The organism is Uliginosibacterium sp. sgz301328, assembly GCF_041807905.1.
In the GTDB taxonomy this organism is placed as follows: Bacteria; Pseudomonadota; Gammaproteobacteria; order Burkholderiales; family Rhodocyclaceae; genus JBGVSA01.
The window spans coordinates 1-56,259 of sequence record NZ_JBGVSA010000026.1 but is presented as its reverse complement, the minus strand read 5'-3'; the positions used below and the strand labels follow the sequence as shown (position 1 = coordinate 56,259).

General features: G+C 64.9%; 50 protein-coding genes. 24 read left to right on the top strand and 26 right to left on the bottom strand.

Features of this window, described 5'->3' with window-relative positions; translation table 11 throughout:
• Window positions 1-379: 379 nt before the first annotated feature.
• The gene (locus tag ACDA63_RS16910; protein ID WP_373664454.1) at window positions 380-1,603 is read right to left on the bottom strand and encodes an MFS transporter; all 1,224 of its coding nucleotides are present in this window, start codon (window positions 1,601-1,603) and stop codon (window positions 380-382) included.
• 120 nt (window positions 1,604-1,723) lie between these two features.
• Between ACDA63_RS16910 and ACDA63_RS16905 the strand changes: the two genes are divergently transcribed.
• The 4 genes from ACDA63_RS16905 (at window position 1,724) to ACDA63_RS16890 (ending at window position 5,695) form a co-directional block, all read left to right on the top strand.
• A complete protein-coding gene (locus ACDA63_RS16905; RefSeq protein WP_373664453.1) occupies window positions 1,724-2,497 on the top strand; it encodes a helix-turn-helix transcriptional regulator in 774 nt (257 codons plus the stop codon).
• Between the two features lie 113 nt (window positions 2,498-2,610).
• Entirely contained in the window at window positions 2,611-3,162 is a 552-nt protein-coding gene (locus ACDA63_RS16900; RefSeq protein WP_373664452.1) for a GbsR/MarR family transcriptional regulator, read from the top strand.
• Between the two features lie 152 nt (window positions 3,163-3,314).
• Window positions 3,315-4,697, top strand: coding sequence for a cytochrome ubiquinol oxidase subunit I (locus tag ACDA63_RS16895; RefSeq protein WP_373664451.1), 1,383 nt, complete (start codon window positions 3,315-3,317; stop codon window positions 4,695-4,697).
• Entirely contained in the window at window positions 4,694-5,695 is a 1,002-nt protein-coding gene (locus ACDA63_RS16890) for a cytochrome d ubiquinol oxidase subunit II (protein ID WP_373664450.1), read from the top strand. Before ACDA63_RS16895 ends, ACDA63_RS16890 begins: the two co-directional genes overlap by 4 nt.
• Window positions 5,696-5,774: 79 nt before the next feature.
• Here ACDA63_RS16890 and ACDA63_RS16885 read toward each other — a convergent pair whose 3' ends face one another.
• The 18 genes from ACDA63_RS16885 to lnt all read right to left on the bottom strand — a co-directional run bounded on the left by ACDA63_RS16885 (window position 5,775) and on the right by lnt (window position 26,767).
• Window positions 5,775-7,556, bottom strand: coding sequence for a glycoside hydrolase family 28 protein (locus ACDA63_RS16885; protein ID WP_373664449.1), 1,782 nt, complete (start codon window positions 7,554-7,556; stop codon window positions 5,775-5,777).
• Window positions 7,557-7,794: 238 nt separating this feature from the next.
• Window positions 7,795-8,742: a lipoyl synthase gene (gene lipA, locus ACDA63_RS16880; protein ID WP_373664448.1), complete on the bottom strand. Its 948-nt coding sequence runs from the start codon at window positions 8,740-8,742 to the stop codon at window positions 7,795-7,797.
• 13 nt (window positions 8,743-8,755) lie between these two features.
• Entirely contained in the window at window positions 8,756-9,376 is a 621-nt protein-coding gene (gene lipB, locus ACDA63_RS16875; protein WP_373664455.1) for a lipoyl(octanoyl) transferase LipB, read from the bottom strand.
• A gap of 70 nt (window positions 9,377-9,446) precedes the next feature.
• On the bottom strand, window positions 9,447-9,716 hold the full coding sequence (locus ACDA63_RS16870; RefSeq protein WP_373664447.1) for a YbeD family protein: 270 nt from the start codon (window positions 9,714-9,716) through the stop codon (window positions 9,447-9,449).
• A 92-nt stretch (window positions 9,717-9,808) separates the two neighbouring features.
• Window positions 9,809-10,942 carry a D-alanyl-D-alanine carboxypeptidase family protein gene (locus ACDA63_RS16865; protein ID WP_373664446.1) on the bottom strand — a complete coding sequence of 378 codons (1,134 nt, stop codon included), beginning with the start codon at window positions 10,940-10,942 and terminating at the stop codon, window positions 9,809-9,811.
• A gap of 1 nt (window position 10,943) precedes the next feature.
• The gene (locus ACDA63_RS16860; RefSeq protein ID WP_373664445.1) at window positions 10,944-11,696 is read right to left on the bottom strand and encodes a sulfite exporter TauE/SafE family protein; all 753 of its coding nucleotides are present in this window, start codon (window positions 11,694-11,696) and stop codon (window positions 10,944-10,946) included.
• 13 nt (window positions 11,697-11,709) lie between these two features.
• Window positions 11,710-15,393: a methionine synthase gene (metH, locus tag ACDA63_RS16855; protein ID WP_373664444.1), complete on the bottom strand. Its 3,684-nt coding sequence runs from the start codon at window positions 15,391-15,393 to the stop codon at window positions 11,710-11,712.
• A gap of 223 nt (window positions 15,394-15,616) precedes the next feature.
• Entirely contained in the window at window positions 15,617-16,126 is a 510-nt protein-coding gene (gene bamE / locus ACDA63_RS16850) for an outer membrane protein assembly factor BamE (protein ID WP_373664443.1), read from the bottom strand.
• Between the two features lie 82 nt (window positions 16,127-16,208).
• The gene (gene bamE / locus ACDA63_RS16845; protein ID WP_373664442.1) at window positions 16,209-16,691 is read right to left on the bottom strand and encodes an outer membrane protein assembly factor BamE; all 483 of its coding nucleotides are present in this window, start codon (window positions 16,689-16,691) and stop codon (window positions 16,209-16,211) included.
• Between the two features lie 37 nt (window positions 16,692-16,728).
• Window positions 16,729-17,211, bottom strand: a complete 483-nt coding sequence (bamE, locus tag ACDA63_RS16840) for an outer membrane protein assembly factor BamE (protein ID WP_373664441.1) — start codon at window positions 17,209-17,211, stop codon at window positions 16,729-16,731.
• A gap of 9 nt (window positions 17,212-17,220) precedes the next feature.
• Complete coding sequence (locus tag ACDA63_RS16835; RefSeq protein WP_373664440.1) at window positions 17,221-18,129, bottom strand: aldose 1-epimerase; 909 nt, start codon at window positions 18,127-18,129, stop codon at window positions 17,221-17,223.
• 68 nt (window positions 18,130-18,197) lie between these two features.
• The gene (locus ACDA63_RS16830; protein ID WP_373664439.1) at window positions 18,198-18,998 is read right to left on the bottom strand and encodes an alpha/beta hydrolase; all 801 of its coding nucleotides are present in this window, start codon (window positions 18,996-18,998) and stop codon (window positions 18,198-18,200) included.
• Between the two features lie 85 nt (window positions 18,999-19,083).
• Window positions 19,084-19,704: a glutathione S-transferase family protein gene (locus tag ACDA63_RS16825; RefSeq protein ID WP_373664438.1), complete on the bottom strand. Its 621-nt coding sequence runs from the start codon at window positions 19,702-19,704 to the stop codon at window positions 19,084-19,086.
• Between the two features lie 141 nt (window positions 19,705-19,845).
• Window positions 19,846-21,564 carry a transglycosylase domain-containing protein gene (locus tag ACDA63_RS16820; RefSeq protein WP_373664437.1) on the bottom strand — a complete coding sequence of 573 codons (1,719 nt, stop codon included), beginning with the start codon at window positions 21,562-21,564 and terminating at the stop codon, window positions 19,846-19,848.
• 98 nt (window positions 21,565-21,662) lie between these two features.
• The gene (locus tag ACDA63_RS16815; protein ID WP_373664436.1) at window positions 21,663-21,854 is read right to left on the bottom strand and encodes a hypothetical protein; all 192 of its coding nucleotides are present in this window, start codon (window positions 21,852-21,854) and stop codon (window positions 21,663-21,665) included.
• 95 nt (window positions 21,855-21,949) lie between these two features.
• Window positions 21,950-23,380: a DUF1501 domain-containing protein gene (locus ACDA63_RS16810; RefSeq protein WP_373664435.1), complete on the bottom strand. Its 1,431-nt coding sequence runs from the start codon at window positions 23,378-23,380 to the stop codon at window positions 21,950-21,952.
• A 10-nt stretch (window positions 23,381-23,390) separates the two neighbouring features.
• Entirely contained in the window at window positions 23,391-25,169 is a 1,779-nt protein-coding gene (locus ACDA63_RS16805) for a DUF1800 family protein (RefSeq protein WP_373664434.1), read from the bottom strand.
• A 149-nt stretch (window positions 25,170-25,318) separates the two neighbouring features.
• On the bottom strand, window positions 25,319-26,767 hold the full coding sequence (gene lnt / locus ACDA63_RS16800) for an apolipoprotein N-acyltransferase (protein WP_373664433.1): 1,449 nt from the start codon (window positions 26,765-26,767) through the stop codon (window positions 25,319-25,321).
• A 208-nt stretch (window positions 26,768-26,975) separates the two neighbouring features.
• Between lnt and ACDA63_RS16795 the strand changes: the two genes are divergently transcribed.
• Genes ACDA63_RS16795 through ACDA63_RS16760 form a run of 8 tightly spaced genes read left to right on the top strand, consistent with a single transcriptional unit; the run spans window position 26,976 to window position 35,305 of the window.
• A complete protein-coding gene (locus ACDA63_RS16795) occupies window positions 26,976-27,704 on the top strand; it encodes a GntR family transcriptional regulator (RefSeq protein WP_373664432.1) in 729 nt (242 codons plus the stop codon).
• On the top strand, window positions 27,701-29,299 hold the full coding sequence (locus ACDA63_RS16790; RefSeq protein ID WP_373664431.1) for a hypothetical protein: 1,599 nt from the start codon (window positions 27,701-27,703) through the stop codon (window positions 29,297-29,299). The genes ACDA63_RS16795 and ACDA63_RS16790 overlap by 4 nt, the downstream gene beginning before the upstream one ends.
• Window positions 29,300-29,311: 12 nt before the next feature.
• On the top strand, window positions 29,312-29,692 hold the full coding sequence (locus ACDA63_RS16785) for a gamma-glutamylcyclotransferase (RefSeq protein ID WP_373664430.1): 381 nt from the start codon (window positions 29,312-29,314) through the stop codon (window positions 29,690-29,692).
• A gap of 55 nt (window positions 29,693-29,747) precedes the next feature.
• Window positions 29,748-30,413 carry a cysteine hydrolase family protein gene (locus tag ACDA63_RS16780; RefSeq protein WP_373664429.1) on the top strand — a complete coding sequence of 222 codons (666 nt, stop codon included), beginning with the start codon at window positions 29,748-29,750 and terminating at the stop codon, window positions 30,411-30,413.
• An 11-nt stretch (window positions 30,414-30,424) separates the two neighbouring features.
• Window positions 30,425-31,354: a DUF2877 domain-containing protein gene (locus tag ACDA63_RS16775; RefSeq protein WP_373664428.1), complete on the top strand. Its 930-nt coding sequence runs from the start codon at window positions 30,425-30,427 to the stop codon at window positions 31,352-31,354.
• On the top strand, window positions 31,351-32,910 hold the full coding sequence (gene fdrA, locus ACDA63_RS16770) for an acyl-CoA synthetase FdrA (RefSeq protein ID WP_373664427.1): 1,560 nt from the start codon (window positions 31,351-31,353) through the stop codon (window positions 32,908-32,910). The genes ACDA63_RS16775 and fdrA overlap by 4 nt, the downstream gene beginning before the upstream one ends.
• Window positions 32,911-32,925: 15 nt before the next feature.
• Window positions 32,926-34,338, top strand: a complete 1,413-nt coding sequence (locus ACDA63_RS16765) for a DUF1116 domain-containing protein (protein ID WP_373664426.1) — start codon at window positions 32,926-32,928, stop codon at window positions 34,336-34,338.
• A gap of 1 nt (window position 34,339) precedes the next feature.
• The gene (locus tag ACDA63_RS16760; RefSeq protein WP_373664425.1) at window positions 34,340-35,305 is read left to right on the top strand and encodes a carbamate kinase; all 966 of its coding nucleotides are present in this window, start codon (window positions 34,340-34,342) and stop codon (window positions 35,303-35,305) included.
• Between the two features lie 72 nt (window positions 35,306-35,377).
• Here the strand turns inward: ACDA63_RS16760 and ACDA63_RS16755 are convergent, their stop codons facing one another.
• The 5 genes from ACDA63_RS16755 to ybeY form a co-directional block, all read right to left on the bottom strand.
• Complete coding sequence (locus tag ACDA63_RS16755; RefSeq protein ID WP_373664424.1) at window positions 35,378-36,526, bottom strand: glycerate kinase; 1,149 nt, start codon at window positions 36,524-36,526, stop codon at window positions 35,378-35,380.
• Between the two features lie 103 nt (window positions 36,527-36,629).
• Complete coding sequence (locus tag ACDA63_RS16750; protein ID WP_373664423.1) at window positions 36,630-37,889, bottom strand: GntP family permease; 1,260 nt, start codon at window positions 37,887-37,889, stop codon at window positions 36,630-36,632.
• A 105-nt stretch (window positions 37,890-37,994) separates the two neighbouring features.
• The gene (locus ACDA63_RS16745) at window positions 37,995-39,215 is read right to left on the bottom strand and encodes a sugar diacid recognition domain-containing protein (protein ID WP_373664422.1); all 1,221 of its coding nucleotides are present in this window, start codon (window positions 39,213-39,215) and stop codon (window positions 37,995-37,997) included.
• Window positions 39,216-39,235: 20 nt separating this feature from the next.
• Complete coding sequence (locus ACDA63_RS16740; protein ID WP_373664421.1) at window positions 39,236-40,066, bottom strand: HlyC/CorC family transporter; 831 nt, start codon at window positions 40,064-40,066, stop codon at window positions 39,236-39,238.
• Between the two features lie 66 nt (window positions 40,067-40,132).
• Entirely contained in the window at window positions 40,133-40,654 is a 522-nt protein-coding gene (ybeY, locus tag ACDA63_RS16735; RefSeq protein ID WP_373664420.1) for an rRNA maturation RNase YbeY, read from the bottom strand.
• Window positions 40,655-40,785: 131 nt separating this feature from the next.
• Here ybeY and ACDA63_RS16730 point away from each other — a divergent pair, with 131 nt between their 5' ends.
• The 4 genes from ACDA63_RS16730 to ACDA63_RS16715 all read left to right on the top strand — a co-directional run bounded on the left by ACDA63_RS16730 (window position 40,786) and on the right by ACDA63_RS16715 (window position 44,918).
• Window positions 40,786-41,025: a GlsB/YeaQ/YmgE family stress response membrane protein gene (locus tag ACDA63_RS16730; protein ID WP_373664419.1), complete on the top strand. Its 240-nt coding sequence runs from the start codon at window positions 40,786-40,788 to the stop codon at window positions 41,023-41,025.
• A 134-nt stretch (window positions 41,026-41,159) separates the two neighbouring features.
• A complete protein-coding gene (locus tag ACDA63_RS16725; RefSeq protein WP_373664418.1) occupies window positions 41,160-42,689 on the top strand; it encodes a phospholipase D family protein in 1,530 nt (509 codons plus the stop codon).
• A 67-nt stretch (window positions 42,690-42,756) separates the two neighbouring features.
• A complete protein-coding gene (locus ACDA63_RS16720; protein ID WP_373664417.1) occupies window positions 42,757-43,512 on the top strand; it encodes a metallophosphoesterase in 756 nt (251 codons plus the stop codon).
• On the top strand, window positions 43,509-44,918 hold the full coding sequence (locus tag ACDA63_RS16715; RefSeq protein WP_373664416.1) for a protein kinase: 1,410 nt from the start codon (window positions 43,509-43,511) through the stop codon (window positions 44,916-44,918). The genes ACDA63_RS16720 and ACDA63_RS16715 overlap by 4 nt, the downstream gene beginning before the upstream one ends.
• Before the next feature lie 23 nt (window positions 44,919-44,941).
• Here ACDA63_RS16715 and ACDA63_RS16710 read toward each other — a convergent pair whose 3' ends face one another.
• Together ACDA63_RS16710 and pncB are read right to left on the bottom strand one after the other, a co-directional pair.
• Complete coding sequence (locus tag ACDA63_RS16710) at window positions 44,942-46,699, bottom strand: ABC transporter ATP-binding protein (protein WP_373664415.1); 1,758 nt, start codon at window positions 46,697-46,699, stop codon at window positions 44,942-44,944.
• A gap of 284 nt (window positions 46,700-46,983) precedes the next feature.
• Window positions 46,984-48,186 carry a nicotinate phosphoribosyltransferase gene (pncB, locus tag ACDA63_RS16705; RefSeq protein WP_373664414.1) on the bottom strand — a complete coding sequence of 401 codons (1,203 nt, stop codon included), beginning with the start codon at window positions 48,184-48,186 and terminating at the stop codon, window positions 46,984-46,986.
• Window positions 48,187-48,475: 289 nt separating this feature from the next.
• Here pncB and pta point away from each other — a divergent pair, with 289 nt between their 5' ends.
• The 8 genes from pta (at window position 48,476) to ruvB (ending at window position 56,153) form a co-directional block, all read left to right on the top strand.
• The gene (gene pta / locus ACDA63_RS16700; protein ID WP_373664413.1) at window positions 48,476-50,518 is read left to right on the top strand and encodes a phosphate acetyltransferase; all 2,043 of its coding nucleotides are present in this window, start codon (window positions 48,476-48,478) and stop codon (window positions 50,516-50,518) included.
• 156 nt (window positions 50,519-50,674) lie between these two features.
• Window positions 50,675-51,328 carry a carbonate dehydratase gene (can, locus tag ACDA63_RS16695; RefSeq protein ID WP_373664412.1) on the top strand — a complete coding sequence of 218 codons (654 nt, stop codon included), beginning with the start codon at window positions 50,675-50,677 and terminating at the stop codon, window positions 51,326-51,328.
• A 103-nt stretch (window positions 51,329-51,431) separates the two neighbouring features.
• Window positions 51,432-52,055 carry an SPOR domain-containing protein gene (locus ACDA63_RS16690; protein ID WP_373664411.1) on the top strand — a complete coding sequence of 208 codons (624 nt, stop codon included), beginning with the start codon at window positions 51,432-51,434 and terminating at the stop codon, window positions 52,053-52,055.
• A gap of 21 nt (window positions 52,056-52,076) precedes the next feature.
• Entirely contained in the window at window positions 52,077-52,712 is a 636-nt protein-coding gene (locus ACDA63_RS16685) for a thiol:disulfide interchange protein DsbA/DsbL (RefSeq protein ID WP_373664410.1), read from the top strand.
• A 66-nt stretch (window positions 52,713-52,778) separates the two neighbouring features.
• A complete protein-coding gene (locus ACDA63_RS16680) occupies window positions 52,779-53,561 on the top strand; it encodes an SDR family oxidoreductase (protein WP_373664409.1) in 783 nt (260 codons plus the stop codon).
• Window positions 53,562-53,660: 99 nt separating this feature from the next.
• Window positions 53,661-54,245, top strand: coding sequence for a Holliday junction branch migration protein RuvA (gene ruvA, locus ACDA63_RS16675; RefSeq protein ID WP_373664408.1), 585 nt, complete (start codon window positions 53,661-53,663; stop codon window positions 54,243-54,245).
• A gap of 32 nt (window positions 54,246-54,277) precedes the next feature.
• A complete protein-coding gene (locus ACDA63_RS16670) occupies window positions 54,278-54,991 on the top strand; it encodes a UPF0149 family protein (RefSeq protein WP_373664407.1) in 714 nt (237 codons plus the stop codon).
• Between the two features lie 106 nt (window positions 54,992-55,097).
• Complete coding sequence (ruvB, locus tag ACDA63_RS16665; RefSeq protein ID WP_373664406.1) at window positions 55,098-56,153, top strand: Holliday junction branch migration DNA helicase RuvB; 1,056 nt, start codon at window positions 55,098-55,100, stop codon at window positions 56,151-56,153.
• Window positions 56,154-56,259: the final 106 nt, after the last annotated feature.

Here is a 56,259-nt window from a genome sequence, read left to right as displayed (position 1 = left end):
ACCCCAACATCACCGCCAGCCTGCAGCTGGTCCCCTGCGCTACTCGTCAAGTCAGGCGGCTGCGGAACTCGTCGCTGCGCTCCTCAGACAGTCCTCGCCGACGGCTACGCCGCGACCTGACTTGTCTGCGTTGCTCGGCGGCTCAAATGGGGCCACCCATAGCTTGCACCTCGATATGCCTGGTGGAGTTAAAAGCCTCTTCATTAGGGGCGCTGCCCCACGCCAGTAGCAAAAAGCGCGGCGAAATCTTGAAAAGCGTTGCAGCCACGTGCAGCCCGTCCTGGGGCTGATCCCGAAGCGACGCCAAAAAAGCGAAAAACCCGAGGCGCCAAGCATTCTCGGGGTTTCTCTGTTCAAGCCCGGAACGAAGGCACGCGCCTTACCCGCGGCCGCGCCGCACATCCGGCAGGAACGCCGTCAACAACCCCAACAGCGGCAGGTACGCGCACAACTGATACACGAACTCGATGCCATGCCGGTCAGCCAACTGGCCGAGCACTGCCGCTCCGATCCCGCCCATCCCGAAGGCGAAACCAAAGAACAGCCCCGACACCGTGCCCACCTTGCCCGGCACCAGTTCCTGCGCGAACACCAGGATCGCAGAGAAGGCCGAGGCCAGGATGAAGCCGATGATGAACACCAGCACGCCGGTCCACATCAGGCCCACGTGCGGCAGCAGCAGCGTGAAGGGGGCGCAGCCCAGGATCGAGGCCCAGATTACGCGTTTGCGGCCGATGCGATCGCCGATCGGGCCGCCCAGGATGGTGCCCAGCGCCACGGCGAACAGGAACCAGAACAGGTGGATCTGCGCCGACTGCACCGTCAGGCCGAACTTGGCCATCAGGTAGAAGATGTAATAGCTGCTGATGCTGGCGATGTAGAAGTACTTGGAGAAGATCAGCACCATCAGGATCAGCATCGCGCCGACGATCGTGCGCGTCGGCAGCGGTTGCAATGGGGCTTGCGCGCTCTTGGGGCGGGCGGCGCGTTGTGCCTGATGTGCCTTGTACCAGTGGCCGACCTGCCACAGCACGGCCATGGCGCACAGCGCGGCGAAGGAGAACCACGCCAGGCTGGTCTGGCCGTGCGGAATCACGATCCACGCGGCCAGCAGCGGCCCCATGGCGCTACCGGCATTGCCGCCGACCTGGAAGATCGATTGCGCGAGTCCGTGGCGGCCGCCCGACGCCATGCGCGCCACGCGCGACGATTCCGGGTGGAACACCGACGAGCCGGTGCCGACCAGCGCCGCCGCCACCAGCAGCACACCGTAGGTGGATGCTGTCGCCATCAGCAACAGGCCGACCAGGGTGCTGCCCATGCCGATGACGAGCGAATACGGCTTGGGATGCTTGTCGGTGTACAGGCCCACCAGCGGTTGCAGCAGCGATGCGGTGATCTGGTAGGTCAGCGTGATCAGGCCGATCTGCGCGAAACTCAGGTGGAAGGTGCCCTTGAGCAGCGGGTAGATGGCGAGGATCAACGACTGGATCATGTCGTTGAGGAAGTGCGAAAAGCTGATGGCGCCGAGCACGCGGAAGCCGGTGCGCTCGGCAGTGGGTGTCATGGCGGCTGCGCTGGCCGCACCCGGATTATTGGCCATGGAAGTCTCGTGAGTGTCAGGGTCCGACGCGGGGCGCGCCAGATGGGAATGAATCCTACTCGCCAGATTTGCGCCCGTCCTGCGAGAATATGGAACCAAGCTTCGCAAAATGGGCACTCCATGGAACTCCCCGTCAGATCGATCGCCAGCGGCATGGACCGGCTCGACAGCCCGGTCGCGGCGCTCGCCAGCGACTATCCATCCGGTACCTCGACGCCGCGCCACCAGCACCCCAACGTGCAACTCATCCATGCTGTGCATGGCGTCATGGTGGTCAGCACCGACCATGGCCAATGGGTGGTGCCGCCCACGCGCGGACTGTGGATGCCGTCGCGCACCGATCACTGGATCCGCATGGTGGGGCACGTGAAGATGCGCACTGCCTTCATCCGTCCCGATGCCGCGCCGGACCTGCCGACCGAATGCATCGTGCTGGGCATTTCGCCTTTGCTGCGAGAGTTGATCCTTGCCGCCATCGACGTGGCCGTGCCGTATGAAGAGCACTCGCGCGACGGCCGCCTGATGCGACTGTTGCTCGACGAAGTGGTGCACATGCCCACGCTGCCGCTCAACCTCCCGCGCCCGAGCGACGCGCGCCTACGGCGGATCTGCGACACGATCGCCACTGCCCTCGACGACGACACCACGCTCGCGGGCTGGGCCGGGCGTCTTGGCGTCGACGCCAAGACCGTGCACCGGCTGTTTCTGCGTGAAACCGGCATGAGCTTCAGCCAGTGGCGCGTTCAGGCGCGGCTGCTGCATGCCCTGGAGCGGCTGGCGGCCGGCGACCGCATCGTCGACGTGGCGCTCGACCTGGGTTACAGCAGCCCGACCGCGTTTGCCACGATGTTCCGTCGGCAGTTCGGCGTCGCACCGAGCGCCTATTTCCGGTAGCCATTGAGCTTCTGGGCGGTTATGGCTCCAGAACGAGTTTTGATGTTGCGCAATTTTCAGTAATTGCTGAAAATTCGATTAATACTAAATTGATAACAGGCAAGCCCCGCAGCATGACCCCTCTTGTACGTAGCTTCGTGGCCCATTTCGGCGAGATGGGCAGCCGCTGGGGCATCAACCGCACGGTCGGTCAGATCTACGCGCTGATCTACGTGTCGGCCCGCCCCCTCAACGCGGACGAGATCGCCGAGGCCCTGGCTTTTTCGCGTTCCAACGTCAGCATGGGTCTCAAGGAGCTGCAGGCCTGGCGCCTGGTGCGTCTGCTGCACCAGCCCGGCGACCGCCGCGAGTACTTCGAAGCGCCGAGCGATGCGTGGGAGGTCTTTCGCACGCTGGCCGAAGAGCGCCGTCGCCGCGAAATCGAACCGACACTGTCGATGCTGCGCAGCGCGCTGATGGACAAGCCCACCAGCGAGGAAGACCGCATCGCGCAGGACCGCATGCGCGGCATGCATGAGTTGATCGAGATGATGTCGACGTGGTTCGACGACGTGCAGAAGATGGACCGCGACACCCTTACCCGACTGATGCGCATGGGTTCGCGGGTGCAAAAACTGCTGGAGTTCACCGGCAAGGTGAAGGGCGTGGGCAAAGCGTCGAAGTGATCCTTCACGCCATGCGCCGCACCGCATGACAGGAAACGGCCCGCCGCAACGCGACGGGCCGGGACATACGCGCAGCGCCATTCATCGGTGCTGCGCCCGCCGCGTCACCCACCGGGGGACGGGCGACAGGTTTCAATTGCAGGAGCTTCAACATGGATCCTCTGATCCTGGCGCGCATGCAGTTCGCCGCCAACATCACGTTTCACATCCTGTTCCCCACGATCACCATCGCGCTGGCCTGGGTGCTGCTGTTCTTCCGCATCAAATGGCTGCGCAGTCGCGACGACGGATGGCTGATGGCGTACCGGTTCTGGACGCAGGTATTTGCGCTGTCGTTTGCCATCGGGGTGGTGTCGGGCATCACCATGAGCTTTCAGTTCGGCACCAATTGGCCCGGTTTCATGGAGAAGGCCGGCAACATCGCCGGCCCCCTGCTCGGCTATGAGGTGCTGACGGCGTTTTTCCTCGAGGCGAGCTTTCTCGGCATCATGCTGTTCGGGCACGGACGCGTGTCGGAGCGCGTGAACCTGATGGCGACCATCCTCGTCGCCGGCGGCACGACGCTGTCGGCGTTCTGGATCCTGAGCCTCAACTCCTGGATGCAGACGCCCACCGGCTACGAGATCATCAACGGTGAATTCCACGCAGCGTCGTGGATCGCGGTCATCTTCAATCCCTCGTTCCCGTATCGTCTTGCGCACATGCTGATGGCATCGTTCCTGACGGTGTCGTTCCTGCTCGCCGGCATCAGTGCCTGGCAACTGCTGCGCGGGAAGGTCAACGCGTCGACCCGCCGCGTGTTGCGCATCGGCCTGACGATGGCGGCGGTGCTCGTGCCCGTGCAGATCGTCATTGGCGACATGCACGGATTGAACACGCTCGAACACCAACCGCAGAAGATCGCGGCCATCGAAGGCATCTGGCACACCGAACGGGGCGCACCTCTGCAACTCTTCGCCTGGCCCGATGAGAGAACGCGCGAGAACCGTTTCTCCATTAGCATTCCGCGCGCTGGCAGTCTGATCCTGACGCACGACGCCGATGGCGAAATCAAAGGGTTGAACGAATTCGAAGGCGTGCATCCGCCGGTCGCGCCACTGTTCTTCGCCTTCCGCATCATGGTTGGCGTGGGCGTGCTGATGCTGGCGGCGAGTTGGGCCGGGTGCTGGCTGTTGTGGCGCCGGCGCGAAGGAGCTCTGCCGCGGTTCTACCTGAAGCTGCTCGTGGCCATGACCTTCTCTGGCTGGCTGGCAACGATCGCCGGCTGGTACGTCACCGAGATCGGCCGACAGCCCTTCATCGTGTTTGGGCTGGTGCGTACGGCGGAGGTCGCGTCATCCACGCCTGCCGCCAACATCGCGCTGACATTGACAGCGTACCTCGTGCTCTACGTCCTGCTGCTGATCGCCTATATCGGCGTGCTGCGCTATCTGGCCGAGAAGCCGGTCAGGATCGGCAAGAAAGAAGCGGAGATGCTGCTCGTAACAAGCCCGGTCGATGAGTCGGATGTGACGGATGCGGAGGCACGGTCATGAGTTTCGAACAATTTCTGCCCGTCATATTCATGGCCCTGATGGGCATCGCCATGCTGGTCTACGTCGTACTCGACGGCTACGACCTCGGCGTGGGCATGTTGCTGCCGCGCGCCAACGACAAACAGAAGGACATGATGATCGCGTCCATCGGCCCCTTCTGGGACGCCAACGAAACCTGGCTCGTGCTCGGCGTCGGGGTGCTGCTGATCGGCTTTCCCAAGGCGCACGGCGTGGTGCTGACCGCACTGTACCTGCCGGTGGCGGCGATGCTCATCGGCCTGGTGCTGCGCGGCGTGGCATTCGACTTTCGCGTCAAGGCGCGCGATCACCACAAGCCGCTGTGGAACCGTACGTTCTTCGTTGGATCGACCGTCGCGTCGGTTGCGCAGGGCTGGATGCTCGGGCGCTACATCACCGGCTTCGCACAAGGCACGGAATTCATGGTCTTCGCAGCGCTCATTGCCCTGGCCCTGCCGGCGACATACGTGTTGCTTGGCGCAAGCTGGCTGATCCTCAAGACCGAGGGCCCATTGCAGGCCAAGGCCGTGCGCTGGGCGGGAGTCGCGTGGTTGCCGATGGTGCTGGGCATGCTGCTCATTTCGCTGGCGACGCCGTGGGTCAGCGCCACGGTGCGCAGCAGGTGGTTCGCGTTGCCGGAATTCATCGGGCTGGCGCCGATCCCCATCGCCACCGCATTGGCCTTGCTGGCGCTGGCACGATCGCTGTACTCGCCGCGCGTCAAGACCACGCTGTGCTGGTTGCCGTTCGCGCTGACCGTGTTCGTATTGCTGATGGGTTTTTTCGGGCTCGCCTTCAGCCTGTACCCGTACGTGGTGATGGACCACATGACGCTGTGGCAAGCAGCGGCCGCGCATGAATCGCTGGTGTTCATTTTCGTCGGCGTGTGCATCACGGTGCCGGCCATCGCCGCCTATACGGTGTTCACGTATCGCGTGTTCAGCGGCAAGGCGCGCAAGCTGACCTACGGCGGCGAATAGAGCGGGGTCTCCCGTCTGCTCACGTGAAAAAGGCCCTGTCCGCGTCAGCAGACAGGGCCTTTTGCTTGCCGGCGCCCGATCAGATCGGCGAGCGGCTCGACGGGAACGGTACGAAGGCGCTGCCGCAGTCGTAGGCCGCAGCGCTGCTGCTCCGGCTATCCACCACCGTGAAGCTGTTGCTGCCGCTGCTGCCTAGCAGCAGGTTGGCGAAGGACACCGGGCCCGGGCCCATCGCCACCGTCGAGAACGACGGAATCGGCGTGGCAAGCGAGGTGGTCTTCCACGACGGCGTCGAATCGAACACCACGTTGTCGAGCGTGACGGCATTGAGCGGATAGGTCGCGTTGTAGCCGCGCAATGTGAGCCACACGTTGCCTCCGTTGTAGATCGAGCCGGGCATGTCCACGTAGTGCACGTTGCGAATCGTGATGTCGTGGATGTTCGGGTACACCGTCTTGCCATAGGCGTCGCCGTAATACGTGTCGAGCGTGAGCGCTTCCTGCGCACGACGGATGCACACGCCGTCGTAGGTGACGTTCTTCACTTCGCCGCCACGGCTGTCGTCCGTCTTGATGCGGATGCCCACGGCGAAGTTCGCATCGTTACCGTCGATCGTCAGATCGCGCACCGTCACGCCATTCACGCCGGTGTCGGTCTCGCTGCCGATCGACATGCCGTGCGTAAAGTAGAAACGGTTGTGCAGGATCTGGATGTTCTGGCTCACCAGCGTGGTGTGCGCCTTGATGGCGACGCCGTCGTCGCCGGTGCTGATGTGATTGAAGGCAATCAGCACGTTCTTCGACTGACCCGGGTCCACCGCATCGGTGTTCTTGGTCGTATCAGGCGTAAAACAGGTGCTGGCGCGCGTGGTGTTGGGCGTGCCGGAGACCGTCGGCATATCCGCCGCGTTGCAGGCATAGCCGGGTACGGAATACGCCAGCGTCGGTGTCAGCACCTTGATGCCCCACACCGTCACCGTGTCCACATCGCTCGGCACCAGATGGAACTTGGGCGCGTTCTGCAGCGTGATCTTGTAGACCGTGAAGTTGCTGCCGCCCTTCACCTGGATCAGGCGCGGATTATTCTGGTTGGTGCTCATGGTCTTGGTCAGCGCACCGACGTCCCACCACGTCAGCTTGCCGGCGTAGGCGCCATTGGTCAGCACGGCGCCACCACGGCCGTCGATGGTGCCTTCGCCCATCACACCGCTGTTGGTCGTGCTGGTGGCGGTGATGAGCGCGTTGCAGCCATTGTCGCTGCTGGCGTTCTCGCCGCAGTTGTTCTTGCCGCTGATCTGGTAGTCGGCCGGATTGCGCGAGGCAAACACCGTCACGCCGGCATCCACCCACAGCACGACGTTGCTCTTGAGCGTGATCGGGCCGGTCAGGAATGCGTTCTGGCCGCCGCTGCCGGTCACCAGTTTGACCGCTCCGCCGCTGCAGGCATCGATGGCGGCCTGGATGCGCGAGGCGTCCGGTTTGGAATTGGCAGTACTGGCGTCGACCGCATCGTCCAGCAGCCCTTTGGCGTTCTGCGTCAGCGTGGCGGACAAGGTCGCGCACACGGTGCTCGGGTAGGCAGGCTCCTTGCCGGCCACGGCCGTGTCGTTCAGCGCGGCCGCCGGCCATGCGCCACTGCGGTCGATGGAGGAAGTCGACGACGATGCGCTCGATGTACTCGATGAAGTGCTCGACGAGCTTGACGACGAAGCACTCGACGACGTCGAAGAACTCTTGCTGGAGGAACTGGAAGAAAGGCTGGAACTGTTCGACGTGCTGTCCGAACCGCCACCACCGCCGCCACAGGCGGCAACGCCGCTCGCCACGCTGGCGAGCAATAGGTACTGCAATAACCGCGACATGCTGTCTCCTGGATGCTGCCGGCCGGCGCGGTTAGGTGGGGGTTTGTCGTCGCCGTGCCGGAAAAGGGTTCAGTCTCTGCGGACTGTTCCCGCTCTCAACGCGGCGTGTACGGGTCACGTTGACACGCGGGGTTATCAAATTGCACCCATGAATCGGGAACAAATGCGGCACACGAAAAGAAAAGCCCCGCCGACGCGTTGCGTGGGCGGGGCTGCATCAGCCGGGGCCGGGGGTGGATCAGACGACGCCGGCGCCGTGAGCTTGCTGGTCGGCCCAGTAGGAAGAACGCACCATGGGGCCGCAGGCGGCGTTTTTGAAGCCCATCTTGTAGGCCTCTTCCTCGTACATCTTGAACGTGTCCGGATGCACATAACGCAGCACCGGCAGATGGCCGCCCGAGGGCTGCAGGTACTGGCCGATGGTGAGCATGTCGACGTCGTGCGCGCGCAGGTCGCGCATGACTTCGAGGATTTCCTCGTCGGTCTCGCCCAGGCCGACCATCAGGCCCGACTTGGTGTTCACGTCCGGGTGCGATGCCTTGAAGTTCTTCAGCAGCATCAGCGAATGCTTGTAGTCCGAGCCGGGGCGAGCCTGCTTGTAGAGGCGCGGCACGGTTTCGAGGTTGTGGTTCATGACGTCGGGCGGCGCTTCGTTGAAGATGCGCAGGGCCACGTCCATGCGGCCACGGAAGTCCGGCACCAGCACTTCGATGGAGGTCTTGGGCGACTGCGCGCGTACCTCTGTGATGCAATCGACGAAATGCTGGGCGCCGCCGTCGCGCAGATCGTCGCGATCGACGGACGTGATCACCACGTAGCGCAGGCGCATGGCGGCGATGGTTTTGGCGAGATTCTTGGGTTCATCCGCATCGAGCGGATCGGGGCGACCATGGCCGACGTCGCAGAACGGGCAACGACGCGTGCAGATGTCGCCCATGATCATGAAGGTGGCCGTGCCCTTGCCGAAGCATTCGTGGATGTTGGGGCAGGAGGCCTCTTCGCACACCGTGTGCAGCTTGTGGTCGCGCAGGGTGTCCTTGATCTCGTTGAAGCGGCTGACTTCTTCGCCGGACCCGAGACGGATGCGGATCCATTCAGGCTTGCGCAGCTTTTCGGCCGGCACGATCTTGATGGGGATGCGCGCCGTTTTCAGCTCGCCACGTTGCTTCTTGACGGTATCAACCATGAAAAATTCTCACTCACTGCGCAACCGGGTAGTCGCGCTCCAGCAGTTCGCAAATCCGCCGTGCCAGACGGCGATGGGCCTCGATGACGGTGGTCTCCACACCCATGTCGGCGAGCTGCGTGGTGCGCAGGCCCTCGTATCCGCACGGATTGATGCGGAAAAACGGGGCCAGATCCATGTCGACGTTGAGCGACAGGCCGTGGTAGCTGCATCCACGCGAAATTTTCAGTCCCAGGGCGGCAATCTTGGCGTCGTCGGTGTAGACGCCGGGCGCGCCGGCGCGGCGCTCGGCCGCGATGTTCCAGTCGGCCAGCACATCGATGATGGCCTGTTCCATGAGAGTGACCAGTTCGCGCACCTTGAGGCGGCGGCGGGCAAGGTCGATCAGGAGGTAGATCACCGCCTGACCAGGCCCGTGATAGGTGATCTGGCCGCCGCGGTCGATCTTGACCACCGGGACTTCGCTGGCTTCGAGCAGGTGCTCGATCTTGCCAGCGAGCCCGAGTGTATAGACTGGCGGGTGCTCCAACAACCATAACCTGTCCGGGGTCTCGGGCCCGCGGGTGGCCGTCAGCTCGCGCATGGCCTGCCATGTGGGCTCGTAGGGCACCAGACCGAGCGACTCCACTACGATACCCGGCGCGCCCAGGCCGGGCAGCAATGTGCCGGCCGGAGCCGCTGTTTTCAGGTCGTCCGTACCCACGTCAGAGCACGACCTTGACCATCGGGTGCGACGACAGCTCGCGGTACAGATTGTCGAGTTGCGGTTTGGAGGTTGCCCGCACCGTGCAGGTCAGCGACAGGTAGTTGCCTTTGGCCGAGGGGCGCATTTCCATGGTGTTGCCGTCGAAATCCGGCGCATGGCGCAGCACCACCTCGAGCACGGTCTGCGCGAACTCGTCGTGGCGCGCGCCCATGATCTTGAGCGGGAACTCGCACGGAAATTCCAGCAGGGTTTCGGTGGTGGTGTTCATCGTCGTTCTCCCAAAAACACCGCATTCGCCTTGGGCCTCGTGGGCGGCAGGCGGCGATGGCGCCAAAGACATATATATGGGGCGCCGCCCCTTTATTTCAACCAGATGCGTAGCTGGTCCCACGCCCGGCCCAGCCACCCGGCGGGCGGCACGGCGTCGAGCGCGACGACCGGATACTCGGCCAGCGTGCGCCCCTCGAGCGTCACGCGCAAGCTGCCAACCCGGTCGCCTACCGCCAAGGGCGCGATCATCGGCTCGCGGCCGACGAACTGCAACTTGAGCGAATCGGCCTCGTCCCGCGGAACGGCCACCACGAGATCGCGCAGGAAACCCGCCCGCACTTCGCGGCTGGCGCCCTTCCACACGGTCAGCGTGCGGACCGGCGTATTGGCCGCGTACAGCTTGATGGCGTCGTACCTCTGGAAGCCGAAGTTGAGCAATTGCTGGGCCGACTGCGAAGCCTGGCTGCGGCTCTGGGCGCCGGATACGACCACCACCAGCCGGCGCGGGCCGCGCACGGCGGATGCCGCCAACTGGTTGCCGCCCACGCGCACGTCCGCATCGGCCAGACCGTCCGCGCTCGGGTCGAGCCACAGCAGCCGGTTGCGGTTCTGCTGCACGATGTTTCGGTAGCTGAACGTCTTCTGCGCGAAGCGCGCGTAATCCTGCGGAAAGACCCGGACCAGCGCCGTGGAAAGGATGGCGATGTCGCGGACCGTCGAATACTGCCCGGTCACGCTGATACCGCTGGCGTTCTTGAATACCGTGCCGGTCATGCCCAGGCGCCTGGCTTCGGCGTTCATCAGTTCGACGAAGCCCGCTTCGTTGCCCGAGGTCGCCTCGGCCAGCGCAACGGCGGCGTCGTTTGCTCCCAATACCGCCACGCCATCGAGCAGGGTCGTGACTTTCACCGGCTGGTTTTCGGCCAGATACAGCGACGCGCCGCCGCCCTTGGCGGCCTGTAGCGCGGCTTTGCTGGGTGTGATCTCCTTGTCCAGCGACAGGTCGCCGGCACGCACTTCGGTCAGCGCGACATAGACGGTCATCAACTGCGCCATCGCGCCCGGATCGATGCGGGTGTCGGCGCCCTGCGAGGCGAGTTGCTGGTTGCCGGCCAGATCGAACAGCACCCATGACTTCGCGGGCACCGTCGGCGGTCTGGGCGGATCGGCATAGACAACGCCTGTGCACAGGGCCAGCGCGCAGGCGATCAGAAAACGTTTCATATCAAACCAGTGCGTCCCACAGCAGCTTGGCGCCGGAGAGTCCAAGCAGGGCAGTGGCGGTGAGGTAAAAGGGCCGTTCGGGCACGCGCCGCAATACATGCAAACCGAGCCACACCCCGATGGGCGCCAGCGGCGCCAGTACGGCGGCCAGCTTGAGCGTGTCGCGCGAGAACAGACCCAAAGCGATGTAGGGCGCGATCTTGGCCGCGTTCACGACGGTAAAGAAGACCGCGCTGGTCGCTACAAAGTTCTGCTTGGGCAGGCCACGGCCCAGCAGATAGACGAGGATGGGCGGCCCGCCCGCGTGCGCCAGCGTGCTGGTGATGCCCGACACCGCCGACCAGATGCCGCCCGCGACCGGCCCCGGCGTGTGGTCCCATTTGAGACGCGCGCGCAAGCCAAGCAGGCGATCGAGCATGAACAGCACGGCGATGGCGCCGATAACGCCCTTGACCATGCGGTCGGGCAAGAGGCCGATGGCCAGTGCACCGAGTACGATACCGACCAGCCCGCCGGGGATGATGATCTTGAGTTCGGTGACGGACCACTTCTTCCAGTACGCCCGCACGCCGAAGCAGTCCATCAGGCACAGGATCGGCAGCATCACGGCCACCGCCATGCCGGGCGGCAACCAGATCGCCATCAACGGCACGCCGATGCCACCGAGCGCACCGCCAAAGGCGGACTTGGACACGCCGGTGAGCAGCACCGCGATGACGGTGACGGCCCAACCCGCTGGCGTCAGAAAGTCCACGCGCCAGCGCCCCTCAGAGAATCGGCGCCAGCCAGCGTGCCGCGTCCGTCTCGCTCATGTCGTTGCGCGCGGCCCAGTCGGCGAGTTGGTCGCGGCCGATCTTGCTGACCGCAAAGTAGTGCGCCTGCGGGTGTGCAAGGTAGAAGCCCGACACGGCCGCCGCCGGCTTCATCGCGTAGGCCTCGGTCAGTTCCATGCCGGTGGCGGCAGGGGCGTCGAGCAGGCGGAAGATCTCGCCCTTGGCCACGTGGTCCGGGCAGGCCGGATAGCCGGGCGCGGGGCGGATGCCGCGATACTGCTCGCCGATCAGCGCTTGGTTGTCGAGCGATTCGTCGGCGGCGTAGCCCCAGTAATCCTTGCGCACGCGTTCGTGCAGCCACTCGGCGCAGGCCTCGGCAAAGCGGTCGGCCAGTGCCTTGAGCATGATGGATGAGTAATCGTCGTGCGTGGCTTCGAACTCCGCCAGCTTGCGCTCGATGCCGATGCCGGCGGTCACGGCGAAGGCGCCCACGTAATCGCGCACGTTGGCGCTGCGATCGGCCACGAAGTCGGTCAGGCAGTAGTTGGGCTTGCCCGCCGGGCGCTCGTGCTGCTGGCGCAGGCCATGCCACGCGCCCAAGCGTTCGCTGCGCGACTCGTCGGAGTACAGCACGATGTCGTCGCCCTCGGCGTTGGCCGGGAACAGGCCGAACACGGCGTTGGCGGTGATCCATTTTTCGGCCACCACGCGCTCCAGCATCTTTTGCGCATCGGCGAAAACGTTGCGCGCGGTTTCGCCGACGATTTCGTCATCGAGAATCTTCGGGAAGCTCCCCGCCAGGTCCCAGGTCTGGAAGAACGGGCCCCAGTCGATGTACGGAACGAGGTCGGCGAGTTCGACGTTGCGCAGGGCCCTGACACCAAGTTCGCGCGGCACTGGCGGCACGTACGAGGCATCTTCGTTCCACGCGAAGCGATTGGCTCGCGCATCGCCAAGCGTCACCAGCGTGACGCCTTTCTTTTGCGCGTGCTGGTCGCGGATGCGCGCGTAGTCTTGCGCCACTTCGGAGGCAAACTCGTCGCGCTTTTCGGTGGACAGCAGGGACGTCACCACGCCGACGGCGCGCGAGGCGTCCGGCACGTACACCACCGGGTTGCTGTAGTTGGGCGCGATCTTGATGGCGGTGTGCGCGCGCGAAGTCGTCGCGCCACCGATGAGCAGCGGCACGTCAAAACCGAGGCGCTCCATCTCGCCCGCAATGAACGCCATCTCTTCGAGCGAAGGCGTGATCAGGCCCGACAGGCCGATGGCCTGCGCGCCATGCTCGCGCGCGGCATTGAGTATCTTGTCGCACGGCACCATCACGCCCAGGTCGACCACGTCGTAGCCATTGCAGCCGAGCACCACGCCTACGATGTTCTTGCCGATGTCATGTACGTCGCCCTTGACCGTGGCGACGACGATCTTGCCCTTCGAAGCGGCACCCGTGCGGGCCTTTTCTTCTTCGATGAAGGGAATCAGATGCGCCACGGCCTGCTTCATCACGCGAGCGGACTTGACCACCTGCGGCAGGAACATCTTGCCCGCGCCGAACAGATCGCCGACGACGTTCATGCCATCCATCAGCGGGCCTTCGATCACCGCCAGCGGCGGCTTGCCTTCGGCAGCGAGCTTGGCGCGCACTTCTTCGGTGTCGGCGACGACGAATTCGGTGATGCCCTTGACCAGCGCATGCGACAGCCGCGCTTCGACCGACCACGCGCGCCAGGCGAGATCCTGTGCCGCTTCCTTGGCCTGCCCCTTCACGGTCTGCGCCAGTTCGACGAGCGCTTCGCCCGCGCCTTCGTGGCGATTGAGGACGACGTCTTCGACCTTCTCGCGCAGGTTGGCGTCGAGGTCGTCGTACACGCCCAGCATGCCGGCATTGACGATGCCCATCGTCAGCCCCGCGTGGATGGCGTGATACAGGAACACTGTGTGGATCGCCTCGCGCATGGCGTCGTTGCCACGGAACGAGAAGCTCACGTTCGACACCCCGCCGCTGGTCTTGGCGTACGGCAGGTTCTTGGAGATCCAGCGCACCGCTTCGATGAAGTCGACGGCGTAGTTGTTGTGCTCCTCGATGCCGGTGGCGATGGCGAAGATGTTGGCGTCGAAGATGATGTCTTCAGGCGCGAAGCCGATGCCTACCAGCAAGTCGTAAGCGCGCTTGCAGATTTCGGTCTTGCGCTGGTAGGTGTCGGCCTGGCCCTTCTCGTCGAAGGCCATGACGATCACCGCCGCGCCGTAGCGCTGGCACAGGCGTGCGTGATGCAGAAAGACGTCTTCGCCTTCCTTCATCGAGATCGAGTTAACAATGCCCTTGCCCTGGATGCACTTGAGGCCGGCTTCGATCACTTCCCACTTGGACGAGTCGATCATCACCGGCACGCGCGAGATGTCCGGCTCGGACGCGATGAGCTTGAGGAAACGCTCCATCGACGCGACCGCGTCGAGCATCGCTTCGTCCATGTTGATGTCGATGACCTGCGCGCCGTTTTCGACCTGCTGGCGGGCCACCGCCAGGGCGTCGTCGAAGCGGCCTTCGAGGATCATCCTGGCGAAGGCGCGCGAGCCGGTGACGTTGGTGCGCTCGCCGACGTTCACGAACAGGCTGTCGGCCCCGACGTCAAAGGCTTCCAGTCCGGACAGGCGCAGGCGCGGCTCGATCTGCGGCAGCGCGCGCGGCGCCACGCCGCGGGCCACCTGTGCGAGCGCGCGGATGTGATCGGGCGTGGTGCCGCAGCAGCCGCCGATGATGTTGACGATGCCGTGGCGCGCCCATTCGCCGACTTCGTGTGCGAGTTCTTCGGGCGTTTCGTCGTAGCCACCGAAAGCGTTCGGCAGGCCGGCGTTGGGATGCGCGGACACGTGGCAGTCGGCCACGCGAGAGAGTTCTTCGACGTAGGCGCGCAGCTCACGCGCGCCGAGTGCGCAGTTCAGGCCGATCGACAGCGGTCGCGCGTGACGCAGCGAATTCCAGAAGGCTTCCGCCGTCTGCCCGGACAGCGTGCGGCCCGATGCGTCGGTGATGGTGCCGGAGATCATCACCGGCAGGCGGCGGCCGAGATCGTCGAACAGGCGCTCGACGGCGAAGATGGCCGCCTTGGCGTTGAGCGTGTCGAAGACCGTTTCGATCAGCAGGATGTCGGCGCCGCCGTCCACCAGCCCGCGTGCCGAGTCGTAGTAGTCGTCGGCCAGCGCGTCGAAGCTGATGTTGCGAAAGCCCGGATCATTCACGTCCGGCGAAATCGACAACGTGCGCGAGGTCGGCCCGATGACGCCGGCGCAGAAGCGCGGCCTGGACGGGTTCCTGGCCGTGTACTCATCGCACAGTTCGCGCACCAGGCGCGCGCCGGCCACGTTCAGCTCGTAGGCGATCGATTCCAGCCCGTACTCGGCCTGCGACACGCGCGTGGCGTTGAAGGTGTTGGTTTCGATGAGTTCTGCGCCGGCTTCGAGGTATTCGCGATGAATACCGGCGATCAGTTCGGGGCGCGTCAGCAGCAGCAGATCGTTGTTGCCCTTGACGTCCTTGCCGTGCGCGCGGAAGCGCTCGCCGCGATAGTCGGCTTCGCCCAGCTTGTAGCGCTGGATCATGGTGCCCATGGCACCGTCGAGGATCAGGATGCGCTGGGCGAGAAGCTGGCGGAGTTCGGGGCTGCGGTCTGGCTGCATGTTATGGCTTGCTCTGTGGCGTGGTGCGATGGCGGCGGGCAACAAAAAACCCGTCGGCCTCGGGCTCAACGGGTTTGGCTGTCGTGTTGCGCAAAACTCGCGTCGCTTTAGCGGAATTTTTGGGCTGCGCCCCGCAAGCTGAGGCTCAAATCGGCGCAAGCTGCGAATTCTGCGCGCAAGTCACTGATTCGTCAAGAAAGTCCATGCCGGGCAGAGGGTCTTGTCAGTTGGGTATGCAGCCCATGATCCCGCATTCGTACGGATCGAGGAAGCGCGTCTCGGTACGTACGACCTTGCCGTCCCTGAAGATGACGTTGAACCGCTTGAGCTGGCCGCCGTGGCCGATGCTCTCGACGTTCCACTCCCAGGCTTCTTCCTTGGAGAAGTAATACGTCTGCGAGGACATCGGTTCGCCGAGCGTGCGCAGGACGTCTTCATGCGTCATGCCCGGCTTGATCTTGTCCATGTACGGATCGGTCAGCACCTGCGCGACGTTGGATACCTGGTCGTTTGCGCCGACGGTGATCATGTAAACCGTGGTGCCGAAGGGCTGGTTGTTGTACTCCAGTTGGCGCGAGCCGTCCGGGTTCTTGTAGACCGCCCGTGGCTGGCCGGCGAGACGGACGACGTCCGCCTCGCTCTGCCCCGGCTGGACCTTGAGCGGCCCCAGGCTGCTCGCACAGCCGAACAGCACGGCCGCCAGACAACACACGATGCTCGTGGTGATTCGCATGATCGGCTCCATTCGGAGGTGGCAATGCCTGTAGCGACTAAACAGCGATCGGACGCGCGATATTCCAGTGAGCCGCGCGGGTTCAGTTTTCTTCGTAGGTCAGGATGTCGGTACGCGTCACGCGGCCGGCACGGTTGAAGTACACGAGGAAGTGCTGGCGGAAGCCGTCCATCCAGTCCGGCGCGTTCCAGTCCCAGGTGATCTCGTTCTTCAGGTTCGGCGTCTTGGAACCCGGCGCGCCCAGAAGGCGGCGCACGTCGTCTTCGGTCATGCCTTGCTTGACCTTGTAGACCTGTTCGCGGGTGAGCACCTGGTCGACCGCGAGCACCTTGTTGTCCGGGGCAATGATGACCATGTACGTCACCTGGCGCGACGGCTGGTCGGAGTACTCCCATTGCTGGCCGCCGTCGGCGTTCTTCCAGGTGTGGTTGGGCTTGCCGACCTGCGTCTCGACGTCGGCCACGGTGGCAATGCCGGGCTTGAGTTTGGCAAAGCCGCCATCGACCATCGTGGCGCAGGCGGAAAGGGACAGGGCGAGGGCGGCGAGGAGGGCCTTGGTTCTCATTGTGTGATCTTCTTTCTTGGTTATTCTGGCAGACCGCTCAGCCGGCCGTCTGCACCATGGTGCGGGAGACTTCCACGACGCGGCCGTCAGGGCCGAAATGTACGTTGAATCGCATTTCCTGCGTACCCATGCCCACGTAGGGCCAGTCCCAGACGACCTGCTGCTTGAGACGGAAGGGCACGCGCGAGATCGGCGCACCGAGGATGCGGCGCACTTCGTCTTCGCTCATGCCGGTATGGATGCGATTGAAGTTCTCTTCGGTCAGCACTTGTTCCATGGACAGTAGGACTCCGTCTGGCGAGATGTGCAGCATGTAGTTGTGCGTGCCGTTTGGCATGCGCGAATACTCGAGGATGACGCCGCCGTCATCGGCCGGCCACTGCTTGGTCGGCTGGCCCATGTAGCGATGCACGTCTTCCACCGTGGATTCGTTTGGTTTGAGTTTGTTCTCGGCAACCCAATCGCAGGCAAACAGCATCAGGCAGGCTCCCAGGACGAGACAGGCACGACGCAGGCGCATGGCAAACCTCTACGAGCGGCTCAGGCGCGAGACACGCTGGCGCACTTCCAGCGCCATGCTCTGCCCCTGCGAGAGCATGCGCAAGCCGGGCATGCCCGGGCGGTGGAAGGCGTCGGTGATGTGCGTGATCGGCTCGAAGCAGAAGAACGGCTGGTTTTCGGGGCGGAAGAAGATCGACAGATCCAGCCCGGCCGGCTCGACCGTGTCCCATTCGAGCGCGAGGTCGATGTCGTCGCGCTCCATGCGCATGCGCCCGTCCCAGCCAGAAAAATTGTTGTCGATGCGGCCGCGCCCGAGCGTGCGCAGCGCGTTGAAGTCCCAGTCCGGCGGCACGCCGCGCACGTGGTCGGTGGGCAGGCTGCCGGTCTCCTTCCAGTAGCCATCGGCGGCGAACTGCACGCGCGGGCCGTCGATGTCCGCGCCACGCAGGTAGAACGGGTGCCACGCCAGCCCGTACGGCATCGGGCTGTCGCCCAGGTGCGTGACCGACAGGCGCATGCTCATCACCTCGCCTTCGACGGCGTAGGTCTGGGTGGCCTGGTAGTCGTACGGATAGTCGTGGTAGCGGTGCGACTCGAGCAGCATATGGATGCGCGTGTCGGTGTGCTCTTCGACCTGCCAGACCTGCATCCAGCCATTGCCATGGATGGGGTACGGCACATCGTCGCGGTTGTTGGCCATTGGATGGAAGACGCCGTCGACGGTGATGCCGCCGGCGGTGACGCGATTCGACCATGGCACCAGCGGGAAGTTGGAAACGATGCGCCGGCCGTCGTAGCTCGGTTGATAGGGTCGCCACAACGGTTGCCACGCGTCGTCGCGCCGCACTTCCCAGAATGCGGCGCTGCCGCCCAGCGCGGGCAGCACGCCCAGGCGCTGCTCATCATTGCCGATGGTCAGGATGGTAGGTTCATTCATGGTTGTCTCTGCCGCAACGGGAGCGGAGATTGTCGTCCAGGCATACCGCCCGGCGCGATACGTTTTGCTCAATAACCTTGTTCGTCGAGCCACTCACGGATGCGGTCGGCAACCTGTCGCCAGTCGCGTTCGAGCATCAGCCCATGGCCCATGTCCGCGAAAATTTCGGCCTGCACTCCGTAGGTCTCGCCCGTATCGACCACCTGCCTCGCCGGGATCAGCGTGTCGTGCTCGGCGCCGAGAATCAACATCGGAGGGCGATACATGCGTGCCGGGCTGGGCAATGCGAACAGCGTCATGTCCCACACCGCGCGCATCGACTCCGGCTGCATCCGCAGGAAGCACGACTGCAGCACCTCGGGCGTGACCGGCTGGTGGAACAGGGCCTCGCGCAGCGTATCCAGATGAGGTTGTCCGCCGCCGAGCACACGATTCAGGTCCAGCAACATGGCCGGGCGCTGGAACAGCAATCCGGCCGCCGCCATCGCAAGGCCGCCGGGCGGCACCGAACACATGAGCACCACGCCGGGCACGTCTTCGTGTTCGAGCAGTTTCTGCACCACCAGGCCGCCCATCGAATGGCCGACCAGGACCGGCCGCGCGGGAAGGCTGGCGATGGCTTCGCGGACATCGTTGACGTAGTCGTCGATGGATAGCGCGTCGAGATGCTCGCGCCCCGCGCTGCCGCCGTGTCCGGACAACGATACTGCGTGCGCCGACCAGCCGTGCGATGCGAAATACGACAGAAAGTGGTCGTCCCAGCACCATGCGCCGGCATAGGCGCCGTGCACGAACAGCAAGGGCGTGGCGCGCGCTGCGCCCTGCGGCAGGCAGGAGAGGATTTCGAGATGGCTGGGGGTGCCGGACATCAGGGGGCTTTCCCGCCGCCGCTGGCGGCGCGTGAGAACCGTTCATGGTCCGCTGCAACGGATCATGAACGGATTCTGGGACAGCTTACTTCCTCGGAACGTTCAAGCCACGCTTGACGGCCGCGCGCTTGGCGATGGCGTCGTACCAGCGCTTGACCTCGGGGTACTGCTCCAGATCGGTCTGGTGCATGGCGTAGCGATGGATCCACGGCCAGGTTGCGATGTCGGCAATGGAGTACTCCTTGCCGGCGAGGAACTTGCGGCCCTTCAGGCGCGTGTTGAGCACGCCGTAGATGCGCTGCGTTTCGCCCCAGTAGCGCGACACGCCATACGGCACCGGGGTCTGGGCGCGCAGGAAGTGGTGCGCCTGACCCAGCATCGGGCCGACCGAACCCATCTGGAACATCAGCCATTGCAGCGCTTCGTACTTGCCGGCGACGTCTTCGGGCAGCAGCTTGCCGTACTTGCTGGCCAGGTAGACCAGGATTGCGCCGGACTCGATGAGCGTGATCGGCTTGCCGTCAGGACCATCGGAATCGACCAGCACGGGAATCTTGTGGTTCGGGTTCAGCGCCAGGTACTCGGGCGTCATCTGCTCGCCTTTGCCGATATTGATCGGCTTGACCTCGTACTTGACGCCGAGTTCTTCGAGCATGATGGATATTTTTTGGCCGTTGGGGGTGCCCCACGTGTAGAGGGTGATCAAGATGTGACTCCGGGTGCGATTGGGAAAAGCCCGGCAAGCGTACCGCAGCTTGCGACGCTGTGGCACGCGCCGCGCGCATGGTGGCGCGTCGTCGGCGCATGCCTGTTGCGTCCGCGATTCGTCTGGCGGGGTTTAAACCACCTAGAACTTGCGATAGCGCTCGCTCGAACTGGAACTCGACGCCCCTTCGCTTCCGCGGATGAACCACTCCCGTCGAGGCGCCTCGATGGGTGGATCGAACAGCACGATGTCGGAGCTCACCCCTTCTGGCGGCTGCGGGGGGCGCGACGGTTGCGGCTGCACGGCGATCATGCTCTGCCGCCACACTTGTTCTGCGATGCGATCGGCATGTTCGTTGCCTGAGCCGACCGCCACGGCGACAGTGTAGCGATCGCTCGATCCGACGACCATGGCCTGTCTTGAGTCGGGGGATTGGGACACCCACTGTGCGCGCCAGCCGCCATCGTTTGACGACAGCATATCGAGCACGATGAAGCTCGCCGCCGTGGACAGCACGCGCAGGCCCTCCGCGCCAGCCTGCTGGACATGCACCGGGCCGCTGTTGCCGGTCGCCAGCGCGCGCCATGCGGTGGCCGCTTGCGACAACGTGACGTCACCGTTGGCGTCAGGCGCATCGGCCGCCAGTGGCGGTTCCAGTCCGACGAGGTGCAAGCGTTCGGCCAGCGCCGATGGCGGCAATTGATGCAGCAGCGCGCCCATGGGGCCAGGGCGGTGTTGTGCGAGCGCAGTGCGCAGCGAGGCCGTGTCGAAGGGTATCTGCGAGTCGGGCGGCGTTCCTGGCGGCGGATTGCCGAATACCGTCGCCGCCGTGGCGCGGCGCGTATCCAGCGCCAGCGTGGCCGCGTGCGGCCACCACCACTGCGGCAACGTGCGCCGCGTCGATACCCCGTCGGGCAATGAGCCATTCGGCGCGCCGACCCATACGAGCGCTTCGTTGCTGACGTTGTCGAGCACCAGCACGGCGGCGTCCGGGGCGTTCGAATCGCGGACGATGTCGAGCACGTGCCGTTGCATGTCGGCATCCAGCGTCGACGTCAGCGTCTGGCCCGGCTGCTTGAGCAACTGGCGCGCCAGATGCGGCGCCAGTGCGTACCGCGGCTGGCCGCGCGGTGCATCGAGCCGCTGCTGGGCAAGGCGCGCGATGTCCGAGCACATCTGCGGGCTGCCGAGATTGCGTGCCAGCGCACACGCGCGGCGCGCGACGATTTCGGGCTTGGCGTTGGGACCACGCAGCAGCGCGGCCAGGATCACCGCCTCGGGGCGCGTGAGCTGGTGCGTATCCATCCCGAACAGAAAGGCGCTGCCGGCGGCGAGCCCTTGCAGATCGCCGCGCAATGGCGCGAGATTGAGATATGCCTCGAGAATCTGGGCCTTGGTCCAGTGGCGCTCCAGTTCGATGGCGGCCAGGCTCTGGTCCCACTTCTGCGTGTAGCTGCGGCGGCCGCGTGACGGCAGGCGCAGCTCGGGCTCGAGCAGCCCCGCCACCTGCATGGTGAGCGTCGAGCCGCCGCGCTGGGTATGACTCCACAGGTTCTGCCAGGCAGCGCCGATGAACGCGCGCCAATCGACGCCCGGGTGTTCAAAAAAACGTTTGTCTTCGGCCGCCAGCAGCGCTTCGCGCATGGCCGGCGACAGTGCAGTGAGCGGCGTCCACGGTAGCCGGCGCACGGTGAAGTCCAGTCGGACGTCGGACAGCGGCGTGCCCTTGCGGTCCAGCAGCGTGGCGTCGGAACCGACAAAGCCATTGCGAACCTGTTCGAACGATGGCAGTTGGGCAAACGCCGGCGCGTTCGCAACGGCGATCACAAACGCAACGCACAGGACTCGGACGGACTTCATCAAGGGGTGGAACAAGGCAGGAGCGCCGAATTGTGCCCCTTACACCCCGGCTTGTCATTGGAGGCGCGCAACCACGCCGCCGCCCTTTCTGTGAATTTTCAGCAGACGCGCTTCCACTCCTGCAATTCGGTGGCCAGCAATTGATGACCATCCGCACGCGCCCTGGCGGCGAGTTCCTCGGCGTTGGAATCGTTCACCAGCTCGTGGCCGAAGCCGCGCAGGAGTTGGTTGTAGATCTCATCCAGATTCGGCTTTTTCGACGGCGGTTGATCATTGACGAGCTCACCCATGGCAATCCTCCTGGACCGTGATTGAAGGAAACGGAACCGTACCTGCACGGCCCGTTCCCGGTCGACAGCCCTTTGCCGGATCGGTTCGCCGCGCGTCAGCCCGCCATGAAGCCTAGGTTACGCGTCGCGAAATTGCCGATGTTGGGGATCACGTCGGACATGCTGCTGTCGGGTACCCCGAACCACCGCGCCAGCGTGGCGCCGTACTGGTCGACCGACGTGGTCGGCAGCAGGCGCCCCGAGCCCACGTCGTCGTTGCTGCCCAATGCGACGTCCGGGAAAGTCCCATACATGTTGCCGCCATTGACGGCGCCGCCCACGACGAAGTGGTGCGCGCCCCAGCCATGGTCCGAGCCGTCGCCATTGCTGGTCAGCGTGCGACCGAAGTCGGACGCCGTGAACAGCGTGACGTTGCGGTCGACGCCGAGCGTCGACGTCAGGCTCTGGAAATACGCGATGGCGTCCGACATTTCGCGCAGCAGCGCGGGTTGTTGGGTGAGCTGAAAATCGTGCGTGTCGAATCCACCCAGGCTGACGAAGAACACCTGTCGCCGCGCGCCCAGTACGTCGCGCACGCCAATGAGCTGCGCCACGGTGCGCAACTGCATGGCAAGGCGGCTGCTGGCAAGCGAAGCCGGCAGCGTGGGCGCGATGGTCGACTGCCCCAGCGCGCCGCTGACCGTGCTGGCCGCGCCAAGGCTGCGGCTGACGACGTCGGCGTAGTCCTGTTCCAGCGCCGAATTGCTGCCTTCGGTGATGATCGCCCGCAGCGCGTCGTCGCCGCTGGGGCTGCCGAACAGGCTCGTGCCGGACAGCGCGCTGACCGCCGTCGCGCCGCCATTGGTGGTGGCCGTGCCCGACCCGACCTGGTACTGGAAGATCGTCTGCCCGGCCAGGAAGGTCGAGCTGCCGCTGGCCGAGATGGCGGTGAAGACCGACTGCGTGTTCTGCGACTTGAACATGTCGCCCAGCCGGCCGCCCCAACCGACGCGCACGCCTTCCGGCGCGAAAGCCTGCCACGTCGCCTGCTGGTCGTTGTGCGAAAACAGCTTGGGTGGCAGCGGTGCGCCGCTGGCTTTGTACTGCGCCAGCGTGAGCGGCTGCAGCAACGGGCCGACGTTCGCCAGTACGGCCGCACGGTTCTGCTGGAAGAGGCTTTGCAGGGACGCCATCTCCGGCGCCAGCGCGAACTGACGCCCGCCTTGCGATGTGGTGGGCACGATCTCCAGCAGATTGGCCCGGGCGCGCGCCAGCCCTTTCGAGCCGTCGGCGACCTCGCCGCTCCCGCCGCGGGCGGCGGCGTACTTGTCGTAACTGGCCTGGTCGTAGGGCATGACCATATTGTTGTGGTCATTGCCGCCGTATAGGAACAGGCACACCAGCGCGCGATAGTCCGGCGCGCTCTGCGCCGCCGCCGCGCCGATGCCGGCGAGGTTCAGCGCGAACGGCGCGCCCGCGCCCAGCGAGGACAGTGCCGCCGCGCGCTTGAGGAATTCACGCCGCGAGGCATTTCCGATTCTGTGCATGGGGCTCTCCTTACTTCTGCACGATGTAGTCGGTGCTGGCCATGGTCAGCAGCACGGCCAGCAGCACGCGGTTACGGCGATCCGTGGCGTTGTTGGTCGCCGTGTTGGTGCGCAGGTTGATGTCCGAAATGGCCGCGATGATGCGCGAGCGGGTGCTGGTCTTCATGTTGCCGGCCGTCAGCAGCAGGTTCAGGCGATCGACCAGGGCGCCGGGTTGATCGGCCAGCGCCAGCTCCTTGCTGTAATCGGGCGCGGCCCGGTCGAGACTCGGCCCGACGTAGCCCTGCACATAGGTCTGCATCGAATTGATGTAGATGGCGACCGTGCTCTCGTTGGAAATCTGCATCTCCGGCGCCACCAGCCCGAGGCTGGCCACCTGCGTGTTGGACGGCACGTAGCCGGGCCGGAAGAAGTTGAACACCGACGACGAATTCATCGGCGTCTGGCCCAGCGTGCTGTCGGTGCTGCCCACCTGGTAGCGGCCGCTCGGTGGCGTCGCGTGGAAAGCGCGCAGCCAATTGCCGAGCCGGACGATCGGTTCGCGCAGTTTGCCGTAGCCCGGACCCTGTGCGGTCGTCGCGTCGCGCGCTTCCGGATCGAGCAGTACCGCCCGGATAACCGCCTTCATGTCGCCGCGCACACCCTGCCCGTTATTGGCAAAAGCCGTCGCCACGCGCGAGATGTAAGCCGGACTCGGATTGCTCGTGACAAGCCGCTGAATGAGCTGGCGTGCGAAGAACGGACCGGCATTGGGATGGTTGAAAAGCGCATCGAGCGCGACGTTCAGGTCGCTGTTCACATCGGCGACGCTCGGCGTGCCGGACATCTGCGGAATGGTCGCGGACAGGAAGCGCTTCTCCGATACCGAGTGGTACTTGGGGTACGCCTGCATCGGAATGACGTCTCGATCCGGGTCCTGCGCCAGGCTGTTGCCTACCCAGCGATTGTCCGAATTGTCGGGCCCGCCCCAGCTCCAGCCGGTGAATACCTTGGCCAGCCCGGAGACGTCGCTGTTGGTGTAGGTCTCGATCGGCTTGCCGTCCCTGAGCACGGGCGAGCCGTCCGGGTTGAGCTGGTAGAGGCCGATGGTGAACAACTGCATCACTTCGCGCGCGTAGTTTTCGTCGGGCACGCGGCCGGCGCCGTTTTCTTTCTGGTTGCGCAGGTACGTGAGGTACTGCCCCATCGCCGGATGCAGCGTGACGTCCTGAAGCAGCGTGCGGAAGTTGCCGAAGGCGTTGCGGCCGAGCACGTCGTAATACGACGCGATCGAGCGCACGCTGACCGAACTCTGGAACGAGACGACGAAGATCTCGGACAGCGCCAGCGCCACGCGTTGGCGCAATTGATCCTGTCCGGCTGCCGCCTGCGTCCAGAAGCTCTCCAGGAAGTCCTTCTGTTGGAGGGTCGCGCCAGAAGCGAGCTGGCTCTTGATGTTGTCGACATAGGCGCGGTGCGAACTCGGCGCAATCGCGAACTGCCGCGTGATCCACGATGCGGGGCCGTTGGCGGCGATGTCATCGATGCTCGCTTCGTCGGCCCCGAAAGTGGCCTGCGACAGAAGGCGCGCCGCATCGAGGCTGGATGTCGGTATCGCCACAGGCGAGTCTTCGCCCTGCGAGCCCGAACTCGACGATGAACCGGACTGTCCCGGCTGACTGGATTGATTCGCTTGGCTGGACTGGCTGGACGATCCGCCGCTGGTGCCGCCGCCTCCGCCGCCACCGCAGGCGGAGAGCAGCGCAAGCACCAGCGAGACCGCCAGTGCGTGCTTGATGGAGTGCCTCATGGGCGCCTCTCTTTTCTCTCGGTTTGGGTCGGCCGGATTCTAGAGAGACGTCAAAAACGCGCTGTCAGAAGCGGATCAGTGGATTTTTGTCAGAGATAAACGGAAATCGACTATCAGTAACTTCCTACGCAATAGCCCGACAAGTGGCTTTAGCCTGCGCGGCGCCGGCTTGCGAGGGCGCCGAGAAGAATGATGGCGCTCAGCGCCACGACAGGCCAGTTCGCCCAGTGCGCATAGGGCGTCATGCCCTGGTAGCCGCGGACATCCGTGATCAGCGCGCCGGCCGTGAAGGGCGCGAGCACCTCGCGCACATGACCATCCGGTTCGATCACGGCGGTCATGCCCGTATTGGTCGCGCGCATCATCGGGCGACCGGTTTCCAGCGCGCGCATGCGCGCAATCTGCAGGTGTTGCGGCTGTGCATGCGAATTGCCGTACCACGCGAGGTTCGACATATTCAGCATGAGCGTGGCTTCGGGCAATGCGTGCAGCAGTTCCTCGCCAAACACATCTTCGTAGCAGATGTTGACGGCGATCTTCTGTCCCGCCAGCGACAGGGGCTTTTGCCCCGCCGGCCCGCGCGTCTGGTCCGACATGGGAATGTTCGCCAGCCTGTAGAACCAGCCGAAGAAGGGCGGCGAGAACTCTCCGAAGGGCACCAGGTGATGCTTGCCGTAGAACTGCTCGCCGCCCGGTCCGCGCGTGATGGCACTGTTGAAAACACGTCCTTCCTCATCGCGCGTGAAGATGCCCACCACCACGTCGCCGCCGGCGGCTTGCTGGAGCGCATCGAGGTAGCCTTCGGGCAGGTGCGTATCGAACAGCGGCAGGCTGGTTTCCGGCAGCACGACGATGCGCGCGGGGTGCTGGCGCACCATGTCCAAATTGAGTTGCAGCCACTTCAGGATCAACTCGCGGCGCCACTTCTGCTCCTGCGCGATGTTGGTCTGCACCAGCGATACGCGGGTCGGCTCGCCGACAGGATCGGTCCACGCCACCTGCCGCAGGGCCGCACCCGAAAGCACGATCACCAGTGCCAAGCCCAGTGCGCCGCGCCGCTGCTCGCGCTTGAGGGCGGACACCAGCAACGCTGCCACCAGTACAAGAACAAAGCCGACGCCGTAGCTGCCGATCACCGGCGCCCAGCCTGCCAGCGGACTGGGCGGGGTCTGCGTGTAGCCGATCGCCAGCCACGGAAAACCGGTCAGGACCCGGCCGCGCAGCCATTCGCCGAGCGCCCAGGCCGCCGCGGCGACAATTGCATTCCACGCCCAATGCCGAAGGCGGCATCGTGCATACAACCAGGCCGACAGTGCCGGGAACAAGGCCAGGTATGCGCAAAACAGCGCCACCCCGAGGACCGCCAATGGCGCCGGCATGCCCCCGTAGCGATGCAGCGCCACATAGAGCCAGCACAGGCCCGCGAAGAACGCGCCGAACCCCCACACGAAGCCGCGCCATGCGGCGCGCCCCGGCTTGGCGTCACGCAGGAAATGGAACAGAACGCCCCAGCAGACAAATGCCAGGGGGAACACACCGAAGGGAGCGTAGGCGAAAACACTCAACGCGCCCGCCAGAAGTAACAGCAGTGAAGTCATGCGAAAGAGGCTGTTCGGCAAACCTCGCAGGATGCCACGGGACGGCGGCAAAGACATGACTGCCACGCAACGCGACGTTTTGCACGGCCGGGATCGGTCCCAGAGCGGTATACGTCAACACGCATGGATAACATATACACAAAATTGTATACAACGTTGTACGCTGAATCGTATTCAGTAACCAGGCAGTATTCGGCCTTTTGCATTCATGACGAAGGCGGGAACGACCATGCGGGATTCGGGCGATCAGGATTCGGTTCGACACATCGTGCGCACCTTGCGGCGGCGAATCGTGGCGTGGCAGTACCCGCCGCAATTCCCTCTGGTCGAAGAAGCGCTCGCGCAGGAGTTCGGTCTCAGTCGCAGCCCCGTCCGGCAGGCGCTGACCCATCTGGCGGCCGAAGGGCTCGTTGAACGCTTGCCGCGCCGTGGCTTCCGCGTGCAGCAACTCAAGATGGTCGACGTCGAAGATCTCTACGGATTCCGGCTGGCCCTCGAAAGCCAGGTCGTGCGCGCGCTGGCCTCTCGCGGGCTCGACGAGCAAACGCTCGCCCGCCTGCGGGCGCCGTGGCAAGACCCGCAGGCATTGGCCAGCGAGCCGGTGACGCGACTGGCCGAACTCGACGAGGGCTTTCACCTCGGGCTCGCGCAGGCGCACGGGAACGCCCTGATCATCCGACACCTCGAACATATCAATGAACGTCTGTTCGCCTTCCGCGAACTGGACTTCGACGGCAACGACCGCATCGCCAGCACGTGCGCGGAGCACGGCGGCATCCTGGAGGCGATCGTTGCGCGCGACGTTGCCCTGGCATGTGAACTCATCGAGCGGAACATCAACAGTGGCCTGGGCAACGTCGAAGACGCCCTCGTCCGTCTGGTGGGTCGCTCCTATCTCAGCTCGACGCATCCCGTCTCGAAAGGAGTTTCACCATGAGTGCCACCCCGACGGTCAGGCCAAAGTTGTGGGTAACAGGTGACCTGAATGCCTTCTTCGGATTGTTCACGAACGTACTGCTCAATGTGCTGGTGCTGTCCGGGCTCGCGCTTTATGTCGTCCAGATGCCCGGCGACACGGTGTACGGCCGCATCCTGCCAGCACTGGGCATCGCGCTGCCCCTTGGCAACCTCTTCTACGCCTACCTCGCCTGGCAACTTGCCAGAAAGGAAGGACGAGACACCGTAACCGCGATGCCGTACGGCCCGAGCGTGCCGCACATGTTCATCGTGGTCTTCGTGGTGATGCTGCCGACCTACCTTGCCACCAAGGACCCGATCCTGGCGTGGAAGCTCGGTCTCGTGTGGGCCTTCATCGTCGGCGTCATCGTGCTGCTCGGCGCCTTCGTCGGCCCCACCATCCGCAAGTACACGCCACGCGCGGCCATGCTGGGGACGCTGGCCGGCATCTCCATCGCATTCATCTCCATGCGCCCGGCATACCAGATGTTCGATGCAGCATGGATCGGACTGGTCTGCTTCATGATCATCCTGCTGTCGTGGGTCGGCCAGGTACGCCTGCCCTTCGGCGTGCCAGGCGGGCTGGCGGTGGTGCTCGTGGGCTCGGCGATGGCGTGGATCGCCACGGCGCTCGGCTGGAGCGATCTGATGCAGCCGACGGCCGTCGGCGAAGCCATGCAGCACTTCTCCCTGTACCTGCCGGTGGTCAGCGGCGACGTTCTGTCGATCCCGTTCGAAAAAATATGGCCGCTGCTGGTCACGGCCATTCCGCTGGGCATCTATAACTTCACCGAGGGCATCAACAACGTCGAATCGGCCAGCGCCGGCGGCGACAACTACAACCTGCGCGCGATCCTGTTGGCCGACGGCCTGGGTGCCATCGTGGGCGCCTTCCTCGGTTCGCCCTTCCCGCCCGCCGTCTATATCGGACACCCGGGCTGGAAAGCCATGGGCGGGCGCATCGGCTATTCGCTGGCAACGGGTATCGGCGTGGCGATCATCTGCTTCCTTGGCCTCACGGCACTGCTGCTGTCGCTGATTCCGCTCGTGTCGATCGTCCCGATCCTGCTGTTCATCGGGCTGGTGATCGGCGCGCAGGCCTTCCAGGCTTCGCCCAAGCGGCATGCGCCAGCTATCGTGCTGGCGCTGGTGCCGAACATTGCCGAGTGGGCCAAGACACAGGTCGACGGCGCGCTGGGCGCGGGCGGCATCAACGTCGCCGACGTGCCGGTCAAGGCGCTTGCCGACATGGCCAATGCAGGCGTGCTGTACCACGGCATGGAATTGACGGGCGGCGGCGCCGTGCTCGCCGGCCTGGTGATCGGCGCAATCGCCGTGTTCGTCATCGACCGCCGCTTCAACTGGGCCGCGGTGTACGCGGGTGCTGCCACCGTTCTCTCGTTCTTCGGTTTCATTCATGGCTCGCAACTGGCCATCAACGCATCGCCCGGCGTGTCGTTCGGCTACGGGCTGGCCACGCTGCTGTTCATCTTCATGGCGTGGCAGCAGACCCGCTCTGGCGAAGGCATCAGTTGGGCGCCGTCGAACGACGACGAAGAGACCGACTACGTCTGAGGAGTACGTTTCATGAGCAAGACCCTGTTCGTTAATGGCACGCTGATGCGCGGCCTCGCGCTGCACAAGAATCTGGACGGCGCCGAGTTCCTGGGCGAATTCCGCACGCGGCCCGTGTATCGCCTGTACTCGATCAACGACGTACACCCAGGCATGTACCGCGTCGCGGAAGGTGGCGTCGCGGTGACCGGCGAGATGTATCGCATGCCGGACGAGGTGTGGGCGCGCGTCGAAGCAGGCGAGCCGCCGCATCTGTATTGCGGCCCCGTTGAGCTGGAAGACGGCCGCGTGGTGGATGGCATCCTGTTCCCGCAGGAACAGATCACCGCTGCGCATACCGACATCTCCAGCTTTGGCGACTGGCGCGCCTACATGGCGTCGAAGGGACGCTGAACGCCGCCCTGGCGTGCCCCTGCCGGCGCCACACGTCATTCACGAGGAGAGGACCATGACCCAGGTATTCAAGGCCGAGCCCTACGATCTGCCGTTCGAACCCGAACACACGGCACTCATCATCATCGACATGCAGCGCGACTTTCTCGAACCCGGCGGGTTCGGCGCCATGCTGGGCAACGACGTGTCGCTCCTGCGCAGCGCCATCGGTCCCTGCAAGGCCGTACTGGATGCCGCCCGCCGTGCCGGCATCTTCGTGCTGCACACGCGCGAGGGGCACAGCACGGACCTGTCCGACTGCCCGCCGACCAAGGTCGCGCGTGGCGGCCTCAAGACCGGCATCGGCGCACAAGGCCCGATGGGGCGCATCCTGGTGCGGGGCGAACCCGGCCACGACATCATCCCCGAGTTGTATCCGATCGCGGGCGAACCCATCATCGACAAGCCGGGCAAGGGCGCGTTCTACGCCACCGACCTTGAACTCAAGCTGCGCAATCGCGGCATCAAGACCCTGATCGTCTGCGGCGTGACCACCGAGGTGTGCGTGCACACCACCGTGCGCGAAGCCAATGACCGGGGTTTCGAGTGCGTGGTGGTATCGGACGCGACGGGTTCGTACTTCCCCGAGTTCCAGCGCATCGGGCTGGAACAGATCAAGGCGCAGGGCGGCATCTTCGGATGGGTCGCGCCTTCGTCGGCCATTGTCGCGGCACTCGCCTGAATCTCCGCGTCATGAGAGCCGTCCGCCTCGGCGCTGATCTGCAACCGCCCGACGGCCGCAGCGTACTGCGAGGGCACGTGCAGACATGTTTTGCGCACGCCGTGCACGTCACGCTGGAAGACGGTCGGCTCATGACGCTGTTGTCCGGGGAGGCGCAGTACGGCATGCGCATCCTCAACATCGCCGAGACTGGATGGCCCGCACTCCGCAACGCCCTGGCGGTCGGCGACGACATGTCCTTGAGCGGATCGATGCTGCGCCACTCACGCTTTGCGCTCTCGCTGGAAGGTGTCGCCATCTGGCAGGCGCCGCCGACGGATGAGCGCCTTGCCCTGCTCGATGCCGCCACGAGAAGCAACGTCATTCACGGTGCGCGCGCGTGGCTGGCCGCACGCCTGGCGGTCGAACAAGCTCGTTCTCCAGCGCCCGTACGTGCGCTCTGGCGCGCAGCGCTGGACGCCTTTTTTGACGCGATCGACGCTTTGCGCGCCAAAGACAGCGTGCGGCTCGATGCATGTGTGCGCGCCGCGCTCGGCCTCGGTCCCGGACTGACGCCGAGTGCCGACGACATGTTCGCCGGATTGCTCATCGGCCTGCGGATGACGCAAGGCCCCCATGCCCTGCTCGCACAAAGCCTGCAACGCCACTGGCATGACACGACGCGCGCCAGTCGCGATGTACTGGAGCAAGCGTCGATGGGCTGGACCACGTCGCGGACGGCCGATGTGTGCCACGCACTGTCACTGCCCAGGGAGTCCGCCGCGCTCGAAATCGCACTCGCCGCACAGGCGACCATCGGCGAGCATTCGGGGCTGGACACACTGATCGGCTTGCTGACCGGCGTGGCTTTCTCCGAAGCCGATAGTGAAAGCAGTCCGTCCCTTCAGTCTCGCTTCCGCCGGCCCCACACGCCGGCGTTCGAAAGGAGCCCTTCCCCATGACCTCGACGCTCACGCGGTTCTTTCCCAACCAGTACCGCGACTCGGTCGCGCTGATGCAACTGTCGGCCAAGCTCGCGCGGCTGTCCGGCGTGACGGAGGCCTCGGCCCAGATGGCGACGCGCGCCAACCTGGAACTGATGCTCGGCGCCGGTCTGCTCGACGCCTTGCCCGAAGCTCGCCCCAACGACATCCTGCTGGTGGTGCGCGGCGAATCCGACGCGCTCGAAGGCGCAGTCGAACAGGCCAACGCGCTGCTCAACGAAAAAGCCACCAATGCCGAGCAGGACACCGAGCGCGAGCCACTGCGCAGCGTGCAGATGGCATTCGAAGCAGGTGGGGGCAAGGCCAATCTGGTGCTCATCTCGACGCCCGGCGACTACGCGGCGGCAGAAGCAATGAAGGCGTTGCGGCTCGGCATGAATGCCATGCTGTTCTCGGACAACGTCAGCGTCGACGACGAAGTGCGCCTCAAGCGCTACGCACAATCGCGGGACCTGATGGTGATGGGGCCGGACTGCGGTACCGCCATCATCGATGGCATGCCGCTGGCATTCGCCAACGTCGTCGCGCGCGGGGACATCGGCGTGATCGGCGCTTCCGGCACCGGTCTGCAACAGGTCACCTGCCTCATCGATCAATACGGCAGCGGCATCACGCATGCCATTGGCACCGGGGGGCATGACCTTTCCGAAGCGGTGGGCGGCATCACCATGCTGACCGCACTCAAGCAATTGTCGTCGGACGCGGCGACCAAAGTGATCGTGCTGGTGTCGAAGCCGCCCGCGCCCGGCGTCGCCGCCAAAGTGGTGGACGCCGCGCGCCAGACCGGCAAGCCGGTGATCGCATGCTTCCTTGGCGCGGAGCCGGAGAGCATCCGCGCAGCAGGGTTGATACCCGCGAGCACGTTGGAAGACGCCGCGCGGCTCGCGGTCGAAACCTCGCAGGGCAAGCCGCTGCAGGCGCATTCCGATGCGAACCAACTGGACGGTAAAGCGCGCGAACTGGCGTCCCGCCTCAAGCCCGGACAGACGACGCTGCGCGGATTGTATTGTGGCGGCACCTTCTGTTTCGAAGCGCTGTTGCTGTTGCAGGACGTCCTGCCCGGACTGCAGTCGAACACACCGACCGGCAAGGTGGAGCGCGCGGGCGACCTGTGGCATAGCCGCGGCAACACCATCCTCGATCTGGGCGACGACGATTTCACGCGGGGACGCCCCCATCCGATGATCGATCCGAGCCTGCGCAACGAGCGCATCGTCGAAGAAGCCGGCGACGCCAGCGTGGGCATCATCCTGCTCGACTTCGTGCTCGGCTATGGCGCGCACGAAGATCCCGCCGGGCAGGTCGCGCCCGCCATCCGCGCGGCACAGAAAGTCGCCGCCGATGGTGGGCGGGAAGTCATCTTCGTCGGACACATCTGCGGCACCAAGGGCGACCCGCAGCAGTTCGACGCGCAGCGCGCGACGCTCACCTCGCTCGGCGTACAACTGGCCGACAGCAACGCGCAGGCGGCTGCACTCTGCAGCGCTGTATTCGCGCACGCCAAGAACAACTGACCCGGAGCCTGAGACATGACGACTCTCATCGAAAGCAAGCCGATCGTCATCAACGTCGGACTGGCAAGCTTCGCCCAGAACATCCACGACTGCGGCGGTGCGGCGCAGACGCTGCAGTGGCAGCCACCCGCCGAGGGCGACCGTCGCATTGGATTGGCACTGGCCCACACCATCAATGACCCGCACATCGAAGCGGCCAATCGCATCGCGTACGAACGCTACCTTGGCGCGCAACCGGTGCTGACCGGCGTGTCGACGGCGCGCGAAGCGGTCCCCGGCATGGAGGGCCGCATCATTCTCCATTCGGGCCCGCCCATCGCGTGGCAGGACATGTGTGGCCCGCAACAGGGCGCCGTGCTCGGCGCGATTCTCTTCGAAGGCTGGGCAGATTCGCTGGATGAAGCCCGCACGCAGGTGGAGCGCGGCGAGGTCCGGCTCGAACCCTGCCATCACCATGGCGCCGTCGGCCCGATGGCGGGCATCATCAGTCCAAGCATGCCGGTGTGGATCGTCAAGAACGCCACTGGCGGCAACGTTGCCTACACCAATATGAACGAGGGCCTGGGCAAGGTGCTGCGCTTCGGCGCCAACGGATCGGAAGTGATCGAGCGCCTTCGCTGGATGGCGCGCACGCTGGGCCCGACGCTGGCCACGCTGGTGGAGGAAATGGGCGGGCTCGAACTCAAGCCGCTGATGGCGCAGGCGCTGCACATGGGTGACGAAGTTCACAACCGCAATGTAGCGGCCAGTTGCCTGCTGTTCCGCAAGCTCACCAACGCCGCGCTCGCATCCAGGCGCGTGACGCCGGACGCCGTGCGAGAGGTGCTGTCCTTCATCGCCGGCAACGATCACTTCTTCCTCAACCTCTCGATGGCGGCATGCAAGGCCATGCTCGATGCGGCGCACGGCGTGCCACATTCGACGCTGGTCACGGCCATGGCCCGCAACGGCGTGGAATTCGGCATTCGTGTATCAGGTGCGGATCGCTGGTTCACCGCCCCGGCGCCGATCATCGACGGATTGTTCTTTCCGGGCTTCGGGCCGGCAGATGCGGCGCGCGACCTGGGCGACAGCGCGATCACCGAGACCGCCGGCGTCGGCGGTTTCGCCATGGGCGCATCGCCCGCCATCGTGCAGTTCGTCGGCGGCACGCCACGCGACGCCGTCGCCAATACGCGCCGCATGTTGAACATCACGCTCGGGCAGAACAGCGCCTTCACGCTGCCGGCACTCGACTTTACCGGCACGCCGGCGGGCATCGACGCGCGCCGCGTGCTCGACACCGGCATCCTGCCCGTCATCAACACTGGCATTGCCCACAAGGAAGCCGGCGTCGGCCAGGTCGGCGCCGGCATCACTTATGCGCCGCTGGCCTGCTTCGCTCAGGCCATCGACACGCTGGCGGCGAGCCTGCCGCGGGAGCAGTGACATGACCAACACGACATCCGCCGACCGCCAGATTGCCGTCATCGCCGTTGGGGGCAATGCCTTGGCGCCGGAAGGCGGCGGCACCACGCTGCCTGACCAGGCGCGTGCCGCCGCCGACACCGTGCGCCACATCGTCGACGTTGCCGCTCAGGGCTGGCGGGTCGTGCTCACGCACGGCAACGGGCCGCAGGTGGGCTACATACTGCGACGGTCCGAGCTGGCCATGGGCGAAGTGCCACCGGTGCCGATGGACTATGCCACCGCAGACACGCAGGGCGCGATCGGTGAGATGTTCCAGCGCGCGCTTTACAACGAACTCAAACGCCGTGGGCTCGACCTGCGGGTTGCCACCGTCGTCACGCAGGTGATGGTCGATGAGAACGACCCCGCCTTCGGCAATCCGACCAAGCCGATCGGTTCGATCATGGATACCGACAAGGCGCACCGGCTGGCCGCCGAAAACGGCTGGAGCATCATGGAAGAGCCCGGGCGCGGCTGGCGTCGCTGCGTGCCGTCGCCGCGCCCGCGCAGCGTGATCGAACTCGACACCATCCGCTCACTGCTCGACACGCAGCACATTGTCATCGCGTGCGGGGGCGGCGGAATTCCGGTGTCACTCGGCGCCGATGGCGAGCTGGTCAATCGCGAGGCGGTCATCGACAAGGACCTCGCCTCGTCACTGCTCGCGCGGCAGCTCGGCGCGCAGCGCCTGCTGATCGCTACTGCCGTACCGAAGATCGCCATTCACTTCGGCAAGCCCGAGCAGCGCTGGCTCGATCACATGAGCATTACGGAGGCCGAACAGTTCATGGCGGAGGGGCACTTCGGCAAGGGCTCGATGGGCCCGAAGGTTGAAGCGATTCTCGAATATGTGCGCGCCAACCCCGGCGGGGAAGGCATCGTCACCGACATCCCGAACATGGGTGCAGCGCTGGCGGGCCAGGGCGGGAGCCGGATCAGCGGTTGATGCAAACGCAAGGGCAAGATGCAAAAAGGCCGGGTCAGCCCCGGCCTTCTTGTCTTGCGCGGGTTAGCGCGATCAACGGCCCGTCAATAGTTGTCCGAGCGCCAGCGTTTGCGCCACGTTGCGCGCCGTGAGCGTGAGGTTGCCGCGCGCTTCGGCAAAGGCTTCTTCGACGGTGCACGCGCGATAGAGCACGCTGAACACGGCGTCGATGCCAGCCGGATACACCACGCCGACGTCGGCGGTCAGGCAGCCGGCGATGCCGATCACCGGCTTGCCATGGCGCTTTGCCACGCGCGCCACACCGATGGGTGTTTTGCCGTGGATGGTCTGGCTGTCGATGCGGCCTTCGCCCGTGATGACCAGGTCCGCGTCCCGCACGGTCATATCCAGTCCGACCGCTTCCATGACGATTTCGCTGCCGGGACGCAAACGAGCCTTGAAGAAGGCCATCATGCCCGCTCCCATCCCCCCCGCGGCGCCCGCGCCGGGTACGGTGTCGACATGCATGCCGAGGTCGCGCTCGATGAGCCGCGCGAAGTGCGCGAGATTTGCATCCAGTTCAGCGACGATTTCGGGCGTCGCGCCCTTTTGCGGTCCGAAGGTGGCAGAGGCTCCGCGAGGCCCCGTCAGCGGGTTGTCCACGTCGCATGCCACGTCGATACGGCACTGCGCCAGCCTCGCGTCGAGCCCGCTCAGGTCGATGCGATCGAGCTGCGCCAAGGCCGCGCCGCCCGGCCCGATGTCGTGTCCGTCGGCGTCGAGCAGGCGCGCGCCGAGTGCTTGCAGCATGCCGGCGCCGCCGTCGTTGGTGGCGCTGCCGCCGATGCCGAGGATGAAAGTGCGTGCGCCGGCATCGAGCGCGGCACGGATCAGCTCGCCAGTGCCGCGCGAAGTCGTGATGCGCGGATCGCGCTGCGCCTTGGGCACCAGCGTCAGCCCACTGGCGGCGGCCATTTCGATGACGGCCGTCCTGCCGTCGCCCGACAGACCGTAGAAGGCGTCGACCGGGTTCCCGAGCGGCCCTGTGACGGCCAGCGTGCGCTTGCCGCCTGCGGTCCACGCGACCAGCGAATCGACGGTGCCTTCGCCGCCATCGGCGACGGGGACTTTTACGTATTCGGCATCCGGAAAGACTTCGCGCATGCCGGCCTCGATGGCTTCGGCGACTTCGAGTGCGGTCAGGCTTTCTTTATAGGAATCCGGGGCAATGACGATTTTCATCTGTCTCTCCAGTGTTCTCTCTTGAGGCCGGCGTGCGCGCGGGGAGCGCTCCGCAGCGTTCGTGTGGTGGCAGGGGCATGGATGGGCCCCTGCCCCATGTGCATCAGAAGATCTTGAAGACGCCGAAGATCAGCGTGGAAACGATGGTGATGACCAGACCGACGGCGGTTTCATACGGAATGACCTTGAGCCGCTCGGTGATGCTCATGTTCACGGCGCCGCCCGTGGCGTGGAAGAAACTGCCGTGCGGCATGTGGTCGAAGACCGTGGCGCCAGCGTGAATCATGGCGGCGCCGGCCAACGCGGGCACGCCCAGCTCAAGCAGGGTCTGGCTGAATACCTGCGACGCCACCACGGTGCCTGCCGTGGTCGACGCGGTCGCCAGCGACATCAATGCGCCGGAAACCGGGGCCAGCACATAGGCCGGCAGACCGGATGCCTGAAGCACGTCGATCAACACGTTCTTGAGGTGCGATGCACCGATGATGCCGGCCAGCGTGCCGGTGCCCAGCAACATGATTGCCACCGGCGCCATGCGCGCCAGACCGGCAACGGCGTAGTTGTTGGTGTGGCGGAATCGGCCCATGGCGATGGCGCCGACGAGACCGCCGAGCGGCAGCGCAACCATCGGATCGATCTTGATGCCGAAAAGAGGACGCAGCGCCAGCAGCACGATGGCTACCACGGGCGCGAGGATCGCCGCGCCGAAGCCCGGCAGTGCGCCAGTGTCGTGTTGCACGACTTCGGCTTCCTGCACCTTGCTGCCGCGACGGATCAGGCGGCGCGCGATGAGGTAGGCCGCCACCAGGCCGAACAGTCCGGGAATGACGCCGGCGGCCATGATGCTGGTGAGCGGCAGATGGAAGGCGTCGGCGGCCGCGATGGCGTTCGGGTTGGGCGACATGACGTTGCCCGCTTTGCCGCCGCCGATCATGGCCACGATGATGGCCATCTTCGACAGGTCCGCACGCTTGGCGATGGCCAGTGCGATGGGTGCCACGGTGATCACGGCCACGTCGATGAACACGCCGACCGCCGTCAGGATCATGGTGGCCACGGCCAGCGCGAGCAACGCACGTGTCTCGCCGAGTTTGCGGACGATGGTCTCGGCAATGGTGGCCGCCGCCCCGGATTCGATGAGCACGCCTGCCAGCACGCCGGCGGCGAGGATGCGCAGCACCGCCGGGATGATCCCCTTGGCGCCGCCCATCATCAGTTCGACGGTGCCCGTGATGTCGACACCGCCGACGAGGCCGCCGACCAGGGCGCCGACGATCATGCCGTAGGCGGGCGGTACTTTTTTGAGAATGAGGCCGATGGCCACGACCAGCGCGGCGAGCGCGCCAAGCGTTGTGACTTCCATTTTGTGTCTCCTTCAAAGATGTCCGATCTTGCGTGGCGGACATTCATGGGAAGGAGCATACGGAGCGGCGACGGAAATCACCTTGGGCGAATGCCCGAAATTTGGTCAAGAATCTGTCACAGACTTGTGAGATTTCACAGGGTTGGATGACTCCGGGCGATTGGGTCGTCCGGTCCAGAGTTCCAGCGCCAGGTACAGGCGCATCCGATCATCGACCCGGGCCAGATCGAGCCCCGTGATCGCCATGATGCGCGCCAGCCGGTAGTCGAGCGTATTGCGATGCACATGCAGCGCCTGTGCCGCGTGGGCGCCCTGCATGTCGTGCGCAAACCACGCCATCAGCGTGCGGCGCAGCAAGCCGTTGGCGTCCTGCGCGGAAAGGCGCTCTAGCGGGCGGCGCAGTTCGTTGGCGCGCCAGCCTTCGCGCAGGCCGTCGAGCAGCACCGGCAGGGCGAGGTCTTCGTAAAAGAAGGCTTGAGCTTCCGGGTTGCGGCGCTTTCCCACGTCGAGCGTCGTGCGCGCCGTGTAATACGAACGCGCCATGGCGCCCGGTCCGCCGAAGTAATTGCCCAGGGCGATGCGCACCCCCACAGAACTGCGGCCTTGCATGCGTGCGAGCAGCGCATGGACGCGCTCGCGGTGCTCGTCGACATTCCAGCCGTCGGCGCTGAGCACGACCGGCTTGAGCACGACGATTTCGGATAGCGAGACGATGGCGAACAGATTGCCCCGCTCAGGCTCGGCCAGCAGCGTCTGGAGCTGATGCAGCTCGCCGAGTGCGGCATCCACGCCCAAGCGGGCGCTGTCGACTTCGATCACCGCCACCACGCGCGGCAGGGCGGGGTCGATGCCGAGGCGTTGTGCCCAATCATCGATGCCGTCGGGCAGTGTTTCGTTGCGCACCAACGTCAGAACGAGTTCTTCGCGCAGGCGGGTATCGCGACTGAGCAGGCGCGTCAGCCGGGCCTGTTCGAGCATCATCTCGGCCGTCATGCGCACCAGTTCGCCGTGTTCGCGCAGCGTGTCGGGCTCGCCGGACAGCCCGACCACGCCAGCCAGTTCGCCGCCGCAACGCAAGGGAAGGTTGATGCCCGGACGCACGCCGTGCAGGCGGTCGGTGGTGGCCGCGTCGATTTCGACGGTGCGCTTCTGCATGAGCGCCAGCAACGCGCCTTCGTGCAGATCGCCGACGCGCTCCTCGTCGCCGCTGGCGATGATGATGCCGCGCGCATCCATCACGTTGACGTTGGTATCGAGGATCAGCATCGTGCGGCGGACGATCTCGCGCGCGATGCTCTCTTCGAGGCGGAATCCGGCGTTTTCCATGACCGCCGCCCCGACCCCGCCTATTCGACCTCGGGCAGGCGCTCGACCAGCAGCGTATGCACGCGCCGGCTGTCGGCGCGCAGTACATGGATGCGCAGGCCGGCCATGTCGACCGATTCGCCGCGCTTGGGCAGGCGGCCCAGATGGTGGATGACCTGCCCCCCGATGGTGTCGGCCTCGTCGGTCGACAGCGAGGTATTGAAGGCTTCGTTGAAAGCGTCCACCTCGGTCGTGGCCTTCACGCGGTATCGGCCCGGCTGGTCGGGCAGGATGTTGTCGGCATCGGCGTCGAAATCGTATTCGTCGTCGATGTCGCCGACGATCTGTTCGAGCACGTCTTCGATGGTCACCAGCCCCGACACGCCGCCGTACTCATCGACGACCACGGCCATGTGATTGCGGCTGGCGCGGAATTCACGCAGCAGCACGTTCAGCCGCTTGGCTTCGGGGATGTAGATGGCGGGGCGCAGCGCTTCGCGCAGGTTGAATTCTTCGTTGCCGTAGGCGTGGAGCAGGTCCTTGGCGAGCAGGATGCCAAGTACGTCGTCCTTGTTCTCGCCTACCACCGGGAAGCGCGAATGCGCTGTGAGGCGCGCGTAGTTGATGATCTGGTCGATCGGGTCATTGATCGAGATGGTGCTCATCTGCGCGCGCGGCACCATGACGTCGCGCACCTGCATGTCGCCCACCGAGAGCGCACCTTCGATGATGGTCAGCGCGTCGGCGTCGAACAATTGCCGCTCGAAGGCGGCATGCAGCACATCAATGAGTTCGCCGCGATCTTCCGGCTCTCGCGAGAGCAGGGCACTGAGGCGGTCAAGCAAACCAGGTCGACTACTGGAAGGTTCCATTTAAAGAGGTTGGTCGTAAGGTGTGAGGGCTGGGGGCTCGGGGCGCGGCGCCCGAGTCACCAAGCCTCACCTCTCACCGGCATAAGGGTCAGGATAGCCCAACTGAGCGAGCACTTCCCGCTCGAGCGCCTCCATCTCTTCGGCTTGGTGGTCGTCTTCGTGATCGTAACCCTGCAGGTGCAGCGTGCCGTGCACGATCAGGTGCGCGCAGTGCTGGTCCACGCTGATGCCTTGTTCGGCGGCTTCACGCAACACCACCGGCCAGGCCAGCACGAGATCGCCCATCAGGACGGGGTCGGTCTCGTAGGGGAAAGACAGCACATTGGTCGCATAATCCTTGCCGCGATAGTCGAGGTTGAGTTCCCGGCCTTCTTCGGCGTCGACGAAACGAACGGTGATTTGCGCCGCGCCCGGTTCAGCCGCGCGGATCCAGGCACGAACACTGGCTCGCGAGGGTAGCGCCGCGTCATGAACGGCATATTGCACCGACAGGTTCAGTCGGCGAGGAATGGAAACGGCAGAGGTTGTATCGGTATCGCTCGACATACGTACGCGGCCGGCACGCAACAGCGCACCGCGCGGGTTCATCGCAATCGGTAATGATCGGGGATCGGAGGCGCGGCGTCAAACCGGGGAAATGCCCCTGGTCTGACGTGGTCGCTTGTGAGGGCCGCCGTGTGCCGGCATGATCCCGGAACCATCATGCTTGGAGGACTGCCATGGAATTCGTCTGGTTCGTCGTAATCGGCCTCATCGCGGGCTGGCTTGCCGGTGTGATCGTCAAGGGGGGCGGCTATGGTCTGATCGGCGACATCGGCGTCGGCGTGGTCGGTGCGCTCATCGGCGGAATGCTGTTCAAGCTGCTGCGCATCGGCACGGGCGGCTTCATCGGCAACATCATTGTCGCCACCATTGGCGCGCTGATCCTGATCTTCATCCTGCGCATGATCAAGCGCTGAGCGAGCCTGCGGCGGCCTGTAGGCTGGCAACCGACAGCCGCAGGCCGGCGAGACGACGCCACCATGATGAGCGCCACGGTATTAACTGTGGCATGGTTACGCTGTCCTCATCCGCGCTACGACGCCTTTTCACCATGACCCTTGCACTGGCCCTGCTGCAGGCGGTGGGTTGCGCCACGCTCCCGGATATCCAGCCCGGCCCGCCGAGCCACGCGCTGGCGCCCGACCCCGAAAGCCCGCTCGCACAACGCTATGCCGGCGACTACAACGGACAGTCCGGCTTTGCGCTCGTCGGCGATGGGGCGGACGCGTTCGCGCTGCGCATTTCGATGATCGAGCAGGCCAAGCACACGCTGGACCTGCAGTACTACATCATCCGTCCGGACGATACCGGACATTTCCTGCTCGCCAAGCTGGTCGAAGCCGCGCGGCGAGGCGTGCGGGTGCGGCTGCTCGTCGACGACATCTACACCGCCGGCCGCGACATGGACATGGCCGAGCTGGCCTCGCAAGCCAACATCGACGTGCGCGTGTTCAATCCGTTCATGGGGCGCGACGCGACGGGCCTGTCGCGACTGGTCGAATTCGTGTTCGACCCGGACCGCGTCAATCGGCGCATGCACAACAAGCTGTTCATTGCCGACAACTCGGTGGTCATCTTCGGCGGGCGCAACCTGGGCAACGAGTACTTCAGCAGCCCGTCCGACATCAGCTTCGTTGATCTCGACGTATTTGCCGCGGGCCCGGTCGTGCAGGAGATTTCGAACAGCTTTGACGAATACTGGAACGACAAGCTGGCGGTGCCGATCACGCAACTGACCCGATTGCCCAGCGAAAAGCGCCAGCACAAGGCGCTCGACAAGCTCGCCCGGCAAGCCCGAGCCTATTCGCAGAGCAAGGGCTTCCATGACCTGTACCCAAGCCGGCGCTACCCTGAAGGACTGCCACGGCGCGGCGACCTGAGCATCGCGCGCTATCGTGCCGTCTGGGACAACCCGCGCAAGGCGACGCCGCCGACCGACGAGGAGCATGATGATCGCATCGGTATCGTCGTGCAGCGCATCATCGATCGCGCGCAACGTGAGGTACAGCTCACTTCTCCGTACTTCGTGCCCGGCGAGGATGGCATCGAGCAGTTTGCCCGCCTGCGGGAGCGACAGGTATCGGTGGCGGTGCTGACCAATTCGCTGGCTGCCAACGATGTGCCGGCCGTGCATGCGGGCTATGCCAAGTACCGGCCGGCGCTGCTCGAGCAGGGCGTCACGCTGTATGAATTGCGGCCACTGCGCAAGCCGCCGCGTTCGCGCATCCTGCATCTGCCGACGGGTTCCACCGCCAGCCTTCACGCCAAGGCACTGGTGGTCGATCGCCAGACGGTGGTCATTGGCTCGGCCAATGCCGACCCGCGTTCGCGTTTTCTGAATACCGAATTCGCGGTGGTCATCTACAGCGGCGATCTGGCCGCGCAAATGGTGCGCAGCTTCAGCCGGCTGACGCAGCCGGACATCAGCTACCGTGTCATGCGCAACGGCAACGATGGTCTCAAGTGGGTGGGCAAGACCAGCAAGGGGCAGGTAGAAACCCTCAGCGAGCCCGAGGCCAGCGCCTGGCGTCGCATGATGAGCGGCGTCTACAGTGTCATTGCCCCTGAAAAGATGCTCTGACATCCCCATGCATGCCGCACTGCAAGATTGCAGTCAGGCGGCATCGCGATCATGGTGAAAGCACGCCATGAAAATAGCCCTCCTCTCCGACATCCACGCCAACAGGCAGGCACTGGACGCCTGCCTGACGCACGCGTATGCCCAAGGGGCCGAGCGCCTGGCCCTGCTGGGCGATATCGTCGGCTACGGCGGCGACCCGCAGGCCGTGGTCGAGCGGGTGATGGAACTGGCCGCTGGGGGGGCGATCGTCATCCAGGGCAATCATGATGCGATGGCCGTGTCGCCGCCCGTCGATGCAGAGACGATCGGCGAACTGGGCGCCCAATGGACCCACGACAACCTGAGTGAGGCGCATCGAGACTTTCTCGCCGGACTGCCATTGCATGCCCGGTGGGGCCACGCCCTGTTCGTTCACGCCAGCGCCGATCATCCCGAGCAATGGCGTTATGTGCTCGACGGTGCAGCCGCTGAGCGCAGCATGGATGCGGCCGCATCGATGGACAGCGCCATCCGCTATGTATTCTGCGGGCATGTTCACCAGCAGGCGCTGTATTTCGTGACGCCTACCGCCAAGCTGATGCGCTTTGCGCCGCAACCGGGCGTGGCGATACCTGTCCTGCCGCACCGTCAGTGGCTGGCGATCGCCGGCTCGGTCGGACAACCGCGCGACGGCGATACGCGCGCCATGTATGCCATGTTCGACGACGAACCGGCCCGGCTCACCTTCCACCGCGTGCCCTACGATTTCGAAGCCGCTGCGCGCGCCATCCGCGCCACCCCGCTGCCCGCATTTTTTGCCGACAGGCTGGAGGCAGGCTTGTGAAGGAACTGGTGCCCGGCACGAACCTCGACGGCTTTGTCGTGCGCGACTGCATCCACAGCGGATCGATGGCCTATATCTACCGCGTTGAATACGCCGACGGCGCGTCTCCGGCCAGCTTTCCAATGGTGATGAAAGTGCCGCACATGTCGGCGGGCGATGCAGAAAGCCTGGTCAGCTTCGAAGTCGAATTGCAGCTCTATCCGGTGCTGGCCGGCCCGCACGTAGCGCGCTTCGTTGCCGCCGGCGATCTGGCCCGCATGCCGTATCTCGTGATCGAGCACGTCGAAGGCCAGCCGTTGCAGCATTGGGTCGAACGCCACGAACGCCACGGCGACGCCACCGTGGCAGAACTGGGGGATGCCATTGCGCGCGCCGCGCACAGCCTGCACCAGCAGAATGTCTGCCATCTCGATCTCAAGCCGACCAATGTGCTCATCCGCCCGGACGGCAGCGCCGTGCTGCTGGACTTCGGCCTCTCGCATCACGCCCATTACCCCGACCTGCTGGCGGAGGAAATGCGCACCGCCATCGGCTCGCCCGCGTGGATCGCACCGGAACAGATCGTCGGCGTCCGGGGCGACCTGCGCAGCGACATCTTCGCCATCGGCGTCATGCTCTACGAGCTGGCGACCGGCGAATTGCCCTTCGGTGCGCCGACGACGCGCGGCGGCATGCGCCAACGCCTGTGGATGACGCCTGCGCCGCCACGCCGCTATCGGCCGGACATCGCGCCGTGGCTGCAAGAGATCATCCTGAGATGCCTGGAACCCATGGCCGAACAGCGCTATCCATCGGCTGCGCAACTGGCATTCGACCTGACCCATGCGGACCAGGTGCCGCTGACCGAGCGCGCCACCCGCACGCGCGGAGCCGGCCTTCGCGTGCACCTCATGCGCTGGCTGCGCGCGGCCGGCATGGAGTACCGCCCCAGTCCGATTCCGACGCGGCAGATCGAAGAGGCCCCCATCGTGATGGTCGCCATGCCGTATCGAGAGGTCAGCGACACCACGCTGTATTCGCTGCGCGCCGCGGCCGAACGCTCGCTCCGCCTGCGCCCCGGCGCACGGCTCATGTGCGTCACCGTCGTGCCGCCCGCTCAGGGCGATGCCTCGTTGTCGCGCCGCCTGCTCGCGCAGCTCAAGCAATGGGCTCAACCACTGGAAGCGCCGGACCACGGCGTCAGCCACCATGTCATCGAGGCCGGGGATGTGGCGCAAGCACTGATCCGCTACGCTGCGGCCAACAATGTCAGCCTCATGATCCTGGGGGCTGCCACCCACGGACTGAAAACACAGCGCTTCATCGCCACCGTGCCAATGCGCGTGGCGCGCGACGCGCCATGCACGGTCATCCTCGTCAAGCAGCAATTGCCCTTCGCCGAGCTCGACAATACCGCCGACGCTTGACCCCCCCAAGGGCGGGTTTGCGCTCATGCGAGTGTGGTCGTCATTCCCTGCTGCGCCAGCATGTCCGCGAAGCGACCATGGCCGGCCAGCGCATCGAACGCATCGATTTCCACGATGCGGCCCTGTTCCATCACCGCGATGCGCCACCTACCGCGCAGGGTCGACAGCCGGTGCGCCACGACGAGCAACGTGGTGTGAGCGGGGAGGCTGTCGAGCAGGCGCGACATCACCGTGGCTTCGGTGTGTCCATCGAGCGCGGCGGTGGCTTCGTCGAGAATCAATATCTGCGGCGCGCGACACAGCGCGCGTGCGACGCCAACACGCTGGCGTTCGCCGCCCGACAAGGCGTAGCCGCGTTCTCCGACGACGGTCTCCGCGCCCTGTGGGAGCCGTGCGATCAGCTCATCCAGACAGGCCACATGGCAAGCCTGCGCGAACAGGTTCGGATCGACCTCGCGCATGAGCGTGATGTTCTCTCGCAGCGAGAGGTTAAAGAGTTCAGTCTCCTGCAAGACGACCGAGACGTTCGTGCTCAGGACCTCAGGGCGGATGTGCGACAACTCCGTGCGGACGAAACCCGTCTGCAACGCAATCGAACCGCGCTGCGGCGCATACAGCCCGAGCATCAGCCGGACCAGCGTCGACTTGCCGGAACCCGAAGCGCCGGCAAACCCGATGCGCTCGCCCCGCTGCACGCACAGGTCGAGTCCCTGCAACGCCGGGCGGCCATCGAATGCCAAATGCACGTCATCGGCCACCAGCGCCTGCCATTCGAGGGGAAAGTCCTCTTCGCCCGGGCGCTGCTCGACGTGGTCGAACAGGGGCATCAGGCGCGACAGATCGGCGTAGCGTTCCACCAGCGACTGGAAGCGGTCGGTAAAGTTCATCGCTGCGCTGCGCATGTTGTTGAAGTACGTGGTGTACGCCACCACCATGCCCACGCTCAGGACATCATGCAGCACGGCCGCCGCGAGCCCTGCCAGAAAGACCGCCCACGCCGCCGCGTTATGCACCTGGAACCACATCCACTTGCCCGTGTAGAGCTTGACTCGTGCATGGCCCAGATCGCGCGTGACGCTCTCGCGCTGTTCGACACGCCCGGCCATGTGCTGCCCCGCCCCGAGAGCCTTGACTGCGAGGATGTTTGCCGCCGTCTCGACCATCACGCCGCTGGCCTGTTCGGCGGAAGCATTGAGGTTCTGCGACAGCCGCGCGGCGGCGCGATCGAAGCGGATTTCGATAGCCGCCAGACCACCGACGTAGAGGACAAAGAACACGATCGTCGCTGGAGCAAGCATCGCGCAAGCCAGCGCGGTACCCACGAACGCAATGAAGGGCGGCACGAAATCGTTGTGGAAGTTGGTCCAGTCGCGCACCGCCTCCGACCCCGTCAGGATGCGCTGCGCCTTGTTGCCCGTGCCTTCCTGATGATGCCAGTCGAGCGAAAAATCCATCAGGCGCTCGAAGCCCCACACCTTCGCCCGATAACGCGCACTGACCGCGTACTGCCCCAGCTTCCGACGACTGCGTAGTCGAAGCAACGCATTGATCGCGCTCGTCACTGCCAGCCCGCCGATGATCCACACCAGCGGCCAAAGACTGTCGCCGCGCTGATGCGCGAGCAGCACGTTGACCATCATCCCGATGAGCAAAGGCGGCACGAACTCATACGCCTGCCCCAACAGGAAGAGGGTCAGATGCAGCAGATAACTGCGGCGATCTTCCGACAGGAAGAACCACACCGCGCGTGGAACGATGCGAAATGACGACGGTTTACTCATGGCACGCAAGGCAGGCGCAGGCAACCAGGAGCCGCCAGATTACCTGTCACGCATCGTCGGTGTTTGATCGCAATTGCTGAGGATTGGCGGCGGGCGACCGACGGTGTCTTGGGCGCGCGCTACGCGTAAACGCGCAGGCGGGAACCCGGGCCGTGAACTGCCATGGCGTCGGGCCTGGGCACAATGAATGCCCGCCCCAGATGATCAAGCAGCCGGGATCAGGCGTCAGGCAAGAAAGGGCCCCACCAGCACGCCGCGAACTGCGGCTGCCTCACCTTTGCCTCTCAGTGGCTGAACACTTGCCGCAAATAAGCCAGGAAGGTTTCGTCATTGCACATTGTCTTGCCCGGAGAGTCGGACAGTTTGGCAACGGGCTGGCCGTTGCATGACACCATCTTCATGACGATGTTGAGCGCCGGATGCGGCGTGTCGTTGGTGAGGTTCGTGCCGATGCCGAAGCTGGTGCTGATACGCCCGGAGAAGTGGTGATACAAGGCTACGGCGCGCGGCACATCCAGCGCGTCGGAAAACACCAGCCGCTTGGTTTCGGGATCGATGCGCAGCTTTTTGTAATGTGCGATGGCCTTCTCGCCCCAAACGATGGGATCGCCCGAATCGTGGCGCAGGCCGTCGAAGAGTTTGGCGAAGTAGAGATCGAAATCGCGCAGGAATGCGTCCATGCCGACGACGTCGGTCAGCGCCACGCCCAGGTCGCCGCGGAATTCGTGCACCCAGCCCTCAAGCGCGGCAGTCTGGAAGTCGCGCAAGCGGATACCCAGCGCCTGGAAGGCCTGCAGGTATTCATGCGCCATGGTGCCGATCGGCGTGATGCCGAGTTGCTTGGCCAGATAGACGTTCGAAGTGCCGCGGAACAGGTCCGGGATTTCATTATTGAACGTGCTGATCACTTCATCCTGCCAGGCGGCGCTATAGCGGCGGCGCAGGCCGAAGTCGAAGAAATTGAATGGATGGCGCGGGTTAGCGAGCAGTTCGTGCTGCTGGGCGCGCAGGAATTCGATCTTGATCCACAGGCGGCGGCGCATTTCTTCGACGATCGCCTCGTCCGCGGGCAGGCGTCGGAAATACAGTTCGTTGACCACGTACAGGACAAAGATCTCGAAGCCTATGACGTGGACCAGCGGCCCCTTGGCGCGGATGACAAGGTCATCGCCGGCCGTATCGACATGCAGGAATCTGCGTTGGAAGCGAAATACCGACAGGAAGTCGACGAAGTCGCTCTTCAGGAAGCGCAGCCGGCCGAGGTAGTCCAGTTCATCCTGTGCAAAACTCATCGAACACAGGCGTTCGATCTCGTTTTCGAAATCGGCGCGCAGCTCGGCCAGCGGATAGCTCGGCTTGTTGCGGCACAGGAACGCATATTCCGCCTGGGCGCCCGGATGACTATGCAGCAGCGCCTGCCACATCGAGAACTTATAAAGGTCATTCTCCAGCAGGCTGCGGATGATCGGGCGGTCGGAAGTGCTCATGACGTCGTGGGGATCCGGGAAGACTCAGCGCGCATCGTACCTGCTTTATATCGCCCAGCCTTTTCGGGGCGCCCAGCTTCCGGGATGTCTCACAGAATTGTTCTGATGTTTTGTAGGATATTGCGTAGCAAGGAATGACGCGTTTGGAAAGATGATGTCTGTTATTTTTTACTGAGTCACCAATGGGTAATGTACTAGATCAAACTGGGGGCACAACGAAACGTCTTGATGCGCTGCCGCATAATATGATCGCGTGCGTCCATTGCTCCTCGTCCCGGAGACCAAAAACATGCAAACGTTTTTCATTGCCCCTACCCGCCAGAACGTCGGCCTGACCTCGGTTGCGCTCGGCGTCGTCCGCCTTCTTCAACGCCAGGGCCTGAAGGTCGGCTTCGCCAAGCCGGTTGCCCAGGACAGCACGGGTATCGAGCGTTCCGCGCACTTTGCGCGCCAGATCTGCCAGATCGACTCACCCACCCCGATTTCCACCGAGCAAGTCGTGGCCCGCATCGCCGCGGGCCAGAACGATGAACTGCTCGAAGACATCGTCAGCATCTGCATGCAGGCCGGCCATGGGGCCGACGTGCTGGTGGTGGAAGGCCTGCACACCGAGCCGGGCCAGTCCTTCGCCAGCCGCCTGAACGTCGACATCGCCCGCAGCCTTCAGGCCGAGGTCGTGCTCGTCGCCAACGCGGCCGAGTCGGGTGCCGCGACCGAAGCGCACCTGATGGCGCGCCAGTTCCGCTCCGAAGGCCATCTCGTGTCGGCGATCCTTAATAAGGCGATGCCCGACTTCGACGTCGCCGCCGCCGGCAAGGAACTCGACGATCTGCCGCTGTGGGGTACCGTGCGCTTCGATCCCGCGCTGGGTGCGCCGCGCACGCTCGACGTCGCCCGTCATCTGAATGCCGAAGTGCTGATCGAAGGCGAAATCGCCACCCGTCGCATGTTTGAAACCGTGGTGGCAGCCCGCTCGGTGCCGGAAGTCATCGAGCGCCTGAAGCCGGGCGCGCTGGTGATCAGCTCGGGTGACCGCGACGACGTCATGCTTGCCACCGCCCTGGCCGCCAGCAACGGCGTGCAGCTCGCCGGTCTGCTGCTGACGCATTCCAGCAAGGTCGATCCGCGTGTGCAGGAGCTCGCCAAGCTGGCCTTGTCCAGCGGCCTGCCGCTGCTGCGCACCGATACCGACAGCTTTGGCACCGCCACTCGCGTGCATAGCGTGCCGTCGGCCGTGCCGGCCGATGACTCGGAGCGCATGGCTGCGGTGCTCGACGCCGTCGCCGAGCAACTGTCGGTCGAAGCCCTGATGGCGGGAGTGAAGGTGCCCGCTTCAAGCCGCATGTCGCCGCCGGCTTTCCGCTACCAGTTGATCCAGAAGGCACGCGCCGCCAACAAGCGCATCGTGCTGCCCGAGGGCGACGAGCCGCGCACCGTGCGTGCCGCCGTCATTTGTCAGGAGAAGGGCATCGCCCACTGCGTGCTGCTGGGCAAGCGCGCTGCAATCGAGGCCGTGGCAGCCGCACAGGGGGTGACCCTGCCCCCTTCGCTGGAAATCGTCGATCCGGACGACATCCGCATGAAGTACGTGCCGCCGATGGTCGATCTGCGCAAGAGCAAGGGCCTGACCGCGGGCCAGGCGCTCGAGCAACTCCAGGACACCGTCGTGCTCGGCACGATGATGCTGGCTGTCGGCGACGTCGATGGCCTGGTGTCGGGCGCGGTCCACACTACCGCCAGCACCGTTCGCCCCGCTCTGCAGCTCATCAAGACGGCGCCGGGCTCGTCGATCGTGTCGTCGGTGTTCTTCATGCTCATGCCGGACCAAGTGCTGGTCTACGGCGACTGCGCCATCAACCCCGATCCGACGGCTGAACAACTGGCCGAAATCGCCAAGCAGAGCGCGGACAGCGCACGTGCCTTCGGCGTCGATCCGAAGGTGGCGATGATCAGCTACAGCACGGGCTCGTCGGGTACGGGCGCCGACGTCGACAAGGTTCGCGAAGCGACCCGCCTGGCCAAGGAAAACCATCCGGAACTGGTGCTGGACGGTCCGCTGCAGTACGACGCTGCCTCCGTGCGCGAAGTCGGCCAGCAGAAGGCGCCGGGCAGTCTGGTCGCGGGCCAGGCCACGGTGTTCGTGTTCCCGGACCTGAATACCGGCAACACCACCTACAAGGCGGTGCAGCGCAGCGCCAACGTGGTGTCGGTCGGCCCGATGCTGCAAGGCCTGCGCAAGCCGGTGAACGATCTGTCGCGCGGTGCGCTGGTGGACGACATTGTCTTTACCATCGCCCTGACGGCGATCCAGGCCCAGGCCATGCAGGCCTGATCGGCGGGCAAGGTCTGACGAGAAGCGCCGGTTTCGACCGGCGTTTTTTTTGGCTGCGTCCCTTGCTTGTACGGGATTGGAGGTCCTGTCGGACTGCCTCGGCGGCGGTCGGGTAGAATTGCCCCACCCCGCTTCACCATGAACAGAAGAGACCGTATGAAAACCACTGCTCCGAAGGATCTGCTCGAAAGAAACGTGCGCTGGTCGCAAAGCGTCAATGAGCGCGACCCGGAGTTCTTCCCGCGCCTGGCCGCCCAGCAGGCACCGGAATACCTCTGGATCGGTTGTTCCGACAGCCGCGTTCCCGCCAACGAAATCCTGGGCATGGAGCCGGGCGAGGTGTTCGTCCATCGCAACGTCGCCAACGTCGTCGTGCATACCGACCTGAACTGCCTGTCGGTCATGCAGTATGCGGCCGATGTGCTGCGCGTCAAGCACGTGCTGGTGGTCGGCCACTATGGTTGCGGTGGCGTGCGCGCGGCCATGCGCGGTGCGCGCATGGGCCTGATCGACAACTGGCTGCGGCATGTGGCCGATGTCCGCGACCGCTATCGTGTCCGGCTGTCGGAAATCGAGAATGAAGAAGAGCGCGCCGACCGCCTGTGCGAACTCAACGCCATGGAACAGGTTCTCCACGTCAGCGAGACCTCGGTGATGCAGGATGCCTGGCAGCGTGGCCAGGACATCGCCGTCCACGCATGGTGCTATGGCCTGCGCGACGGGCTGGTGCGCGATCTTGGCCTGTCGGTCGGTCGGGGCGACGATCCGCAGGATGCGTACGTGGCCGCCATTGAGAACTTGCTGCGTTGACCGTAGGCGGGTTCTCGATTGTCCGCTCCGCGCCGGGCCGGTCAGTTTGACGGTGCGGGGCTGGATGTATACTGCCGCCCACTTTATGTGCAAGGAAGCATGAATGAGCCGTCAAGCCAAACCCCGCCAGAGCCGCAACAATAAGGGCCAGGGGGGAAGTACGTTGGCCGGCGTGATGGTCGGCCTGCTTATTGGGATCATTGTCGCGGTGGCGATTGCCGTCTACATCAACTTCGGGCCCAAGCCGTTCACCATCAAAGGCCCGTCCGATGCGGCCAGCGCGCCGGTTGCGACACCGGTGCAGCCCTCGATGAGCGGTCCCATCGCGCTGCCGGGCAAGCCGGGCGACGCGCCGGTGGAAAAACCCCGCTTCGACTTTTACAAGATCCTTCCGGGGGGAGACTCGAGCGCACCCGCGCCCGCGCCGACCCCTGCGCCGACGCAACAGGCCGACACGAGCGAACGCGTCTACCTGCAACTGGGCGCCTTCCAGGACCCTGCCGAAGCGGACAACCTCAAGGCCCGGCTCGCCTTCATGGGCTTCGAGGCCAGCGTCCAGCGCGTCGATACCGACAAGGGCGTGCTGCAGCGCGTGCGTATCGGGCCCTACGCCAGTTCGCAGGACGCCGACAGCGTGCGCGCAAAACTTGCACAGGAAGGGATCGAATCCAGCGTTGTACGGTCGAAGCCGCGTGCAGCCGGCGCGAGCGCCTCGGCTGCCCATTGATCAACAGAGGAGCCTGACTAAATGAAGCGTCGTAACGTTCTGCAACTGCTGGCTGCCGCCGCCTTCGCCATGACCATGGCGCCGTGGGCCGCTGCCCAGGTTGCCGGCAAGGACTACACCCCGATTTCGCCCGCCCAGCCGGGCGGCGCCAATGGCCAGATCGAAGTCATCGAATTCTTCTCGTACGGATGCCCGCACTGCTACGAGTTCGACCCGCTGTTGTCCAAGTGGCGTGAGCGCCAGCCGGCCGACGTGGTCTTCCATCGCGTGCCCATCTCGTTCGGCAATCCGAAGTGGGCCGACCTGCAGCGCGTGTTCCTGACCCTCCAGGCGATGAAGATTTCCGACAAGCACGACACGGCGGTGTTCGAAGGCGTGCACAAGCAGCGCATCGACTTCTCCAACGAAAAGCAACGCAACGACTGGCTGACCCGCCAGGGCATCGACGTCAAGACCTTCAACGACACGTGGCGCTCGTTCGGCGTGAATGCACAGGTCAAGCGTTCGGAACAGCTTGCCGAGTTGTACAAGATCCAGGGCGTGCCCTCGATCGCCGTGGACGGCCGCTTCATGGCCGCCGGCAACAGCCACGAAGAGCTGTTGCGCAACACTGATCTGCTGATCAACAAGGTTCGCCTCGAAAAAGGCAAGAAATAACCTGGTCCAGCCGATAGCATCGATACGGGCCGCGCTTGCCGCGGCCTTTTTCATTTTCGGGGGATCATGACAACCGATCTGCGAGTATTCATCACCGGCGCCTCCAGCGGCATCGGCCAGGCGCTGGCGCGGCACTACGCGGCCCAGGGCGCCAATGTCGGCCTGGTGGCCCGTCGCGTCGGTCTGCTCGACGAGTTCGTCGCCGAACTGCCGGGCGGGGCCGATCGCCACATGGTGCTGGCGGCCGACGTGACCGACGCCACGGCCATGCGGCATGCGGCTCAACGCTACATTGCGCGTTTTGGCCTGCCGGACATCGTCATCGCCAACGCCGGCATTTCGGTCGGCACGCTGACCGGTGAGCCGGGCGACGCTCCGGCCTTCGAAGCCGTGCTGCGCACCAACGTGCTCGGCATGTTCCTGACCTTCCAGCCTTTCGTGACGATGATGCAATCGCGCGGTAACGGCAGGCTGGTGGGAATTTCGTCGGTGGCGGGCGTACGCGGACTGCCGGGTGCCGGCGCCTATTCGGCGTCCAAGGCCGCTGCGTCGCGCTATCTGGAAAGCCTGCGTGTGGAACTGGCCGGCACAGGCGTGAAGGTGGTCGACATCCGGCCGGGTTACATCGCTACGCCGATGACCGCCGTCAATCCATATTCGATGCCCTTCATCCTCCAACCCGACGAGGCCGCCCGCCGGTTCGCCCGCGCCATCGCCGCCGGCCGATCGCAAGCCACCATCCCGTGGCAGATGGGCATCGTCGCGCGCGGCCTGGCGGCGCTGCCCAACTGGCTGCATACGGCGCTTTTCTCGCGCGCCAAACGCAAGCCGCGCGGCCTGCCGCTCTGAAGCCCGTGTGAATCCCGATGGGCGCTGACAAGGGGGCAGCGCTGCTTCCGGGCTACACTTGGTGATTCTGTGCATCCACCCTTTTGCTGACTGAACACCATGATTGGACGCCTGCGCGGCACGCTGCTCGAAAAGACCCCGCCCCAGATTGTCATCGACGCTGGCGGCGTCGGTTACGAAGTCGAAGTGCCGATGAGCACGTTCTATCATCTGCCCGCGACGGGTCAGGCGGTGGAATTACGCACCCATCTCGCGATCCGCGAAGACGCCCACGTGCTGTATGGCTTCGGCACCGAAGACGAGCGCGCGGCCTTTCGGCAACTGCTCAAGATTTCCGGTATCGGTGCCCGTACGGCGCTGGCCGTGCTGTCGGGCATGTCGGTTGCGGAACTGGCGCAGGCCGTGACGCTGCAGGATGCCGCCCGACTGACAAAGGTGCCCGGCATCGGCAAGAAGACCGCCGAACGCTTGCTGCTGGAACTGCGCGACAAGCTCGCCAAGGCGCTGCCCATTGCCGGTATCGCGCTGACGGCCCCGGCCGGCGCGCAGTCCGACATCGTCAATGCGCTGATCGCGCTGGGCTACAACGAGAAAGAAGCGCTCGGCGCACTCAAGGCGTTGCCGCCGGACATTGGCGTGGCCGAAGGTATCCGCGCTGCGCTCAAGTCGCTGTCCAAGGCGTAAGCTGACGGATTGCCGCAAAAGGAACGACCGAATTGAAGCCCTCTCCACACATTCCGCTGACCGACGCTGAATTCGACGCGCTGGACGACTTGCTGGCGCGCTTTCCGGATGCCCCCTCCCTCGAAGAGCTCGACGGGCTGATGTGCGCCATCGCCATCGGGCCGCAGGAGGTGTCGGCCGAAGAATGGCTGACGGCGGCCCTCGGTGCGCAGGATCTGACGAATGTCGCGGCCGATGACATCCAGCGCGTGCTGGCGCTGGTGCGTCGTCACGAAGTGACCATCGCCACCGGGCTGCGCGAGGACTGGTCGGGCGTGACGGCGGAAGAAGGGCCGGACGCGATGTATTTTCCGCTCCTCGACGACCCCAAGCAGAGCGGCTTTCCGCTCGCCGAAGGCTGGGCGCGCGGCTTCCAGGCCGGCCTCGACTGGCTCGAAGACGCACACATCGACGCGCTCGAAGAAGACGCGCAGGCGATGCAGGTGCTCAACATGATCGGCGCGCTCGACTCGGGCGAGCTGCAAGGCGGCAAGCGCCTGACCGACGCGCAACGTGACGAGATCGTGCCGGCCATGGCCGCCGGCCTGCAGTATCTGTATGCCTTCTGGCGGGGATGGGTGCGTGTGATGAATGCGCCGCGCGAACCGTATCGCGCCGATTCGGTGCCGGGCCGCAACGACCCCTGTCCGTGCGGCAGCGGCCGCAAGTTCAAGAAATGCCACGGCGCCCCCGACCGCATGCACTGATTCATCGACGGGCGCGCGGCCCCGTGCCGCACGCCGCGTTTGCCAGCCACTTGATGTACCGTTGCCATTGCCGCGCCAGGCGCGATTGCCAACGACACGTATCCACATGATCGAAACCGACAGCCTTCAACCCGGCCGCCTTGTCTCGCCCGGCCAGGCCACTGCGCAGGAAGATGCCATCGAGCGCGCGCTGCGTCCCAAGCGCCTGGCCGATTACGTCGGCCAGCAGAAGATCCGCGAGCAGTTGGAGATCTTCATCCACGCCACGAAGAACCGCGGCGAAGCGCTCGACCACGTACTGCTGTTCGGCCCGCCCGGTCTGGGCAAGACCACGCTGGCCAACATCATCGCCGCCGAACTGGGGGTGAACCTGCGCCAGACTTCCGGCCCCGTGCTGGAGCGTGCGGGCGACCTTGCCGCGCTGCTAACCAATCTTGAACCGCACGACGTCCTGTTCATCGACGAAATCCATCGCCTCTCGCCCGTGGTGGAGGAAATCCTCTATCCCGCGCTGGAAGACTTTCAGATCGACATCATGATCGGCGAAGGGCCGGCTGCGCGATCGGTCAAACTCGACCTGCCGCCGTTCACGCTGGTGGGCGCCACGACGCGCGCTGGCATGCTGACCAATCCGCTGCGCGACCGCTTCGGGATCAATGCGCGGCTCGAGTTCTACACGCCGCAGGAACTGGCGCTGATCGTGTCGCGCTCGGCCGGGTTGCTGGGCGTGGCCATCGACGACGAAGGCGCATTCGAGATCGCGCGCCGGGCACGCGGCACGCCCCGTATTGCCAACCGCCTGCTGCGACGCTGCCGCGACTACGCCGAAGTGCGTGCTGATGGTCGCATCGAAAAAGCCGTGGCGGATGCGGCGCTGACCATGCTGGATGTCGACTCCCTCGGGCTCGACCTAATGGACCGTAAACTGCTCGGCGCCATGCTGGAGAAATTCTCCGGCGGCCCGGTCGGGCTGGACAACCTCGCTGCGGCCATCGGCGAGGCGCCGGATACCATCGAAGACGTGCTCGAACCGTACCTGATCCAGCAGGGCTATTTGCAACGCACGCCGCGCGGGCGCGTGGCCACCCCGAGCATCTGGCGCCACTTCGGGCTGGCCGCGCCGCGTACTTCGCTCAACAATGATATGTTCGACGGAAGCTGACATGGGTGACAAGGCCGAGAATGGCGCGTCCCAAGCGCGCCTGGCAGTACTGATCGACGCCGACAACGCGTCGCCCGCCATTATCGAAGGGCTGATCGCCGAGATC

Excerpts from the sequence above, each read along its gene's own strand:
- ACDA63_RS16910 (WP_373664454.1), bottom strand. The coding sequence starts at position 1,603 with ATGGCCAATAATCCGGGTGCGGCCAGCGCAGCCGCCATGACACCCACT.
- ACDA63_RS16870 (WP_373664447.1), bottom strand. The coding sequence starts at position 9,716 with ATGAACACCACCACCGAAACCCTGCTGGAATTTCCGTGCGAGTTCCCG.
- lipA (WP_373664448.1), bottom strand. The coding sequence starts at position 8,742 with ATGGTTGATACCGTCAAGAAGCAACGTGGCGAGCTGAAAACGGCGCGC.
- bamE (WP_373664442.1), bottom strand. The coding sequence starts at position 16,691 with ATGAGAACCAAGGCCCTCCTCGCCGCCCTCGCCCTGTCCCTTTCCGCC.
- ACDA63_RS16740 (WP_373664421.1), bottom strand. The coding sequence starts at position 40,066 with ATGGAACCTTCCAGTAGTCGACCTGGTTTGCTTGACCGCCTCAGTGCC.
- ACDA63_RS16805 (WP_373664434.1), bottom strand. The coding sequence starts at position 25,169 with ATGAGGCACTCCATCAAGCACGCACTGGCGGTCTCGCTGGTGCTTGCG.
- ACDA63_RS16865 (WP_373664446.1), bottom strand. The coding sequence starts at position 10,942 with ATGAAACGTTTTCTGATCGCCTGCGCGCTGGCCCTGTGCACAGGCGTT.
- ACDA63_RS16890 (WP_373664450.1), top strand. The coding sequence starts at position 4,694 with ATGAGTTTCGAACAATTTCTGCCCGTCATATTCATGGCCCTGATGGGC.
- ACDA63_RS16750 (WP_373664423.1), bottom strand. The coding sequence starts at position 37,889 with ATGGAAGTCACAACGCTTGGCGCGCTCGCCGCGCTGGTCGTGGCCATC.
- ACDA63_RS16725 (WP_373664418.1), top strand. The coding sequence starts at position 41,160 with ATGACCCTTGCACTGGCCCTGCTGCAGGCGGTGGGTTGCGCCACGCTC.
- ACDA63_RS16885 (WP_373664449.1), bottom strand. The coding sequence starts at position 7,556 with ATGTCGCGGTTATTGCAGTACCTATTGCTCGCCAGCGTGGCGAGCGGC.
- metH (WP_373664444.1), bottom strand. The coding sequence starts at position 15,393 with ATGCAGCCAGACCGCAGCCCCGAACTCCGCCAGCTTCTCGCCCAGCGC.
- pncB (WP_373664414.1), bottom strand. The coding sequence starts at position 48,186 with ATGAGCACTTCCGACCGCCCGATCATCCGCAGCCTGCTGGAGAATGAC.
- ACDA63_RS16760 (WP_373664425.1), top strand. The coding sequence starts at position 34,340 with ATGACCAACACGACATCCGCCGACCGCCAGATTGCCGTCATCGCCGTT.
- ACDA63_RS16775 (WP_373664428.1), top strand. The coding sequence starts at position 30,425 with ATGAGAGCCGTCCGCCTCGGCGCTGATCTGCAACCGCCCGACGGCCGC.
- can (WP_373664412.1), top strand. The coding sequence starts at position 50,675 with ATGAAAACCACTGCTCCGAAGGATCTGCTCGAAAGAAACGTGCGCTGG.
- pta (WP_373664413.1), top strand. The coding sequence starts at position 48,476 with ATGCAAACGTTTTTCATTGCCCCTACCCGCCAGAACGTCGGCCTGACC.
- ruvB (WP_373664406.1), top strand. The coding sequence starts at position 55,098 with ATGATCGAAACCGACAGCCTTCAACCCGGCCGCCTTGTCTCGCCCGGC.
- ACDA63_RS16755 (WP_373664424.1), bottom strand. The coding sequence starts at position 36,526 with ATGAAAATCGTCATTGCCCCGGATTCCTATAAAGAAAGCCTGACCGCA.
- ACDA63_RS16690 (WP_373664411.1), top strand. The coding sequence starts at position 51,432 with ATGAGCCGTCAAGCCAAACCCCGCCAGAGCCGCAACAATAAGGGCCAG.
- ACDA63_RS16730 (WP_373664419.1), top strand. The coding sequence starts at position 40,786 with ATGGAATTCGTCTGGTTCGTCGTAATCGGCCTCATCGCGGGCTGGCTT.
- ACDA63_RS16720 (WP_373664417.1), top strand. The coding sequence starts at position 42,757 with ATGAAAATAGCCCTCCTCTCCGACATCCACGCCAACAGGCAGGCACTG.
- bamE (WP_373664443.1), bottom strand. The coding sequence starts at position 16,126 with ATGCGAATCACCACGAGCATCGTGTGTTGTCTGGCGGCCGTGCTGTTC.
- ACDA63_RS16905 (WP_373664453.1), top strand. The coding sequence starts at position 1,724 with ATGGAACTCCCCGTCAGATCGATCGCCAGCGGCATGGACCGGCTCGAC.
- fdrA (WP_373664427.1), top strand. The coding sequence starts at position 31,351 with ATGACCTCGACGCTCACGCGGTTCTTTCCCAACCAGTACCGCGACTCG.
- ACDA63_RS16895 (WP_373664451.1), top strand. The coding sequence starts at position 3,315 with ATGGATCCTCTGATCCTGGCGCGCATGCAGTTCGCCGCCAACATCACG.
- ACDA63_RS16710 (WP_373664415.1), bottom strand. The coding sequence starts at position 46,699 with ATGAGTAAACCGTCGTCATTTCGCATCGTTCCACGCGCGGTGTGGTTC.
- ACDA63_RS16830 (WP_373664439.1), bottom strand. The coding sequence starts at position 18,998 with ATGTCCGGCACCCCCAGCCATCTCGAAATCCTCTCCTGCCTGCCGCAG.
- ACDA63_RS16785 (WP_373664430.1), top strand. The coding sequence starts at position 29,312 with ATGAGCAAGACCCTGTTCGTTAATGGCACGCTGATGCGCGGCCTCGCG.
- ACDA63_RS16790 (WP_373664431.1), top strand. The coding sequence starts at position 27,701 with ATGAGTGCCACCCCGACGGTCAGGCCAAAGTTGTGGGTAACAGGTGAC.
- ACDA63_RS16765 (WP_373664426.1), top strand. The coding sequence starts at position 32,926 with ATGACGACTCTCATCGAAAGCAAGCCGATCGTCATCAACGTCGGACTG.
- ybeY (WP_373664420.1), bottom strand. The coding sequence starts at position 40,654 with ATGAACCCGCGCGGTGCGCTGTTGCGTGCCGGCCGCGTACGTATGTCG.
- ACDA63_RS16815 (WP_373664436.1), bottom strand. The coding sequence starts at position 21,854 with ATGGGTGAGCTCGTCAATGATCAACCGCCGTCGAAAAAGCCGAATCTG.
- ACDA63_RS16685 (WP_373664410.1), top strand. The coding sequence starts at position 52,077 with ATGAAGCGTCGTAACGTTCTGCAACTGCTGGCTGCCGCCGCCTTCGCC.
- lnt (WP_373664433.1), bottom strand. The coding sequence starts at position 26,767 with ATGACTTCACTGCTGTTACTTCTGGCGGGCGCGTTGAGTGTTTTCGCC.
- ACDA63_RS16680 (WP_373664409.1), top strand. The coding sequence starts at position 52,779 with ATGACAACCGATCTGCGAGTATTCATCACCGGCGCCTCCAGCGGCATC.
- ACDA63_RS16810 (WP_373664435.1), bottom strand. The coding sequence starts at position 23,380 with ATGCACAGAATCGGAAATGCCTCGCGGCGTGAATTCCTCAAGCGCGCG.
- ACDA63_RS16780 (WP_373664429.1), top strand. The coding sequence starts at position 29,748 with ATGACCCAGGTATTCAAGGCCGAGCCCTACGATCTGCCGTTCGAACCC.
- ACDA63_RS16795 (WP_373664432.1), top strand. The coding sequence starts at position 26,976 with ATGACGAAGGCGGGAACGACCATGCGGGATTCGGGCGATCAGGATTCG.
- ACDA63_RS16745 (WP_373664422.1), bottom strand. The coding sequence starts at position 39,215 with ATGGAAAACGCCGGATTCCGCCTCGAAGAGAGCATCGCGCGCGAGATC.
- ruvA (WP_373664408.1), top strand. The coding sequence starts at position 53,661 with ATGATTGGACGCCTGCGCGGCACGCTGCTCGAAAAGACCCCGCCCCAG.
- ACDA63_RS16835 (WP_373664440.1), bottom strand. The coding sequence starts at position 18,129 with ATGAATGAACCTACCATCCTGACCATCGGCAATGATGAGCAGCGCCTG.
- ACDA63_RS16900 (WP_373664452.1), top strand. The coding sequence starts at position 2,611 with ATGACCCCTCTTGTACGTAGCTTCGTGGCCCATTTCGGCGAGATGGGC.
- ACDA63_RS16820 (WP_373664437.1), bottom strand. The coding sequence starts at position 21,564 with ATGAAGTCCGTCCGAGTCCTGTGCGTTGCGTTTGTGATCGCCGTTGCG.
- bamE (WP_373664441.1), bottom strand. The coding sequence starts at position 17,211 with ATGCGCCTGCGTCGTGCCTGTCTCGTCCTGGGAGCCTGCCTGATGCTG.